This window comes from Rhizobium leguminosarum, assembly GCF_001679785.1.
Lineage (GTDB): Bacteria > Pseudomonadota > Alphaproteobacteria > Rhizobiales > Rhizobiaceae > Rhizobium > Rhizobium leguminosarum_R.
The window spans coordinates 170,390-222,918 of sequence record NZ_CP016286.1 but is presented as its reverse complement, the minus strand read 5'-3'; the positions used below and the strand labels follow the sequence as shown (position 1 = coordinate 222,918).

Below are 52,529 nucleotides of genomic sequence, written 5' to 3'. Positions count from 1 at the left end.
GGCCAAAGGGTTAGCGCAAAAAGTCTCTGCCTTCCATATATCGGGCTCGGCAAAGCCAAGGCTGCTTCGTATGGCTCTGGGAGCCGCCCACGGGCCTTACCTCACCCCATCACCCACCCCTCGCCCCCCGCAACGCCGTCAATCCCCTCCGCAGCCACAGCAATTGCTGCGGCGGCATCTGGCGCAGATGGTCGTAGTCCATCACCGTCACGTTATAGACCATGCTGCGCACCTGCGGCCCGTCGGGGCAGCGGAGCAGGATGCCCTGCAGGGCCATCATGCGGTTGCTGGCCTTGCGGGCGCGGTCGGCGAAGGTTTCGGTCTGTTCGCCTTCATGGCCTTTGACTGAGAACAGCGATTGCGCCCTCGGGCTCGGGGCCGGGATGCCTGTGGTCTTGTGGTAGCGGGCGATCGTCTCGGCATAGTCGTCGCCGGCCTGGCGCTGTTCGGCGGTGATCAGGCCGTCAAGGAACATGCGGCCGAGGGTGTAGCCGGCAAAGGGGCTTTTGACCGTCTCATCGGCAACCGTCCGGCCGAAGCCATGGATGCGGCGGCGGGCGGCGACCGCCACGCTGATATTGTCCTTCTCAGTTTCGAAGGGCTTGATCTTGCCGCCGGGAAAACGCTCGACGTTTTCCTTGCGCGGCCGGCCGGCGCCCTTGTTTGTCCGTCCTGTCTTCACCTTGGTGGCTTTGCCGCCCATGCTGATCGTCCTTCTATCGAATGATGCCGTTTCTGAGTGCCGCGGCGACCAGCGCCGTTTCCTTGAAGACGCCGAGCTTCATTTTGGCGTTGGCGATGTGGGTATTCACGGTGATCGGCGAGATGCCGAGAATGGTGCCGATCTCGGAGGCGGTCTTTCCCTCCGCCATCCAGCGGATCACTTCGGTTTCGCGTGGGGTCACCGGGCTCATGGCTCCGCAGGCCCATCGATGCTCGGCACGCGCGGCATCGTCACATGCGCGCCCGACAGGGTCACCCGCGTCACGCGGTCGGGGTGGCGGATCGGCTGGACGGGCGGGCCCGCCTTCGGATGCGGATGCCAGGTGTCCTGCCTCGAGGGGAACCTGTCGCGGTTGCGGTGCGCCATGTTGATGACGGTGTTCTTCTTCGAGCCGAACAGGTTGGCGATCTCTCTCGCCGACAGCCCTTCCTTCCAGAGCTTTTCCGCCTTGACGATCTTGTCCTCCGTCCAAAAGGTGATTGTCACTTGGTAGCCTCCTGTGCGTCCCACGCGGCGCGGGCGATGATCGGGTTGTCGGGAAACATGCGGGCGAGCTCCCGCTTGGCGTTGCGGCTGCCATTGGCCGCATCGCGCAGCAGCTGCATCTTGTAGGCCGGCACTTTCGGCCGCGGCACCTCGGGCTCGGCTTCCAGGCGCGGCCGGCGCTCGGCCTCGATCGCCGCCTGCTGATGGCGGCACTCCTCGGCAAAGCTGGCACTGCTCGGGGCAAAGGCGCGGTTATGGTCCCTCACCTGGCCGGAGATGAAGCGTTTGGCGGCCCGCCAGACCGCCTCTGCCGGCAGGCCCTCGACGGCGACGAGATAGGCGCGGATCTGCATGTCGGGATCAGTGCCTGCGGATGCCGGGAAGCCAGAAAGCATCCCCGAAATGATCTTCACCAGAGGGGAAATCTCGTGCGGCATCGACTGCTGTCCTTCTCACGCTGCTGTTGATCGACCCGGCCTCCCTCGCCTTCTCCTTGAGGTACCAGTCGCATTTGATCGCCTGCCAGCCGCGGAAGATCTGCATCTCGGCGGCGCCGACCGGGTCGCCGGTCATCAGATATTCCCTGGCCTGCATCCGCGCGGCATAAGCCGTCAGCGGCTTCTTCAGCGTGCGCTTGCGATGCTCGATGATCGCTGCCGCCAGCTCCTCGCCCAGCACCGGGCGGAGGATCTCCATGATCTCCTCACTCATCGTGTCCTTAGCCATGCGATGTGCCTTTCCTGCTCGCGGCCGTCACGACCCCATGAATGGTTGGCCTCAAACCCGCAGCCTCCGTCGCCCGCCGGGCAAAATTGACCGGGGTGCCGGGCCTCACAGTGCGGCGGGGAAACCGCCTGATCTCTGAGCCGGCATGGTCCTGCTGGGCGGTGTCGCCCTTTTCCGCACTTCGAAGCCGGTGGATCTCGATCTCCACCGAGGGCACCGACGTCCCGAGAATGACGGCGATCTCGATATAGTCCCGGCCAGTGCGGAAGAGCTCGAGCGCGTTCATGTGCGTGCTTTGCTGCGCTGGCGCGACCTCGACCTGGAAGCTCATCGCTTGATCCTTCTTTCCGATTTCGAACGCGGCCCGCCGTTCCCGCCGGAGCGGGTGGCTCGTCCCGTGCTTGATTCAAATTCATCGATGACGACCGGAGCCGGCTCTTGCGCGAGCAAAGGCTCCGGTCGTCTGCCAGGCCGCCGCCTGGGTCGGACGCGACAGAGTCGCGCCGGTGGGCACGGCATCGCCGCACCCGCTCGGCGCGACAGAGTCGCGTCCGAGATGCTGGCGTCGCCGAGGGAGGGCGACGACGTCAGCGGCCGATAGCCGTCAGGGAGGGGCTGGGCTATCGGGGTTGGTGATCGACAGAGCGCCGGGCGGGATCATCGTCTCGCTAATCTCTTCCGGGCGCGTTGGCCGATCGCAGTTCTCACAGTGGCGCTCGATCACCTCGGCAATCGACAGCGCCTTGCCGCACACCGGGCAGCCGATGTAGCGGGCACCGCGGCGCTGGAACTCGCCGGCGGCTGTTGCGGTGAAGATGGTCATATCGATTCCACCTCCCGGTTGGCATTCAGCACCTGCTGCAGGGCCTTGGCGAGGAAGGGAATATCCTCGTTGCGAACTGATATCACCGACATGCGCCCTCCCCTTGGGCCTTGCGGCCGGTGAATGACGACGCCGGCCGGCATCACGTCCATGGCGAGCCGCTCTTCCGAGGAAATGGTGAACCTCATGGCGTCGTCTCCCCAGCCGCGGAACGTGGCCCGTTGTTGAATGATGTCGGCGCTTGTCATGTCGATTAGGGTACAATTAATACCCGATATGTCAAGCACATTAGGGCATGACATGTACCTTATTTTAGGGTATTTTTTATATCATGTTGAAAGATCAGGAACAATTTGAACGCGAAGAACGCGCAAAGCGCCTCGTCATGGCCCGGAAGAATGCGGGCTTTGCCGGCCCGAAGGCGATCGTCGATCGGTTCGGCTGGAATGCGAATGTCTACAAGGCGCATGAATCCGGCCGCAACGGCTTCGGCATTGCCGATGCGAAGAAGTATGCCCGCGCTTTCAAGGTCAATCTCAACTGGCTGCAGTTCGGAACCGGCAATGCGCTCGATCCGGATGAGCTGCCCGCCTCCGTCGCCGATGTGCCGAAAATCTCCTGGGTCAGCGCCGGCCAGCTGAGCGAGCAGGCGCCGATCACCGATTTTTCGGAATTCCCGACGGTCGCCGCCCTCGACCTGCCCGATGGCGAATGGATCGCGCTCGAGGTCGAAGGCAATTCGATGAACAAGATCTCGCCGCCGGGCTCGATCATCTTCGTCAATCTGCGCGACAAGCGCCTGGCGCCGAACGCCCTCTATGTCGTTGCCGACGAGACGGGCGCCGCAACCTACAAGCGCTATCGCCCAAACGACGATCCGCCCTTCCAGCCCGCTTCCTACGAAGACGTGCCGCCGCCGGAATTCCAGGGCGCCGTCACCATCGTCGGCCGCGTCCGCCGATCGATCATCGAGATGTAAGGGCGACAGCGCAAGGCTCGGAAATAACGTCGCGAATCAATCATATTTCAACAGGGAAAACAGGATGATACGCCCTTCCTCACGCGCCGGCCGAATCTGGTTCTATATCGTCACACTAGCGGTGTTGCTCCTGGCGTATAGCGCCGCACGAGAGATGTACGGCCTGTAGGATTTCGCTCCGAAGCTCGCCGACCCCAACCGGGATCGCGAGGTATATCGAGACGATTCATCCCCTGAAACCACAAATTGTGGAAGCTCCGGATGCCGTTCGCGCACCACCCTCGTCACCGCCGCCAGGATGAAACGAATGGCGGCGGGGAGAACATGTCCGTCGGCAGCTTCTCTTTCCATGGACCTTAAAAGTTCGGTGATCCGAGACCCGCATCGATCACCCCGTCGGTGATTTCGATTTCGTGCCGCCGACCTCCTTTTTTTGTTTTCATCATCTGCTCCAATTTCAGTTCTCTATCCTATCTCTTAGGCTTAGGAGGAGAAGGTTCCTGAAGGCTGGTGAGGGAGGGTTCCGGCCAAAGCTTCCCCCTACCCCATGAGCAAAGCCCATGAAGCCGGGAGAGCATTGGCCAAGTCCTGAAGGCCGGAGCCGGGATGGGACACGTGCCAGAGGGGCCATTCGCTTCGCCCTCGTCCTGATTTTCTGACAGCGCACTTAAGGACTTTCGCTTCCCGCGCCGCTGGGCTTCGTCAGCTCGGGAGTTGCACCCGGTCGCCCAATCATCTGCCCCAGACATAGACCTATGATTCGTACCTCGTCAATCCAAGGGGTATTTTTTATACCTTTCACGGTTGACGCGATCGGGTATTATTAATACCTTTCTCTCACAACTCGATCAGAGGCGCGAGAGGACAGGCGATGCAGCACATCCGCAAAATCGAGACCGAGGAGAGCAAGCGGGATGCCCGCTGGAATGGCGCGCAGACGATCGGCGACTGCCGCGCCTATATGGCGATCGAGGCCCAGCGCATGGGCGCGCTTGGCTTCGCCTTCCTGCGCCGTCCCGAACATTCAATCCGCGGCCCATCCTGGCTGCGCGGGGCGGCGGCGTCCGTCGAGGAGCATTACCGCTATGCCCGCGAGATCATGGGCATCGCCAGTAACGATCAATTCTACGCCTGAGGGGAACGGAGATGTCTGCCGCCAACCTTACACCTGCTTCAACCGAGAGCCCTCCCCTTCCTGCCGCCCGACAGGCCGGGACAGCCGAAAAGACCCGCGCCAAGGCCCGCGTCACGGCCGGGGCACCCGATCTCCTGAAGGCGCGGTGGAGGCCGAACGCTTTTTCGACGGCAGCGACGATCACGGCTGCCCCCTTCACCAGAAGATCCTCGCCGCCATCGACACGGTGAAAGGCGGTGCAGCATGAGCGATTGCGTCATCAAGGCCTTTTCCGGCTGCGCCTGCCCGCCCGGCGAATGCGCGAAAAAGCCCGTCACCCCGGCGCCGGTCACCTTCGTCTCGTGGCGAACCCAGGCCATCGCCTGCCTCACCTTCGGCTTCCTCGCGGCGATCGTATCGGCCGCCTGGATGGAGACGCAGTTCAAAACCCGGGATCTGCGAAACCAGGAACAGGTATCATGGAAGTGAGCCATGGCTTTTGCCGACACCGCCGGTCAGGAGCTGAACTTGATGTCGCTCGCCTTCGCCGCGGTGATGAATGCGCGGCGCACCTGCTCGGGCCCGGCGGCATCATTGAACACATCAAGCACAAGCCGTTCGGCCACCTTGGCCGCCGGCGTCTGCTCGGGCCAGTCATTCAGCAAAGTGTTGCCCGCCTGCACGACATTGTAGACGGTTCTGGTCTTCCCATTGATGGTGATTTTCACCGGTTTGAAGCTTCGTCGCTTGCTCATGATGCAGCCCCTCACGCTGGACACGCGACTCAACGAATCACTTGGGGACTCGTTCCGGTTGAGATGACGAGATGAGTCGGAAACGCTGGAAAAGACGTATCGCCATCGCCGCCGGGCGTGTGTCACTGGCGCTGATCTAGCACACCAGACAACACGGCATGCGGGAAGAAGGTCGGCGGGTTTCTCTAACACATCGCCAGAATTTGAAACAAATTGTGTTGTGCAGATGTTTATTTCATATACCCGAGCGAGCCTGGGGGTTTTCGTTAACTTCTTTCTGTGTGCAATCTCTCCCCGTGGGGACTCAACTGCTGAAACCATTATGACCAAGGCGCTGATCAACTCGGATATGATTGTGTGGGCCGCTGATCGCGCCGACATGAACGCCGAAACACTGAGCCAGAAACTGAAGGTCGACCTCGACCGCGTCATCAGTTGGTTTGACGGCACTGATCAACCGTCGTTTGCACAAGCTCAAAAATTGGCAAAGTGTCTCCATATTCCATTTGGGTTTCTCTACCTCAAAAAGCCGCCCCCAGAGGATTTACCCATCCCGGATCTTCGAACGGTCGGCGGGGATCTTGCAACCAAACTCGACCACAATTTCCGCGACCTGCTGAAGGACGTTATGTTCAAGCGGGATTGGTACAGAGATTTCTGTATGGAGATCGACGGAGACGAACTGCCATTTGTCAGCAGCTTTGACCTGACGGCCGATTCGAGAAACGTGGCAGATGACATGAAGCGCGTCCTCTTCCGCGACGAGGGCCTCGATCTGAGGGCAGTCGCCAACTGGGAGGCATACCTCACGCTACTCATGAAAAAGTCGGAGGACGCCGGAATCTGGGTCATGCGCAACGGTGTTGTAGGTAGCAACACGTCGCGTGGGTTGTCCGTTTCGCAGTTCCGCGGTTTTGCGATCAGCGACAAAGTCATACCTTTGATATTCATAAATGGCGCGGATGCGAAAGCAGCTCAGATTTTTACATTGGCTCACGAGCTTGCCCATATTTGGCTTGGTGAGAGCGGCGTTTCCAATGTGCAGATCGGAGATTCCGATTACGGGACCCATCGCGCCCTTGAGCGGAAATGTAATCAGATCGCGGCTGAATTCCTCGTCCCGACTGATCAATTCAAAGCTCGCTGGGTCGAAAAGATCCCAGCCGGGTCGAACATTGACCTGAATACCAGGCGCTTCAAGGTAAGTCGCATCGTTATCGCCCGCAGGGCTTACGACTTGGGGCTTATTTCTGAAGATGATTATAAACGGTATTACGCGATCGAAAGCAAAAAATGGGAAGAGGACAATGGTAGTGGCGGCGATTTCTACAAAACGCTTCCTGTCCGGAATGGTGGCCGGTTTACGAACTCGGTTGTAAATGAAGCTGTTTCCGGGCGCCTCCTGCTCCGGCAAGCCGCAGCTCTGCTGAACACGCAGCCAGGCTCAATCATGAAATTTCACTCGCGCAGACAGGCCGCTTGATGAAGCTGCTCCTCGATTCAAACATCTTTATCGAGGCGAAGAATCGGTATTATGCGTTCGATATATGCCCAGGTTTTTGGGAGTGGATGGACAATGTCTGCGGGACAGACGTTGGCACCATCGTGAACGTGCGAGACGAATTGTTTGAAGGGAAGGATGATCTCGCTGCGTGGGCCAAAGAACGTCGTGATGCGGCATGGTTTCTGCCTGTTGATGACGCGGCGACTCAGGGGAACTTTGCAGCTGTTGTGGATGCCGTTGCCGGTGGCGGATATAAGGATGCAGCAATCGAAAAGTTTCTGGCAAAAGCCGATCCATGGCTGATAGCGAAGGCTATAACCATTGGTGCCACAATCATCACTCACGAAGTGATCGAACCACATTCGAAGCGTCGAGTTCCCATACCAAATGTCTGCCAAGTATTCGGAGTACCCTGCGTCAACACATTCGATGCACTCCGGAAATTTTCGACAATCTTCAAGTTGGGATAGAGACCAACCGTCATTTTCGCCGGACATACATGTATAACTCCAGGTCGGATGGGTCAGTCTTTATGGGGCATGAGTGCACACCCGCTCATGCCGCGCGGATGATGCCGACGAGATAGAGCGATCCTGTCACGAGAACCCATGCGCCCGATTCCGTGGCACCTGCCAGTGCTTCTTGATAGGCTTCGAGCGGGTCGAGCATGACGATGCTCAGCAGCCCAAGGGTGTCGGCAATCGTCTTCAGCTGTTCCGGCGAACGCGATCTGGCGCCCACGGTGGTGAAGATGATCGACATATCATGCAGCGTCATCGTCGACAGCAAGCCTGCCGCGTCCTTGTCTTCCGCGATTGACATGACGGCAATGCAGGGAGCGCGGTATTTTTCTTCTTGTGAAAGGTCACTGAGAACCGCAGCAAGGTTGAACGGGACATGAGCGCCGTCCAGCACCACATTGACCTTGGCATTATCGCCGTGGCTGGTGTCGACGGCGAACTTTTCGAGCCGTCCTGGCAGGCGAGCAGCTTCGATCGTTGAGGGATCGAGGAGCTGTTCTCCAAGAGGCTCCGACATCGCGCTTGCGCCCTTTGTCATGACGCCCATTTTCCCGAGTTCATCCAGAACCGCGCCCGCCAGGGCAACATTCCGCTGCTCAATCGTTGCGTCGGCCGGCACGGTGGGGCGCCGCACGGCACAGCCGAGTTCTGCTGCCCGAGCGGATACGACAGCACCCGCCTCGTCCGCCTCCGACAGGAGTGTGACGACCGTCGCACCGCGCTTTATGATTCCTGCCTTTTCGAAGGCAATGGCCGCGCGGGTTTTGCCGAGGATTTCGGTGTGCTCAAGATCGATATTGGTGATAACCGCGACATCGCTTTGAACGATATTGGTCGAGTCCCATCTCCCTCCAAGTCCGGTTTCGAGAACGGCCCACTCTACCCTTTCCGACCTGAAGATCAGAAAGGCCGAGACCGTCAGGATATCGAACCAGGTCGCCCCCTGCCCGTCCGTCGCCTCCCGCCTTGCGTCTTTGAACGCCGTCAGCGCTGCCCCGAGCGCGTCCGCCAGGCGCTCCTCGCCGACCGGACTGCCATCAATGCTAACCCGCTCGGTCATGTGCATGACATGCGGCGAGGCATATCGCCCGACGGAGAGCCCCGCCCGCGCAAGACCCGCTTCGATCAGGGCACAAGTCGAGCCTTTGCCCTTGGTGCCGGCCACATGGACGATACGGAAGCTGTTCTGGGGATCGCCAAGCCGACGAGCGAGATCGCGCATCGGCTCCAAATCGACCCGCATATCTCCGCGCGGTCGGCGCTCCCAATTCGTGAGTTGATCAAGCTCGGCTAAAGAATTCGAAAGCCGTTCACTTTCGATGTGGGACGACATGGGGCACCTTCTCAAACATGATCCAGATGCCCAGGCGAGCGGCCAAACTCCTGCGCTCCCCGGTGGTATCCACCTTCATCGCCAGTCACGCAGGCCGTCGATGCTAGCATAGATGATTCTGAAATCCAGAGCGGCGCTCGTGTGAACTGCAAATTGCGGGCACCTGGATGGAGGTACCGCTCAAAAGCCGGGATCTGCTCGAACTTGATCCATGCGGCGCCGATTTACCGAGCCCCCCTGCCAGCTGCGCCTCGGTTATAACTTTCCTGCAGAAAAATTATAACCGGAGGAAGGATGCGCTTTCGGCCGGTTCTAAAGCGCAATGCATCGAACTTGATTCATGCGACCCCATGCACCCTTGGAAAATCCTCCTCTTGATTTCGTCGGCGCAATGTCTATTTTGACCATATATGGTCATTTAAAATAGAGAACTGCAATGTCGACAATCAGCGTGGCAGAGGCAAAGGCCGGTTTCGCCGGTCTGGTCGATGAAGCGGCAAGCGGGGAATTCGTGACGATCACGCGGCACGGAAAGCCCGCTGCCGTGCTTGTGTCCGTCGAAGCGGCCGAGGCGGCGAAAAGGGCTTTGAAGAAGCCACGGCCGAATTTCGGGGATTTCCTGTTGACGTTTCCCGGCGGGGTCGAGCTGGAGCGGAACCCTTCGAAAATGCGCGATATCGATCTGTGACCGCCTATCTTCTCGACACGAACATCATCTCGAAGCTCGCGCCGGGCAAGGCGCCGGCGTCCGATCCGGTGCGGGCATGGTTTCATGAGCAGGGCGAAGCCGATAGCCTGTTTCTGTCGGCTCTGTCAGTCGCGGAGATCGAGAAGGGAATGAGGAGCCTTCACCGTCGCGGCGGGATCGAGCGGGCAAAGCGCCTTTCGACATGGCTGGACGTCATCACCGAGAGTTTCGGGGATCGGATCTTGCCGATGGATACCGTTGTCGCGCGCATCGTCGGCGCTCTGGAAGATGAAGCCGAGAGCCAAGGCCGTCATCCCGGCCTTGGCGATCTCTTCATCGCGGCGACCGCACGCGCCTACGACCTCACCGTCATTACGGAAAACCTGCGGCATTTCCAGCCGCTTGACGTCGCTGTCGATCTTCCCGCCGCGTTCCGGTCGGAATGATCGTTGCCGTCATTTTTCGTCAGCTGAGAATTTCGGTAAACATTGGCAACCCTGATTTCGGGAATGATGATCGAGGGTTACAGCTGGTCGGAGTGGAGTGATTCACGTCCCGAACAACAACAATAATCTCAAAAGCCCCGCATTGCCGGGCTTTTTCGCGTTCGAACGTGACGCCAAAACACGCTCTGTTCCGCCCCATCGTTGCCAATCATTGCCGTACCGCAACCGAACCGCATTTGGAGGATGCGCAACCAAGATCGGAACACACTGAGAAGACGGTAGCCTGAACTGGCGGCCAATGCCAATGGCGCCGTCCCGCCGCGCTCAGTTAGCCGGAGCGCTCGTCAACCCAGTGATGCGTGCCACGCCGACCGTCTTTTAATACCAGCGCCCTCGGCCGTACCAGCCGCCGCCGCCTAGCAAAAGAAGTATCACAACGATGATGAGAAGGGTTGTGAGATCCATGTGCGTTCTCCTGGGAGGACCATCACCATCTCGTTTGCGCCTGACGGGCGTTGCTCATGGTGGGACTCCCTCGCGTATAACGGCGCTGGCCGGGGTTGGTTCCATTCGATGGCCCCAGGCGACGGGGGTCCGCTCGCCAATGATTGCATCTCCTGATAAGATCAGCATCACAGCCCCGATCTGGAGGCCTCGCATGCCCTGCTGCAGGGCGCTCGCTCCGTTCGTCATCGCCGCTCTCGTGGCCCTCGGTCCGCTGCCGGCTGGAGCGCAGGACAATGCTGCGCCACCGCCGGCGGCAATCTCCCACAAGGCCAAGCTTTGCCAGATGTGTCACGGTAGGAAAGGTCTGCCGACTGTTAAGAACACGCCGATCATCGCCGGCCAGCACGAGTCCTCTTTGCTGATAGCTTTGCAGGAATATCGCAATGGAGCGCGCGCCGACGACCTCATGGGCCGGATCGCGAAGAATCTTTCCGACGACGACATGAAGGCGCTTGCGGCCTACTTCTCCGCACTGCCCTGGCCCGCCTATCGCGAGCCGGCCGACGCAGCGAGCATTACCCGCTTCCAAGCGCTCGACGTCGAGAAGAAGTGCACCTCGTGCCACCGGGAGGGTTTCGTCGGATACGCCAACACTCCGCGCGTCGCAAATCAGAAGCTGGACTACCTGATCAAAACCCTCTCCGACTTTCACGATAACAAGCGCCCGAACATGCCCCGCATGACGGCCTTGGTGCGCAATTTTTCGGCCGACGACATCGCTGCCATGGCTCACTATCTTGCCGGCCTCTGACGATCAGTTCGGGGTCGGCGATCCACCAAATCGGGCCGCCGAAATAGCGATCACTGCGTTACGGCGATCGGCACCTCTTTGCCCACGAACTAAGCATCGTATGTCCGCCGATATGGTGGAGCGACAGCCCGGGAGCCAATTCATCGACCTTGTCGTGGATTAAAGGTCTCCATCAAACAGGCGTCGGACCATCGCACAGACATCGTCAACTTCGTTCACTACGGGGAGAGCTGGTCGCAAGAGATGATCAATCGTTGCCGTGCAAAAATCGGCATAGCAGCGCCAGAAACGAAAAACCCCGCCGGAGCGGGGTTTCTAGCTGGTCGGAGTGGAGTGATTCGAACACTCGACCCCCACGTCCCGAACGATCCGCTTCAGTAATCGAGTCACCTTGCTACGCGGCCTTTCCGATTGAATTTGTTTTTCTTTTAGCCACCGGCGTTGATTCTCGTTCACTCCAATTCATTTTCATTTTGTCGTTTTCTGTCGATTTCTGTCGGGTGTTCTTGTCCTGTTTCGGCTTCGTCTCACGCAACTTCACCGCGTGGACCCCCGTCGATTTCCTCAGCGGATCGGAGATTGCTTCGGCAATTTTCTGAAGGTCTTCCTCACGGTGTTTCGCATAAGTCTTCACCAGCGTCTCGGTGCTCATGCCCAGGTAAGCGGCGATGCTCGGAAGCGGAAGGTCCTTCTGAGCACAGAGCCAAGTGGCTGCTGAATGTCGGAACGTATGGATTACAGACTCGGTATTGTCGCCGAATGTATCTTCGAAAATGGCCTTCATGCCATCCTTCACGTTACCCGGCTCCTCCTTCCCAAGCCGGTGGTAGGGGTAAGCACAAGGATAGATGATGCCCTCATCACGCCACCGGACCAGCCGCTTGACGACGATTTCAGGGATCGGGAAGTCAGGTGCCTGCTTTGTTTTGTGTCTAACCTCTTCTTCTCCAAGCCGGTGATATCGACCCTTCCACAGGAGCTTACCAGTAACCTCATCAACTACCTGATAGAGGTCGATCCAAGGGCGGTCTGCGCGGCGACAAACAAGGTGAGACTCGTATTGCCTCACCCAAGAGTGTTCCCGGAGAATAATGCCGTTGCCTCACTCGGATGTTCTCGAATGCCTCACGGGTTGTTACGATCTTGTCCCCGCACCTGGTGCAAGGTGACGGAGGTAGCGAAGCCGCTCGCGAGCGCGCCCTCAATAGCGCTGTAGCGAGCGGGCGGCTTCGCGGGCGTTCATCATGTTTTCCGCGGGTTGTCGAAGGCCAACCTGGCGGTAAGAGCCTCACTGCACGACCTCTACGTTTTGCGTCTGCCGCGCGGCATCGGCGAATGGCCCGAACACCAGCGCATTGGCCTGTGTACTGCGCCAGATCTTCATTCGACGCTGCACGGTCCGAATGAGGCCGTCGGGATACACGCCGGGGTATTTGACCTGCAAGCGTTCAAGCAACTCTCGCGAAGTTCGCCAAGGCTCCGCCTCGAACCAATCCTCGAGTTCGGCAGTGACGGCGAGTAGAGGATCGGGCCTCCGCCGCTCTCGCTTGGCCGCTGGCTTGGAGCGGGCAGTCGGTTTCACTTCACCACCACGCCAAGCAATCCGTAAGCCAGACAGAAAGTCTTCGAGCGGTAATGCCTCGCCGTCGGTGGCAGGCGGACCATCAGGCTTGTCAGCAATTTCGACCAATCTCTCTTGTGCCAGCCGTATGTCGCGGAGCAGCCGAACCGGATCGAGCGTCAGGTACATCGCCTTGAGCCGAAGGCATGTATCCTCCGGCGTGCGTGCGTCGTCAAGCAGCCGCTGATAAGGCGTGGCGGGACGATGATAGCGCTTGATCACCTTGGCTCCGTCACGGTGCTTTTCTTTCAGCTTGAATGATGGCTGAAAGAAATTCACGAACAACCGCATTGAGGAATAAAGCTTGGCCAGCTCCCGGGTGGCTCGCAGCCCCTCGAAGCGTCGGTATCCAACGATCTTGCGCACGATCGCGCCATTCTTCTGCTCGACAAATGCCTGGTCGTTCTTTCGGTAGGGGCGGCAACGGGTGAGTTCGATATTATCTCGCAAGCAATACTCATGAACGCTCTCGTTCATGAACACACTGTCGTTGTCGGTGTCGAAGCCCAGCAGCGGGAACGGCAGCAACTTGCGCAGTTCGGTCAACGCAGTGATCAGTACCGTTTGCTCGCGAACCAGCAGCGGCGCGCATTCCGTCCAGCCCGTGGCTATATCGGTCAACACCAGCGTTTGCGAGAAGGCACCTCTCGCGTACGGGCCGGAATGAGAAACGAGATCAGCCTCGACAAAGCCGGGTGCGGGGTCATCCCAATCCGAGAACGTTCGAACGGGAACACTACGCCGAATCGCCGTTGATCCTTTCCGGCGCCGCGGACCCGTGGCGCTCGCTTTAATCTCCTTGAGGACTCGATCAATCGTCGCTGGGCTCATCGTCAAGAGTTGCCGGCGCGTCTCGCTATTCATATCGCCATGTCCATGACGTTCCATCGCTTCGATCAGTGTTGGCAACAGGGGGTGTAGTCGCTTGCCGCAAATTCGATCCGACGCCTCCCAAACAACGACGAGCGCCGCCCGCACGTCATCGCCGTAAACCCGGCGCCCTGGCCGAGGACCACCCTTCGCCGGTTCGCGTTCTCCTCGCAGCAGTCGCATCGCATGCTTGCGATGAAAGCCCGTGAGCGCCACGAACTCGTCCAACATCCTCGCCTTCTCGGCCCGCCCGCCTAACACATAGCGACAACTGATCGCCGCCACCAATTCCACACGTGTCGCCATGCTTACCTTCCTCATCAAAGCTCCCGAGGTTGATTCGTCGGGAGCAATTTAGATGAGGCAATAACCCATTCTCAGGGAGCAGTTCAGGCGAGGCAATGCGGCGTCTCATCCTGATCGTCGCGCTATAGGCGGTCCCCTTCATTGTAAAATGATACGCGCTCGATCTTGTCTTTGCGCGATCCAGTCGTGATTGCGAGGAAGGCGAAGCGGGCAAGGTGCCGCCGGGTCGGCAGGTCCTTGACCGGCTTACCGTTGACCCAGCCCATGCCCTTGCGACGATACGCCGCCCTGATGATGCGACGGACGTCCGCCAACGTGAACTGATGCTTTCGAGGGTCATACTTCGGTGGCAGGTGGATATGAATTTTGTGACGGATGAATTCGTAGGTGACCGCAAAGGTGACGGCCGCGCTAAGCTCCTCCAGATAACGTCTAGTACCACGCCACAGAGATTATGACGGTTTGTCTTATCGTAGAATTGGCAGGGCTTCTGGTGGGATGAGAAGTTGGATGCTGCGTGCGGCGCCTGGCACGCGAGATATAAAACCCGCCTTCTCGAGGGTCAGCACCATCTGGTGAACAGACGGAGCCGTAACGCCGAAGTGGCGACGCATGTCGGCTTCGGCCGGAGGCTGTTTGAAGATGCGGCTGTAGGCGTAGATGAAGGCCAGGTACTGGCCTTGGATCTGCGTAAGGCCCCGTCTTGCCGTTGCGGCTTGCGGGTCAAGTGAGGGACTCATTTTGGGATTCATCTGCGTCTCCACGCTGAAGGAGGTGTCGATGAATATAAAGTTTCACATAGAGCTTAGCCAATCGGAACGTGACCAACTGGCCGCTTTGTTGAGCGGGGGGTGCCACAGGTCGCGCAAGATCAAGCGCGCCCAGATCCTGGTCGCAGCGAACGAAGGCTTCAGCGACGAGGTGATCGCGGCAACCTTGAACGTCAGCGGATCGACGATTTACCGGACCAAACGCCGGTTTGTGGAAGCCAATCTGGAAGGGGCGCTCAGCGAAGAACCGCGCCCGGGTGTTGAGCGCAAGCTATCGAGCAAGGAGGAGGCGCTGTTGGTAGCGACCGCCTGCTCAAAGCCGCCGCCCGGGCGAGCCCGCTGGACCCTGGAGCTTCTGGCAGATGAGATGGTCCGGCTCACCGATCATGACCAGTTGTCCTCGGAGACCGTGCGTCGCCGGCTGGCTGAGAACCATCTCAAGCCTTGGCGCAAAGACATGTGGTGCATCCCAAAGATCGATGGGGAATACGTCGCGCGCATGGAGGATGTTCTCGACCTCTACGCAGAAACGCCTGATCCACAAAGGCCCGTGGTCTGCTTCGACGAGAGCCCGACCCAACTCATCGGCGAAGTGCGCGAGCCCATTGCGGCCAAGCCTGGCCAGCTTGAACGCTACGATTGCGAGTATCGCCGAAACGGCACGGTCAATCTGTTTGTCTTCATGGACGCCCACCGGCCCTGGCGCAGGGTGAAGGTCACCGATCGGCGAACCAACCAAGACTTCGCCGAGTGCATGCGCGAACTGGTCGACGTCGATTATCCCGACGCGCCGATCATCCGCGTGGTGATGGACAACCTCTCCACTCATTCCGCCGGGGCGCTTTACGACGCATTTCCCGCCCCGCAAGCTCGAAGGGTGCTGAAGCGACTGGAGTTCCACCACACGCCCAAGCACGCCAGTTGGCTCAACATGGTCGAGATCGAGATCGGTGTCCTGCGTAGCCAATGCCTCGACCGTCGTATCGACAACAAAGACACCATAATCGCCGAAGTCGCAGCCTGGGAGCAGCAACGCAACGCCCACGGCGCAAAGATCCAATGGATGTTCACAACCGAAAATGCCCGCAAAAAGCTCCGTAAAGCTTACCCCGTCAAAGAGTCATAATCTCTGTGGCGTGGTACTAGATGCAGACCGTCGATAAGGAATCGAGGCCGGGTTGAAGGGCTCCAAAGGTTCAGGCGGCTTGCTACGCAGCGGCCGTAAAACACGGTTCCACCCACGTCCGGTAAGGTCGGCGACGAACTTCTCTCTCGCTGCCGCCTTCTTCTGGAATGCTGCAAGCTTGCCCTCATAGATCGCATATTGTCGATCATGAAGCGCCTTGGCTCGTGCGATTTCACGAGTATGGACAAACTTGCCGAAATCCAGGCAACGGACGCGGCTGACTGAATCGAGCGGCAGGTCCTCGAAGAATTCGAGAAGCACCGCAAGGCGGCCGAGAACGTCCTCCTGTCGTACCAGTTCGTTCGGATAATCGTCATCGGGCACGAAGTTTTCGATCCGGCGGTCGATATAAAATGCAATCAGATCAGCGACGGTGACATCTGAAGTCGACTGTCGCGTCATCATCAAGCGGCCACCGGCCCTCTTTTCATCTTCGTAGGCCTTGGCTTCGGCGAAAGCTCTTTTCTCGCCAGTCTTTTCGCCGCCGAAACCAAGGCTCCACCGATACTTTGGTGCGCCAGGTTCAGGGTCGATGATATGCCATTTGTCGATCTTCTTATCGTACCAGGGCCGGATACCGTCTGATTTGCGCCCCATCCTACTTCCCTCTCTTTTTCGCCAGCGCAGCCTTCATGGACAGGAGCTTCGCCGACGCGTTGGCTACCGACGCCCCACCCTTTTGCTTTTCGTAGTTGGTTTTTGCCGCCGGAGGCTGATACCGAATTACCCTTGACGTTCTGCGCACGCCCTCAGACAAGCCGAGCCAATCTCTCAGTGCGGCGGGCGTGACATACTGCTTCTCAGCCTTCCAGATGCAGACGAGATGCCCTTTGGATATTGCCAGCCGCAACGAATTGAGGGTGAAATTCGGTCCAGGCACGTCGCGCTGCGGGTCCTTTCGGAGAATGCCACCGAGCAGCGGGTGGCAGACGGCACGACGAATGGGCACCAGCTCCGTCTCTGAGGGTATCCAGAGCCGCAAAGCTATCCTCGTCTTCTCGATATCGCGGCGGACCTGTTGGGAACGCAAAACGGTATCGGCCACGCGCTTGGCGAGGTCGTTGATATCATCCATGTACTGGGGCGTTCCTGTTTTAAGACGGGCGGACGATAGCTGTCGGACGACGTGGAGGCAATACGGTCAAACAAAAAAGCAAATATTTTTCAATTAGTTAGCTATACAAATGTCCACCAAATTTGAATTTGGATGACATTTGTATATTTCGCGGCTGATCGATCATCACTAACCGGTTGTTCCGAAATGCGATCAGTAACAAAGCCAGAAATCCCACCTGATTACTGATCACGCGCCGTAGAAAAATTATTCTACGCGACTGTCGGACCAGCGCGATCTATACTCTTCACATGACCGCACCAGACCTCTCCCGCATCCGCGATGGCTACGACGACGATATCGCCGAGCTTCGACGTCGCTGGACTGACGAACAGATCACGGATGCATTGGAAAGATATCGTCACGGCGGAATGGATCGCGACACCGTAATGGCAGCGCTCGATATCGACTACATCGGGACCCTGTACGAATTGATCAGCGTCTACCAGATTGCGGCACCGGAACCTGATCGACAGGAGGAGGAGTGCCAGGCTACGATGATGAGGCTCCTCCTCGACGGGAAGGAAGTCCCGCCAGAGCTGCGGCAACCGGCAAGCTGGCGCGTGCGTCATTAGAGAGTTCGGAAGTTAAGGCAGTTTCGCATCCGTTCGAGGGAGAAGATGCCTGGATTTACTTGTCTTTCGGCATCTCGTCCCAGTCTTCCGGCTCGGCGTTTGGGACCTTATCCAAGATTGCACGAGCCGCATCCTGTCTGTCGGCGGCATTCAGGATATCGGCGGGATCAGCAATCACCCCTGGTTTAAAGATGCTCCCGGCATCGAAGCCCAGGCTCTGCACGAGTTCTCCCATCAATCGGTCGACTTCATCGTCTTGCTCTTCAGAGCCATCGTTATCCCAACTAACGCTGTACCCGGGGCGGTGATCGACGCACATCTCCAACCTGAATTTGATGTCGCCAATGGCTGCGATCCGATCTAGAAACGCGAGCAATACGGGATACTGCTGCTCATCGAGAATGACCGAGCAGCCGGGCGCGATCAAGTTGCCAGCCAAAAATTCGAGTGTCGTTGTGTAGTCGCTCAGCTGGTCGTTCGCCGGTCGCAGTAGTCTCATTCTCGGTCTCCCCGCTGTTGCCTCGACCAAGCGTCGACATCGAGAATTACACCGTCCCGAGCCGGATCAGGCTCGCCGACAAGATGCTTGTGCCGGTCGCAGAGGGTGAGGCAGATTGAGTAGCCAAACTGCAACCGCGCTGGCTCTCCGCACTCCTGGCAAGTCCTTAGGCTCTTTCCGTAAGCAATCCCCTTCCGCTCAGCGATGTACGTAGCGATCTCGTCGCTGCAATCGTAGAATAGCCTCATCGCTCCAAATTTCTCTTTTCCCCAACGAAGCCGTGTTCGGTATCCGGCATTCTGAAACTCGCGCAGCCCGTCGCAGAATTCCCTGAGGATATTGGTCCAACCTGGCCCAAACTCCAGATGTCTCGCGCCCGGTCCGGAGTCTTCAGTGTAGACGTCCGCATACTCAATCATGAAATCTTCAAAGCGGCGGCGTCGCAGTTCAGCCCTGAAAGGCTCGATGTCAACGGGCGCGAAGACGATGTCTTTAAAATCTTTGGGAACTGACGGGGTTGGTATGGTATCGCCGACGTCAACGATGTGGACTAAAGTCACAACGTCAACCCCAAGGACATCGGCAGCTTCTCGCAGCGTCATCAAATCAGACATCTCGGCTCTCCATAAGTCTAATAACTGCCGGGAGGTTGAAGTCTTCATCGAGCAATTGCTCGACAGTCAGCGGACAGGTGGTCGGGAAATCCGGAACCTCGATCTTGAGTTCGACAAGCATGTCGACAGCTCCGCGACGCGCGAGCTTGTACGTCCGCGCCAGATCGAGGTGATGCTCCAGCGAGGGAGACGACGCTAATACTACGTCCGTGTGTGCGGAATAGGCATCTCGAATCCAACGGTTTTGCTCAGGCGCTCCCGCAGCCAGCAGCAGCAGGTTGTTCAATAGCTGATACAAATGACGCGACATATTGCTGATTTCTATCCTGCCGAGCGCTTCGATTTCTTCCGCGAGATTGTCGGCATCGAGACCTGTAGGCGATGGATCGAGAGCACGTAGCAGCGCCGCTTGATCTCGTGTCCATTGAACGAAGTCGGTTTCATAGGACATCCCGGCTCCTCCGATGAATATCGAGCGCTAGTTCCCTAACCCGACGCTTCAGCTCACGGCTCTGGTTCCCGCTCCACGGCGTGTCGTCGCAGTCGATGACGAGGCCACCCTCTTCGTAAGCAGTGTGCAAGCAGATGGATGGTTTTGTCTCGCCGTAGATTTCTTTTACATGCTCGAAGTATTCGTCGATCAACGGCAGCCATTCTGACCTGACGATGATCTCTGCATCGGCATGGATGAGATCGGGGTGACGATTGCGAAGATCAGACTCCCTCATCGGGCCCCTCTTTGCTGCGTTCGAGCCAGTGCCGGTCGCACAAGGTTTTGCGCCAGGCCGACCGTCGAAGCTCCCCTGCGAGACCGCACTTTTCACATATGTGCGAGGCCCGTTCGATGGCGACACGCTCAGCCTCTCGACAATGTTCCTGAGCGGCGGGATCGCAACGATAGACAAGATTCAAGCCGCCCCATTTTTCAGACGCCGAGATAAAGCCGTAGCCCGGCTGCCCGGAGCACGCGTCATGGAAGCGCTCGATTACGCGATGCCAACCATGTTCGCAGTACATCCGTGTCCGCAGCTCTCGCATGTGCGCAGTGTATGCAAGCAAGCCGACGTGCACGGCGATGCAATAGTAAGATCGGTCGCCGTGCACGTCAGTGTGATGGACGCCGAATTGCTCACCGCAGCCGTATGCCCAATGCTTGATCGCTCCGCCAGCCCGTTGCTCATCGACAGGATGGACGTCGGCGAAAGCATGGATATCGTCAACGATCTTTTCGCCGTGATTGTGCCAGACCTTGTCGTATTCGTGCCGCCACGGCTCGATGTCCCCTTCAACTTCCGGCCGACGCGCGACACGCGGATACAGTTCCTTCAAAAACGGCTCCGCAATCACCTGGATGGGCTCCATGCGATACACCTTCCGGCGATCTGGAACGACGCGGCCGCCGACGATACGTTCAGGCATCTTCGGCCTCCTGACGCTCGCGTTCGACTGCCCAGAGGATGTCGTTAATCCGCAATGTTGTATGAAAAACGACAAATGCTCGCTCGATACCAGCGAGATGCGCAAAGAACGGCGTGACAAATTCCTTGCGACGCTGAAGCTCCCGGCGCTCTTCAAAAGACAGCTCGACAGTTGCTGTAAGGTACTGATTAGCTGCCTCATTGATCCGGTGGGCTTCGCGGAACCGGGCTGTGATCAGATGAAGATAGGCAGCTTCCTGCTCTGGGGTGCGGACGATATCAATCATGGAATACATCTCCCTTTCGTCCGCGTGCGATCCATTCCCGGCGTTGATCAGCATGCCGGGGGCACAGCGTTTGGAGATAGCCCGCGAAATTATCGAGCTGTCCGGCGTCACCGCAGATTTCGCATGTCTGGACGCTCCTGCTCGTGAAGCGCTCGCGGATGTCGGATAGCTCGTTACCCAGAGCCTTCGGGAAGCTGGCGGACTCCCAGCGCGGTCGGACGTAGATGCGTAGATCGCCGAGTTTTTCTTTGATCTGACGAATGTTCGCCTTTGCGATCCAGCCGTGACGGCCGAGAGCTTGCTCGATCTGGTCGAGGCTTTCGGCGATCAACGGGAGCCAGCCATTTTCAACGGAGAAAGCAATATCGGGCGGCAGGATGCGAGCGTGCTTCTCACGGAGTCCGGCGATGTAACTCTCGCGATCAAAGTTCTCAGGAAGCATCCGAGCCTCCCAGATTGTGCTTGCGAGTAGCCTCATCCGAAAGCACTTCGAGGTCTGAGATCATTTCGTTGATTGACATCTGGATGCCGAGGAAAACAGCTTCGAGGTTCTGATAACAGACACGGACGAACAGAGCTTCACCGTCGAATTCGATGCGCGTGATCAAGACTTTGCCGACGATATCCTCACTTTCGACGAGCTTGAGGATAGCTCGAAGAGTTGTCGACAGAAGGTCCCAAAGGTGTTCGGGAACCCCCAGGTCGATTGCCGAACCATGGCCTTCTGGAAACAAGGACGCGACTTCATCATAGAGCGCCTGCTCACGCGCGGCCTTCTCGGCTACTCCCCCGGCATGCCCGATACAAAGGACGCGCTTACCCTCCATTGCGCCAGGGTTTCCGCAGATTTCACACGTCTGCTGGCTCAGCCCATACAGCTCACGTTGTGCGATCCGCAACGTGTTCATCTGTTCCGGATGCCAGCGCGACATCTCGGGAAACACGAATGCGCGGCAACCATCCGGGCAGCGCTCAAAACGGATCGAGACGCTGTCTGTCAGGTCGCCGATGCCGTCCATCGCATGGAGGAAATTCATGATGAGCTGGGTCCAACCATCAGGCAGTCCGTCGATACTGTGATGATAGTAAGCACGGTGCATTGTGCGGATGCGGTCGATGTTGTCCGGGCTCATGCGACACCTCCCGCATGCTCTTCGCAGTAGACGCCTTCGTTCGTCCCGCCCAAAATCCGCATCCGCAGATGGCCTTCGCTGCCGCATACGCTGCAGGTTTCCTGGGTCGATCTGTGGAAGGCGAGGAGTGCCTCGACGCATTCCAAGGCACGCGTAGGGTGCCACTTCCCGGGTGCCATGATCGGCATCGCAAATGCGCTCGCGCTTGACGAGCCGACTTCAACGCGCAGGTTGACCCAAGTGATAAGTCCCGGCGACATGAAGTTTGAGGGTCCGACTGTCGACAGGCGGTACATGCGCTCCAGCAGGTGGACGAGCGGCTCTGTCCAGCCGTCAGGCAGGTCTCGCATGCTGTCATGGAAAAGGTATTCGTATTCACCGCGCAGGCGGTCGGCGATATCACGGATCATTGCAAAGTCTCCCGGTCGTACGACTCACGCAAGCGTTCGCCAGCATGATGCTGGCACAATCGCTGCTGGCGACTTCCGTCGTACTCTTTGACAATCATCGCGCTAGATTCGCCGCACTCTTCGCATGTGCTGTTGCAACCTGCGTTGAAGCGCTGGATCGCTTCGACAAGTGCAATTGCTTTGTCGCGATCCCAACCTCCCAACGTGTTGACCGTCGCGAAAGCGACCGCGAACCCTCCGTAAGCCTGGATTTTTAGCGGGACCGGGCTTCCGTAAACACCGTCGACGTGTGGCTGAATAGCATTGAGTTCAACAAGCAAACGCTCGGCGACTCGCGTCCATCCGTCGGGCAACGCCATGACGTCGTAGCAGCAGAGGTGCGGGTAGAGATTGCGGAGACGATAGAAGTTTTCCTTCTTCATGCTACGATCTCCGTCGATTTTTCGAAACGCTCGATAGCTTTGATAAGCCGCAGACCCTGGTCGCCGGTCCAGTTTTCAAAGGGCTCCACAGGCCGCACGTAGACTGCATAACGGCCTTCGATAAAAAGCCACTGTACATCGACGTAAGGGCGCAGAGCGTCGAGCGGGTGGTGTACAGGATCGAGCTTCTGAATATCGCGAAGGTCACAGTAGAGTTCGTTGATGGGACCGAGCCAGTCCTGGGGCAGTGCCAGCAACTGCTCGTCAGCGTATTGCGGAAAAGCCTCGATCAGGCGGTTGACGGAGTGCTGGTTCATGCCGCGATCTCCAGCGACGTCCCCGCTGTCAACTGCTTGAACGTGCGAGGCGCAAACCCGCAATCGGGCATGTCGACGCCGACATCACGGCTGCGACCAAACGCTTCGAGCTTGCTGTGGCTGTGGCCGAAGAAATGAAAGCTGCCGTTGTGCGACGCGTTCCACACGCGCTGTGCATAGTGGGCGAGGATCACGCGTTCGCCCTCATCGCGTGCTTCCATGTAGTGCGCCGGAGCCGCAGCCCAATCCAGCGCGGCCAGCGTCGGATGAATAGAGCCATCGCTCCGGACGTCATGGTTGCCGAGCACCAAGAACTTGCGTCCGTGCAGCTGCGCGAAGATCGACTGAACACGTCCGGCATCGCCGAGCCCGAAGGCGAAGTCACCAAGGTGATAGACGATATCGTCCTTGCCGACCGTTGAATTCCACAGGTCGATGAGGGTGCGATCCATCTCTGCGACGGCGACGAATGGGCGACTGCCGAAGGTGAGCATACCCTCATGCCCAAAGTGGGTGTCGGCAGTGTAAAACTTGCGGGTGAACGCCATAGTTGCGAGTCCTTTAATCCAGTCGATACAATCCGAAAGCCCGCACGCGCGGACACCAAAGCCGTCAGGCTCTGGATAGGTTTTCGGCTATTCGTATCGTCAGGACTCGCATTTCGATGTGCCCTTTCGAGGCATTTGTGGCTGCGATTACACAACCACAAGGGAGTCCCCGAGTAAAGCGAAAAATCAACGAAGGTTAACCGAAAGCTTCTGCTGCTCCTCCTTCTTCTCCAGTATATCCCTAGCATCCTCACTAAGATCGGAACGATGAACAGCATCGTCGCGAACTGATGACAGAGCGATGATCCGGCCGTCATCGTACTCTTCTTCGCCTGGCTCCAGGGCTGTCCGTCTCGGGCCGCCTTTCAGCTTGTGATCGATCATGTAGCGCATTGCATGGCGGACGCTTTCGGCACCGGACACGTTGAAGAAGGCCTTGCCGAAAAGCCGCGCGTGCCCCGGCGGAAGATCACGAGGCCGATGGCACATCAACATGAGCGTTTTCGAGACCAGCCCATCGAGCTTTTGGTCGATATGGTGGATCAGTGGCCAATTGATCGACATCTCACCGACGATCCCCTTCTCGACCCAACGTTTGATCTGGTCATCAGACCAACCATATGGCGGCCAATAGTCGACAAAATCATAGAACTTTTTAGCCTCGATCTGCAGCGCCGGATCGAGAGCGAAGCGCCAGCTGGGCAGAATTTTATCCGGGTCGATCATGAGTAAATCTCCGTACCTTTTTTGACGGCTGAAAGCTTGTTCAGGAGAGCGCACCACTCTTCGTATGTCGGATGGATATCGGTACTCCAGGTGCCGTCATGGCCGTTCTCGTCAGCGTAGTGGGAGACCAGGGTGAATGTTCTGGAACCCTTCCATCGCAGGGCTCTTAACTTCTCGAAAATCCGGCTCTCCAGTTCGTCCACTGACAAGCTGAAATAGACATTGGCTTTGGTGCAGGTCTCGAAAGTCACCGGCTCCTCGGCCACCGCCTCCGGTACGTAGATCGCGTCATGTAGCTTCTTACTTACTTTGCGACGCCGGTCGGTTTTCCAACCTACGCGGTCGCGGCGACCGTTATCGGCGTTGATTTCTATGTAGGACCGTTCATGGCGCGGGAGCATTTCTAGGTGCTCCAGGAGATCGGGCTCGACGACTTCTTCGGAGAGGAAACCCCAACAAGCAAAGTCCGCTCCTTCTGCTTCGATGGCCATCAGCAGGCTTTCACCGCGATATTGACGCGTCTCGAAGCCTGGCGTCAGAGCCTTGTTGTCGAGCGCTTCCTGGAGCGCGACGAGCCAGAGGTCAAAGATTTTCCAATGGACGAGATGGTGCATTGGCGAGCCCTCGACGCCGAAAGCTTTCGTAGCCTTCAACCAGGTGTCGGACCGAACCTGATACTTGGGCTCGTCTTGACCTCCGCGCCGGAATTCGGTCTTGCCGTAACGAACGCGGACATTGTGCATAGACGGCGGGTTGACGGTGATCGTGAACTTATACGCGCTGATCTTCCGACCTCGGACAGCTTCATATTCGGGCTTAACAGCGACTGAAAACTTCCGGACATTTTTGGTGTCCTCAACGAAGGTCGATGTCGCGAACTTGGTCAGCTTCCCGATGTTGTATTTGCCGGTCTCCTCATCTTCCGGGAAATCGATCTCTGAAACCAATCGGCCGGGCTCGATCAGAAGTTCAAATGTGTTTGCCTGACCCGGTTTCCATTTCCGCTGGGCGGCTTCTAAGGCAAGCCACTTATATAATGGAGCTGAATACCTGCTGCTCATGCCGTCCGTTGTCAGTGGAACGAGTTCAATATGGGCATAGCGTCCGACACCCAGGTCTCGCATCAGCTCACGGATCGGTTCCGGCCACTGCCAACCGACTACGGTATCCTCCCCCTTCACTTCCAACCAACTCGTCACGATTTTGACGCCGATAAAGCGCGGACCCGATGCCAGGGTGTAGGATAGCTTGATCTCCCCCAGCTTTTCGAGGGACGCTACGATGTCTGCGGTCTTTGCATGAGGCCCCAAGAACCGGCGGAGCGTCGACAAGCACATGCGGTATGCTCGCTGCTCCATCGACTTGTCGTGCTCGTATGACCAGCTTTGAAGGTATTCGTACACGCCGTGGTCGAAGGCACTCATTGTATGGTCGCTGTCGACCTTCACCCCTTGCAGCATTGCCATTGGTCGCGGGCTTTCGGGCGCGAGGTCATGGACAAGGTGCGGGGTCTCCGCAATTTTGGAAAGGCTACCGCGTGCGGATGGCTGGAAGTTTTGCCTTTTTGGCAGAGGTCTCGATAGAGCGAGAGAAGGCAGCGGCGGACGGTTTGAAACTGACATTTGCGTTTTACATATTGATTTATTCCAGTGTCAGTTCATCGGCGGAAATAAATCAAGAGGTATTTATTCCCTCCATTCCTCGGTCGCAGGAATAAATGAAATACGCGTCAACAGAGTGTGTGGGAATTTGGGAATAATAAAAAACGTCAACATTGGTGAGTGTGGGGATTTGGGAATATTAATGGTTCCAAATCCCAGGAAATCGGCCTCCCTGTCCACGCTTTTGCTCCCTAATACAAACAGAAGGGGACGCGAGCGCTGCTTGGGTCTGCCTGGCTTGCCGGAGATGCTGCGCATCATTCTGTTTGGAGTGAGGCAGGGAAGGCAGAGTGGCCTGCTGCCGGTTTATCGGACACGAGGTTAAGCTAATCCCACCTTTGTTTCAAAGTCATTGGGGCTGAGATAGCCCAGTGTCGAGTGGCGACGCTTCGGGTTGTAGAAGCGCTCGATGTAATCGAACACATCGGCTCTGGCGTCATTCCTCGTGCGATAAACCTTCCGTGCCGTTCTCTCCGTTTTCAGTGAGGAGAAGAAGCTCTCCATTGCAGCGTTGTCCCAGACATTTCCAGAGCGGCTCATCGAGCAGGTGATGCCGTGATCTCCCATGAGGCGCTGGAACTGCTCGCTGGTATATTGGCTGCCCTGGTCGGAGTGATGCAGCAGAGCATCTGGTTTTCCTCGACGCCATATCGCCATGATCAGCGCATCTGTGACGAGTTGGGCTGTCATGTTGGCATTCATCGACCAGCCGACGACACGGCGTGAGAACAGGTCGATGACGGCTGCGACATACAGCCAGCCTTCCGCGGTCCAGATATAGGTGAAGTCAGCCACCCATTTCTGGTTCGGACGGTCTGCCACGAACTGGCGGTCCAGCACGTTAGGCATGATGACGGCACGGTCACCGGCATCCTTTGGCAAGCCACGCCGCCTCGGTCTTGCCCTGAGCGCATTCAAGCGCATCAGCCGCTCAATACGATGGAGGCCACAGGATAACCCTTCCTCCAGCACATCGTGCCAGACCCGTCGGGCACCATAGGTGCGGTCGCTGGACTGGAAACTCTGCTTGATCCTTTCCAGCAGGACCTCGTCATGGCGTGCATGTTCGCTCGGAGAACGATTGAACCAGGCGTGGAAACCTGAACGAGAAACTCCCAGCGCTTCACAGAGCCATGCCACCGGCCAGATCGAGCGGTGCTTTGCAACGAACGCGAACTTCATATCGCGTCCCTGGCAAAGTAGGCTGCGGCCTTTTTTAGGATATCGCGCTCTGCCTTCAGCTTTGCGACTTCACGACGGAGCCGCTCGATCTCAAGCTGCTCCGGCTTCATTTGCCCTTTTCCAGGAAAGGATTGGCTGGGATCGTCGCCGTATTCCCGAACCCATTTGCGCAACACATTCTCGTGGACATCAAGATCACGGGCAGCCTGCGCAACGGCAACCCCACGCTCCCTGACCAGCTTCACCGCCTCAAGCTTGTACTCGCGGCTGAATATTCGTCTTTGCATTCATGCTCTCCGGTTTCAGGAGGAACACCTTAACCTCGTGTCCATGAAACCGGCAGCAGGCCAGTAACCCCAAACGTAACTCTCGACGTCACGTTCGAGCCTGTCGTTCAACACTTCATCATAGATCGACTTGACCGAGCGCAGGCCTGTCGCCATGAACAGTTCCTTGACCGTCATCTGACCGTTCATCCAACGATCAATTGCCTCGTTGATATCCATCAGGCAACCGCCTTCCGCCGTGCGGCCGCCAGGTACGTTGCCGATGCAGCACGCAAGCGAGCATTTTCGGCCTTCAACTGCTCGATCTCGGAGGCCTGAGCAACGGCGACGTCGCACAGGTCTTGTGCCCGGTTGATCGCGACATTCAGCTGGTAGCGGAGGACCTGTGAATTCGAGGATTCGCGAGCCTGACGCATGGCCTGGAGACCGGACATGTGGGCATTAACAGCACCGGCTGCCAGCACTCCAAAGATCGCGGCCGTCTGACCTGCCGCGACGCCAGCGGGATTGCGAGAGGTGAACATATTCGACATGACCGGCTCCTTTTCAAATCTAACGCGATCATGATCGGATCGTGCGAGTAAACAACCTATTAAAATGATCGCTAAATACAATATGTAAATGCGGATTTTTCAAGATAAAACGCAACAACTTCAGTTGCTTGTGACAAACGCGGGGCAGATTTCAGATTTTGCCCCGCATTTGTCACATCGACTGGTCGCCGATATACTTTATAAGATATGAGTTTTAGTTTCCGGATCGTTTATAATTCATTGGTTATCGTGGTGGCTTCCCCACGATCCAGCGATTGTTGCCCTTGGAGCCGCACTTCCGGCACCGCAATAATGGAGCTAGGCCACTCACAATCATTGAAGGATATTTCGCTTCGAGCCAGTCGCGATCCACCCAGCCTTCGCGTTCACACCGGCTGCAGCGACCGCCGATTAACGCCCACGAACTCAATTCATCGAACCCGTGAGCGATATCGTGCAGGTCTGCAACTTCCTTCGGTTTGTCGACGACAACCGGCGGGTCAGGCATGCGTGTCAGATCGATGCTTCGGCGGTGTTTCACAGGCTCCACTCCGGTGGCGGAATACGTTCCTCATTTGTTCCCATCCGCGATAATGTCAACACTTGTCCAGGGCCGTCCCAAATCGGCGCTTAGCGATCTCTTCGGGCGTCGGAGTTGATGCGTATTTCCGAAAAGCTCATTTAAGGTTACACGTCATCGTGGCGGAGGGGCAGACGATGACGAGATTGATGTACATAATAGCGTTCACGGTAGCGATGGTGTCGCCCGTGTTTGCTCTGACCGGCGCTCAGGTGAAGCAGTCCAGTCCTGTCTACGGCCGAGCCTATATTTGGGGCGTGCTTGAAGGATACCTGTTTATCGGAGGTTCGGACGACCCGGTCAAAGACCAAGCGCAGCAGCAGCTACGTCTCAAGTGCTTAATGGATGCGAAGATCACAGACTCGACATTTTATGAGGCGGTCATGCATCATATTGATCGTACCCCTGCCAACCTGACCGAACACGCTGTCGGGGCTGTTCTGCAGACGCTCGTCGAGATGTGTGACAGGTAGGTGCCCAGCACCGGTCAGTGCATTTTTCAGCAAATGCTGATGTGATCCTGCGAAAGACTCACCGCAGCACCAATCATCGGCAGGTCAGCCTCCAGACATCTATCGCCCAACGCATATATCCGGGCGCAAGGTCGTCCGCGAGGTCGCCCGAAACTCCATCTGTGCCAACGCCTATTCCGACTTTTTTCCCGTCACCCCTGTCCAGACCTTCTACAAGATAGATAGGCTTGCCACCACTCACGCAGTAAACCTTGGCACCCTTACCGATCTTGCCGTCGTGCTTGTAAGTGATGACGTAGCCGCTCTGACCGGCAGTCGACCAGGCCTTCTTTTTCAGCACTGCCAAATCGTCGGCGTGTGCGACAGATGTACATAGTGCGCTCATTAGGGTGACTGCGAAGCGCTTCATTCGATTCTCCATTCCGCGTCTACAGGTTGTAGACGGTATCGGATTCGAGTAAATGTGGAAGGACATATCCCGACAGCCTCAAAAAATAACTGTCGGGATTTCTGTCGGGTCCGCCTATTTAGGGCCTAAAATCGCTTTCAAAAATTCGGGAAAAAGCGAGCAAATTCAGACTGGTCGGAGTGGAGTGATTCGAACACTCGACCCCCACGTCCCGAACGTGGTGCGCTACCAGACTGCGCTACACTCCGTGACCAGCGGCGCTTCTATAGAACAGCCTATCTGGTTGCACAAGCACCAAATTCCAAAAAGCCGGCGGAAATTTTGACGGGGTTGTGACGGGTTTACGGATGAGCGGCTGCAGCAAAAAGCCACACCTCTCGCAAATCGAACGGAAGCCTCTCAGGAGCAATTTTCTTTTGCCAGGTTCCGCGCTAAAGGGCAGACGGGACAGGCGAAACCGCTGCGACGGCGGCTTCGCAGCCAATGCGCTTGAGATCAGGGACGACACGATGAATTTCCGCACCATGACCGCGGCCGGGCTTGCAATTGCGCTTGCCGGATGCACGACCATTCCTTCCGCCGGCAATCCGATCGAGGCCCGCTGGGTCGGCAAATCGGCCGGCATCTTCTTTGCCGCCTACGGGCCGCCTATCAGCGACAGCGAGCAAGGCTCGAGCACCATCTATACCTGGCGCGGCGGCTACAAGACCGTGCGCATTCCGGCGAAATATGCCGAAGGCGCCGATGGCAAGCGCGGCAAGCAGATCGCATCCGCCCGCACCGCCTATCTGCGCTGCCAGGCCGAAATCACCACCAACTCCGACTACACGATCCGCGACATCCGCACCGTCGCCGACATCCCCGGCGTCAACGGTCCGTCCTATTGCGCAGAGTTCCTGGCGCCCGAACAGAAGTAAGCGGACGGTTTGCCCGAAATGCGGAAACAGGCGGCCCGGATGCCGCCTGTTCTTGTTTTGGCAAGTGACCGCGCCGGTTCATTCATTTCATCGAAGCCGACTGGGTCAGCCCTGCGCCTCTTTTGGCCCGGAGCCTTGCCCAGAACCGATCGGTTTAGATCCTTTACGGTCGATCGGTTCCGCCTAAGCCGTCCTTGCGATTTATGAAAGTTTCGGCTTCATCCACCACGCGTTCCTTGACGGCATCATGAGCATCGGACGCAACATCCACGGCCTTTTGATAGACCTCCGACGCTACCTCTTTACCCTGCGCGACGACGCCCTGCGCCTGATGGCTGAGGGTGTCTTTCGCGCTATCTGCGGCTTCCCCGACCCATTCATCCTCGGTGTCAGTGTGCGGCAACGCCGCGCCGATCGCCGCTCCGACCGCGAAAGCCAGAGCTCCGCCAACCAGCGGCTGGTCGCGGAAATGGATGAGGATCGCCTCGTTGAGCTTGCTCGTTTGCTCCTGAAGACTGGTCGCCGCCGAAGAGGATCGGCTCGAAAGCGAGCTCGCCACGCCAGACGCACGGGCGGTCAGGTCGCTCGCGGCGTTTTTCGCCTGCTCCCATTTCTCCGCCGCCCAGCCGGTTGCCGCGTCGAGCATTGCACCAGTCTCGTCGGTGATCTGACTGATCTGTTTTCCGCTAGCGTCGGCGAAGCCGCGATAGGTCTTGCCTGCCTCGTCCATGAAATGGCCGGCACGCCCCCCTGTTTCGTCAGTCAACGCTTTCAACCTCTTGCCGGATTCGTCGGCAAAATGGCTGTAACGCGCTCCGTTTTCCATTGCCGGCGGGCCAATCCTGCGGACCGGGCCAGTCGCCGGATAAAGCGGGTATTCAGGTTCCTCCCTCCAGGTCGCCGTGTCGCCGGATGACGGGCTGCCTTTTGCCATGAGCCAGGCGAGGCTCACGCCCATCAGCGCGACCGGCAGAGGGTTCGCCTTGAGGGCGTGGCCAAGATTGCTGACATATTCTCCGCCGCCGCTTCCCTTGGCGTAGGCAATCACCTCATCGATCAGCTGGCCTGGCGACATCCGTTCCTGGATAGCGTCAATCCGGTCTCCGATCCGGCGGCGGTCCTGGTCGATCTCCCGCTGAAGCTCGGCCGATGTTTTCTCCATTGGATTTTCCATCAGATTTTGTCCTTCACAACATCAACGTCGCGGCGAAGCGAGGCCGCAGTTCGATCCAGGGTCATGTTGCTGCCGCGAAGTGCGGCGAGGCCTCGGGAGATCAATGCCCACGCGATGCCGGCAATGATGATGCCGACGATCAGCGAGGCGAGCGCACTGGCCGTGGTTTCGCTAAATCCCTGTGTCACGAGGAAGGCCGCGAGACCGCCGACAAGGGCACTCAGCAGGACGCCGACCGCCCCGATTGCCAGGACCAATCCGAAGAGGAGGATCTCCACGCCGCTGAGCGCCTGCGAAAGTTTTTCCGAAGCCTCCGTCTTGGCAAGATCGATTTCCTTGCGGAGCAGGCCCGTGACATCACCAACGAGGCCACTGACGAGTTCGGAGAGGGGCGTGTTCTCTGAAGATTTAGCCATTGTTCTCGCCTCCGGTCGTTGCTGGGCCGGAGCGACCGATTGATGGTTCGCGCGACGCGACAGTTGTTTGCCTTTTCGCCGACGCTGTGAGGAAGCGGCTTGCGGCCAGGCCCGCAAGTGCGGCGATGCCGAGAAAGGCGAGCGGTTGTTTGCGCCCGAACTCTTCGGTCATGTTGGCGAGTTCGCCGATGTTCTTGCCTTCCATCCGCCGAGCAACAGTCTGCACGCTCCGCCCGATTTGCTTGGCGTATCGTCCGACTTCTGCCTGACCGGAGCTTTCCATTTCGGCGCCGGCCTTCTCGAGCGCCATCGCAACACCGCCGACCTGGCGAGCGGCAAAGTTGGTGCGTTCGGAAATGACTTCCTTGGCTTTTTCGACGGCGGTGTCGGCACCGTCCCTGATCGTTTCCTTGACGGCGGAAACATCCTCGCTCACCTTCGCTTCCAGATCGGAAATGGACGTGCGCGTTCCCGGCGAAGAACCGGAAGCTGAGGATGAGGACGGGGTCAGCGCGGACGCGCTCCCCCCTGCCGGATCTGTGAAATCGTTTTGCATTTCGAACCTCCCAATTCGTGCCTGCAACTGCCTAAGCCCCAAACCATGAATGGCCCGCTTTGTTCCCGGTGCGTCCGGCGATTCCAAGTCTTGCGATTTGCCAGGCAAATCTGCGGGAAGGTTGGCTGAAACGGGCCGGCTGATCGACCGGCCGGCTTGGCCGTAGAGCCGGGCTACGATGCGCGCCGGCCGGTCGACCATCCGACTCCGTTTGAGCCAACAGAATGCTTCAATCTAACCCGGAAAGGCTCTAGGCTCCTTCGCGTTTCTGATCGTTGGCAGGCATCACAATAGACGCCGCTATGTAACGCTCCTCCCGGTCGCCATCGTTGAAGTAGTAGACGGCGAGCAGGGATCCATCGCCGCGTTTTACGAGTCTCGGATAACCGAGATCAGCCGTGCCACCGTCGCTCCGGATGATCTTTTCGGCGCCCCATGTCCGGCCGTCATCGAAACTCATGCGCATCCTGATCCCAAAAGGCGGATCACGGTGGCCGTAGACGAGCAGCAGCATGCCTTCGATCCGCCCGAGCGCCGGCGGGTTGCCATTACTGCCCGTGTTGTCGACGATGCAGCCTTCCGGCGTCCAGGTCCTCCCTTGGTCATGGGAGGTGAAGGCCTCTATCCACCCCTTGCCACCGCCTCTGCCCATGCAGCGCGTCAGCGTCAGGATGGCGCCACCGGAAAGTGCCGTCGATGCCGGCATGATCGAATAGCCCCCAGGTTCCGGACCGACAAAGCCTTGCAGGACGAAGCTGCGCCCGCCATCCACGGTGCGCGCGCAGAACACTCTTCCTTCCGCGCCGTCCTCTTTGGACGTGCCGAGCATGAAGAGCGCATCGTCCCTGCCGAGAGGAACGATATCGGTGCGCGCCGAGATCGGAAGATGCAAACCGGCGAAACGAAACGGACCCTGCCATGTCAGGCACCGGTCCCGGCTGACATAGAACCAGCTGACAGCATCGCCCTGCACATCGGTTCTGGCGCACATGACGATCGTCTCGAGATCGAGGAAGTCTATGGGATCGTCAATCGAGCAAAGGTCTTCGCGGACCGACAGACGGGGGCGGACCTTGAGGTCGGCGTTCAAATGCTCGTCGGCCGAAAGCGAGCGCCCGCCCGGCACGCGGCCGCAGAACGGCTCGCCCATCCATGTCAGCCCGCCGTCCAGGCTGCGTGCCTGCCAGGGTAGGAATGGGTAATCACGGTCCAATTCGTGCAACTCCCCTTTCGTTCCGAGTTTGCCGCGCGCGAAGACGACGGCCATTTCGTCACCCCACGACCAGAGACCATAATTTGCCGGCCAGCCCGCGAATTCGCCGCGTCTGCGGTAGATTTCAAGATTGCGGAACTGCGTGTCCATGGAGGCTTCCAGACGGTCAGAGCGTTTCGACAGGAAGTGCCCGCACAAGCAATTCTTCCTGCCCGAGCAGCTGTTCGAGTTTGCGCCGGTATTGGCGCCACCAGGCCCGATCGAGACTGTTCACCATCACTTCGATCACGATGACCGTATCTTCTTCAGTGCCCTCGCCACTCGACCAAAACCCCTTTGCCGGTGAATTGAGGTATGAAGTCGCCCCGCCATGGCGCTCCGTCATCTCGCGCTGAATCATCGCGATAATGTCTTCGATGTCGATCGCCGCTTGCGGCGCTGCCGGAATAAACAACTGTATCAAATGCATGTGGAATTCTCCTCGTCCCGAAAACTTCGGGGGGCCGACGAGGTTCCGGCCCAGCTCGAAATCGGTTGCGATGGGAACACTGGTCGCCGAAATCGCGGATATCCGGTTGGATGAAAACCAATGCGGCGACGGATGGTCGTCGCCGTCGTTCAAGGATGCGCACCGGGCCCCTGCGGCAGCCGATGCTGGCGGTCTAAAAAGCCAACCGCATCTGCGGTTCCGCGGCCGGTAGTCGCCCTTCCAGCGAAGAGAGGGCGACGCCGAGCAGCCGTATGCCCTTTCGCGGCGGAAAGATCGGCGCGAGCAGCAGGTTGACCAGATCCTCGAGGTCGGCGATTGCCGGCAGGGGTGCCAGAACCGTCTTGCTGCGCGTGATCTGGCTGAAGTCGGCATATTTCACCTTGAGCGTCACTGTCTTGGCGGCGATCCCGTTGGCCTCGCAGTAACCCCACACCTTTTCGATCAGCGGCTGGAGCCCTTCGCGAGCAGGTTCAAAGGCGTGGAGGTCCTGTGAGAAGGTATCTTCCGCACCGACGGATTTGCGCACCCGGTCGGGCTTGACCTGGCGCTCGTCGATGCCGCGGGCGATGCCGTAAAAATAGGGGGCCGACTTGCCGAAATGCTCGACGAGGAACTCGAGTGTCTTCTCCTTGAGATCGGCGCCGGTGTCGATCCCGAGTTGATGCATCTTCTCAGTGGTCGCCGGTCCGACACCATGGAATTTCCGGACTGGAAGCTGCTCGACGAAGGCCGGCCCGTTCTTCGGCGTGATGACAGCCTGGCCGTTCGGCTTGTTGAGGTCGCTCGCCATCTTGGCAAGGAACTTGTTGTAGGAAATCCCGGCCGACGCGTTGAGGCCGGTGACTTGCTTGATCTTGGCGCGGATCTCCAGAGCGACCTCGGTGGCGATCGTCATGCCTTTCAGATTTTGCGTCACATCGAGATAGGCCTCGTCGAGCGACAGCGGCTCGATCAGCGGAGTGTATTCGGCAAAGATCTCACGGATCTGCTGCGACACCGCCTTATAGACGGCGAAGCGCGGCGGCACGAAGATCAGGTCAGGACATTTGCGCTTGGCAGTTACCGACGGCATTGCCGAGTGAACACCGAATTTACGGGCCTCATAGCTCGCCGCCGCCACCACACCACGGGCGGCCGAGCCGCCGACGGCAATCGGTTTGCCGCGCAAATCCGAATTATCGCGCTGCTCGACCGACGCATAAAAAGCATCCATGTCGACATGGACGATCTTCCGGACGGGGGGTGAGCTTATCTCGTTCATGGCGGTTTCAGCGATCGCGATGGGATCGGCATCTGAAATTGCGCGCCGAAACAAAAACAGAACATAGCAGTCTTGGGACGCGATATCAACAATTCCAATGTGGGCCTGGACCTGCCGTCGAACTACCAGCCGCCCAAGGCGTTCTCATCCTGTGGACATCAATATCAGGAGGCAGCCAATGGCGGACGACAGCACGATCACCATCCGAGCCACGTTCGAAACACGCGAAGCCGCTGATCTCGCGGTCGAACATCTGGTTCAGCAGCATGGGGTTTCGAGGCCCGACATCTTTATCCAGTCGGCAAGCGACCGGAACAGTGCGGGTTCGGCGCCATCAGGCGGGGATGTCTCTCATGACGATGGCGCCCGTCGCGATGCGCCACTCGAAGGCGAGATCGAGGTCTCGGTGGATATCGCATCCAGCCAGGTCGCCGCCGTCCAGCGCAGTCTCCGAGCTGCCGGCGCAGTGCGTGTATCGAGCCGCTGAGCATGGCCTATAGCCTCTCGAAATCTGCGCCCAAGTGCAATTTCAAGAGGACCAGCGGACGGAGCAACTCGGAAGGAGTTAGGCCGTCCTACAGGCAGCTAACCTGACCGGCGGCCGCATAGGCTGAATAATTGCACACCAGCAATCCCGCCGTCAGGATCGTTCCATGGCAGGCTGCCCAGAAGCTCGCATGTCGACATATCGACGGACGAAAAATCGCCGCCAGCACCACGAGGAAGCTAGAGATCGCGATTGCCCAGAGCAGCATGTTCAGCGGCGGGAAATAGATTGGAATGATCTGCCAGCAGCTGGCAAACTTATAGGCGCCAGCCGTCCGGTAGGCCTGCAAAGCGAGTGCTGCCCATAGCAAGACGTGGAGCAAGATCAGCGCCCATCTCCAGTCCGCCTTCACCGCATCGCTACCAAACGTCATTGGAATCCCTCTGGATGTTTCGAAGCTCGACAACGCAGCAGGGCGAAGATCGGTCAACCTTGCTGAAGCATGGGCGGCATGGGTGTAGATTGCCGGAATAGCCACGGCGGTGCTTGGATACCCCCTCTGCCCTGCCGGGCATCTCCCCCACAAGGGGGAGATCAGCAGGAGGCGAACACCTCGTCCCTCTCTATCGGTATACTGATGCAAGGGGTCGTTGTTTGGGGAAGCCCTTGAGCCTGTCCAGCCGATAGATGGGTAACAGATTGAACCGGATAGATGGGTTACAGTTCTCCCCCTTGTAAACCAGTGTCCGCCCCTGCGCCGGCTGGTCGGGGTTGCAGGGCGCTGGGGCGGACAAGCCGCTTGGTCTTCCTGTCGATGATGCCGAGCGGATGGGCATGGAAGCGTAGCGTCCAGATGCCCGCTTCATTCTCCTCGATCGCCACGACCTCGCCGGCCAGCGCTGCTGCGACATAGACGAGGTCGCCGTTCCATTTGATCTCGCCATTGGAGCGCACCCGGCGCACCGCCGCCTCGGCCGGATAGTCCGGTTCAGGCAGGCGGTCGGGCAGGCGCCGCAGTGACGGTCGGTAATGATCAGCAGGCACGTCCATAGCGAGCGCCTCGTGTGGACGCTCGGCGTTGTAATTCTGGCGAAATGCGTCAAAGACCGCCTGCTGCGCGGCATGGTCGACCTCCGGCGCCATGGCCAGCGGCAGCATCGTCAGATGGAAGCGTTCGTGGCGGCCGTTCTGCTGCGGTTTGCCCGGCTGGATGCGCTCCAGGCCGATGCCGAGCTTGATGAACCGCACAGCAAGCGTCGTCAGCCCGGTGACGCCAATCGCCGCGAAGGGCGAACCGTTGTCGCTGCGAAAGCGCTCCGGCAGTCCGTGCTCGGCAAACAGCCGCTCGAACACCGGCCAGGCCTCTGCCTCGGCCGGCGTCGCGCAGGCTTGCAGCGCCAGCAGAAAGCGGCTCGCCGTATCCATCACCGTCAGTGGCTCGCAGCGCCGCCCATCGCGGGTCCGGAACCAGCCCTTGTAATCGGCGCTCCACACCGCATTGGGCCCGTTGGCCGGTGCGAACGGGCCGCAACCAGCCGCCCGCCAGCGATGCCGCCGGCGCCCGACCAGCCCGTGGCGCTTCAGGATCTCGCCTATCGTCGAGGCCGCCGGCCAGCAAAGCTGCGGCGCCGACCGCTTCAGCCGCGCCAGCACCTTCTTCGGCCCCCACTGCGGATTCGCCTCCTTCTCCGCCACGATCCGCGCCACCAGCTCCGCCGCCGTTGCCCGCCCGTGCTCAAGCGGCGCCCGCGGCAGGTCGATAAGCCCCGCAGGCCCGAGCGCCCGATACCGCTCCAACCATTTGTAGCCCGTCTTGCGCGATATCCCGTAGGCAGCACACAGCGCCGTCATCGTCTCCTCGCCCGCAAGACATTCCCCAACAAAGCGCAGCCGCTCGTCCATGATGCCAGTCTCTCTCCAAACCATCGCCGGGTCCTCCCGGCTGTCAGAGAACTGTCACCTATGTAAACGGTCCGTTCTGTTACCTATCTATCCGGGTCGGACAGCTTCTTGCCAATCTCCCCACCTGTGGGGGAGATGCCCGGCAGGGCAGGGGGTGCCACACGAGCCGCCCCAGCGCTACACCCGCTCTACGCCGCCTCCCCCGCCTGCACCGCACTCTCCGCCAGCTTCCGCGCCGCGACGAAATCCACCTTTCCCGAACCCAGCACCGGCACCTTGCTGGTGGTGACCTCGGCCGGCACCATCATGTCCATGGCGCCCCTGGATTTGGCGAAGGCGAGGAATTCGGCGCGGGTGGCGGTCGGCGCGTCGGTCAAGAGCACCAGCCGCTCGCCCTTCTTGGCGTCGGGCAGCGAGGAGACGACTGAGAGCGCGCCCGGCCAGAGTTCGGCAGCGAGCGTTTCGACGGCGGCGAGCGAGATCATTTCGCCGCCGATCTTGGCGAAGCGTTTGGCGCGGCCGCGGATCTTGACGAAGCCGTCCTCGTCGATGGTGACGATGTCGCCGGTGTCGTGCCAGCCGTCGATCAGCGGCTCGAGCACGCCGGGCTTTTCGGCACGGAGGTAGCCGGCCATGACATTGGCGCCGCGCACATGCAGCCTGCCGCCCTCATCGATGCCGGGCACCGGTTCGAGCTTCCATTCCATGCCCGGCAGGATTTTGCCGACCGTGCCCGACTTGTTGTACATCGGCGTGTTGATGGAAATGACAGGCGCGGTCTCGGTGACGCCGTAACCTTCGAGGATGCGCAGGCCGAATTTTTCCATATAGGTCTGGCGGGTTGCGGCCTTCACCGGCTCGGCGCCGGAGAAGATATAGCGGATCGAGCGGAAATCGTAGGGATGCGCCGTCCTCGAATAGCCGTTGAGGAAGGTATCGGTGCCGAAGATGATCGTGGCGTTGGAGGCATAGATCAGCTCCGGCACGATGCGGTAATGCAGCGGCGACGGATAGAAATAAACAGGCACGCCCGAGATCAGCGGCAGCACCGTGCCGGCCGTCAGCCCGAAGGAATGGAACACCGGCAGGATATTGAACACCTTGTCGCCGCTGTGGAAATCGATGCGGGCCGCGGCCTGGGCGGCGTTCGACAGGATGTTGCGGTGGGTCAGCACCACGCCCTTCGGCGTGCCCTCGGAGCCCGAGGTGAAGAGGATCACCGCCGGATCATCCGGCTGGCGCTTCGTGAGCGGCCGCGCCTTCCTGAGATAACCCAGGATCTTGTCCTTGAGGGAGATTTCGGCCCTGAGATCATCGAGCCAGACGATCGTCACCTGCTTTTCCATCTCCTCGATAACGGCACCGAGCTTCGCCTGGGTGACGAAGGCACGTGAGGTCAGCACATGCTTGACCTCGGCGGCCTTGCAGGCGGAGAGGATATTGGCGGCACCCGCGGTGAAGTTCAGCATGGCCGGCACCTTGCCCGCCGTCATCACGCCGAGAAGCGTGGCGGCAGCGCCATTGGCATTCGGCAGCATGACGCCGAGGTTCTTTTCCGGGAACATGGTGCGGAATTTGGCGCCGAGCACGGCGGCCCCGGTGAGCAGCTTGCCATAAGTCAGCCTTCCGGTGACCGGATCTTCGACGGCAAGTTTCTTCATGCCGAATTCGTGGCCGGCCCGGATGACGCGATCGAGAACGGTGGAAGAGGTATCGGCGGTCTGGAAGAGCAGGTTCGACATGACCTGATAGAGGGCGGCACCCGCCGCCGTGCGGCGCTTGCGGCCTTTCAGCCCTGAGGGCATTTCGAGCTTCACCGGCTCGAGAATGGTGACCTTGACCTTGGGAAACAGCCGGCGGCGGATCTTGCCGTTGTCGAGATAGGAGAGATAGCTCTTCTCCAGCCCGTCGATCCTCACCGGCACCACCATCGAGCCGGTCTTGTCGGCGACCATGGCGGCGCCATCATAGACCTTCATCAGCGTGCCGGTCACCGTCAGGCGGCCCTCCGGGAAGATGCCGATCGGGTTGCCATCCTGCACCACCTTGATCAGCGAACGCGTCGCCATCGGCTTTGTCGGGTCGAGCGGCAGGAATTTGCACATCTTCAGGAAGGGCCGCACCCACCAGGCCTGGGCGATCTTGTAATCGACGGCAAAGGTGGGCTCTTCCTCGGTGATCGCAAGTGCCAGGGCGCCGTCGAGCAGGCTGACATGGTTGAGCGCGATGATCGGCGCCCGGCCGGCCTTCTTGATATTCTCCAGCCCCTCGACCTCGAGGCGCATGAAGGCGCGGAACAGGATCGAGATCAAATCGCGGAAGGGATTGGTCGGCAGCGTCTTCAGCATCAGCCAGGCGACGGCGAAATTGATGACGCCGAGGCCGATCAGGATTTGAGGGATGGAGGCGCCCATCGCCTGGACGGCGGCAACGAGGCCGAGGCCGACGGTGATGAACAGCGCCGAGAGCACATTGGCGGCGCCGATGACGCGGGCGCGGCGGTCCTCATGCGCCCAGGTCTGCAGGGCGGCGAAGGTCGGCACGGCGATGAAGGCGCCTGCTATCGCCATGCCGGCGAGATCGATGGCGACGCGAATGGTATTCTGGCCAGCGAAAAAACCGGCGATCGTCGTCGCATGGCTCACCGAAGCCAGGCCCCAGAGGTTCCAGGCGAGATCGAGGCTGAAGAGGCCAAGCAGCGCCGTGCCGACAGGGGCCGGCAGCAGCACGATGCGGCCCGACGACATCCAGGCGGCAATCGCCGAGCCGACGGCGACGGCGATGGCAAAGACGGTGAGATAGGCCGGCACGACGAGCTCGGAGCCGCCGAGCAGCTCGGTCACCATGGTCGGCAGGATGGAGAGAACGAAGGCGCCGACCAGCCAGAACCAGCAATTCATCAGCGCCGAACGCCACAGGCGCTTATCGGCGCGGATTTCCTTGACGAGGGTGTAGCTGGAGCGGATGACATTGCGGTCGATTTCCAGATCCGGCGCCTTGGAGCCGGTGGGCGGGATCATCCGGCTGGCCAGCCAGCAGAGCACCGAAAGCCCCATCATCATCGTGCCGAAGATCAGCACATTGTCGCCGCCTGAGAAGGCGAAGGCGGCGATGATCGTGCCGGCGAGGATGGCGATGAAGGTGCCGCCCTCGATCCAGGCATTGGCCTTCGGCAGGTCGCGGCGTTCGAGATGATCGGGCAGGATGCCGTATTTGATCGGCCCGAACAGCGCCGAGACGACGCCGAAGCCGAACAGCGCCGCCATCAGCACGAAGATGGACGAAAACGCCAGACCGATAACGGCAAGGGCGGCGACCGCGATCTCGCAGCGTTTCAACAGTTCGGCGATCTTCGCCTTATCGTGTTTGTCGGCGAGTTCGCCGCCAAGTGCGGAGAGCAGCAGAAAGGGCACGATGAGGATGACGCCGGCGAGCGTCACCAGAGCGGCCCCCTCGCTCGCCGACATCTTGAAGAGAATGAGGAACACCAGGGTGTTCTTGAGGAAATTGTCGTTGAAGGCCGTCAGGAACTGGGTCCAGAACAGCGGCGCGAATTTCCTGGAGGTCATCAGATTGTGTTGCACGGGCTCGTTCCTCTTTCGGCAGGCAGAGAAGGCCACAGAGTTGTTACGCAAAAGTTGAATGCGATAACAACTCTGCGCTGTGGTTAACCAAGATCAATCTTCATCGTTACGATTGAACTTGACCAGGAGTTTCTCGGTGCGGGCATCCTCAACCTTGCGGATCAGCTTCTCGGATTCGGCGTTGTCGCGCAGCGTCTTGGTGATATTCACCGTGGTCTGCACCAGCATCAGAATGCCCATGGCCAGATAGCCTTTGCCCCAGAGATCGAGCGGCATCATGTAGAGGCCAAGCGCCAGCATGAAGGCGGCCGAGCCGAAGGAGATGTAGGAGAAGCTGACCCAGCTTGCGGAATGTTTCTGGAAACTGTCGTTCATATCAGTGGTCCCTATGGTTCGATGGATGGATGGTTGGGTGGATGCAATTTCAAGCGGCAGGCGTGATGCGGCTCTTCAGCCGCGCCAGCACATCATCGGCGGATGAGCGCAGCGGCGCGCCGAAGCCGGCATTGGCAAGCTTTTCGATGATGCCGGCCGGGCGGATGGCGCCTTCCATGTCCTTCAGCGCGGCGGCCGTCAGCTCATTCTGGCTCTGGCGCAGGCGAAGGCGCGCCAGGGTCTCCTCGGCATCGTCGAGCGTGGCAAAGCCCGGGCCGGCAACGACGACATCGAGCTTCTGCGCCTCTTGCGTGGCACGCGCCAGCCGCTCGCCGCGCTGCAGCTCCTGCAGCCGCGCCTCGGAGGCACGGACGATGCCCTTCAGCTTGTCGATCGCGCTGGTGAACTGGCTCTGCGCCTTCTCCGACGCATCGCGCTCGGCTTCGAGATAGGCGATCGCCTCGGCCGCCTCGCGGGCCAGGCCCTCATTGCCCTTGGTCAGTGCCGCGGAGGCGCGGGTCTCCAGATCGGCGATGCGGGCAACGATCGTTGCATGCTGCCCCTTCTCCTGCTCGTTCTGGGCGATGGCGACCGCCACACTGCGGCGGGCCGACTGGATCGATTGGGCGGCATCGCGGATCTGCTGGGAAAGCAGCGGCACGGCGTGGCGATCGGCGAAAGCCTGCTCGGCATCATGCGCCCTGCCCCGCAATAAAATGGAAATCAGTTTGAACATTTCCTTCCTCCGGTTTATGAACGTTGTTCACGAGAGGAGTTATGGCAGAATCATGAACGTCGTTCAAGATAAACTTTGAACGACGTTCAAAAAATCGAAGTGGAATGGTTAATGGCCGGTAGGCGAGAAGAAAAACGCGAAGACCTGAAGGCCCGGCTGATCGAGGCGGCGCGCGAGCGGATCGCCAAGGACGGGCTGACGAACCTCCGGGCCCGCGACATCACCCAGGATGCCGGCTGCGCGCTGGGCGGCCTCTACACGGTCTTTTCCGACCTCGCCGAGCTCGTCATCCACGTCAACTCCGCGACGCTGAAGGCGCTGGAGGCGAGGCTCACCCTGCCCGAAACGAAAGACCGGCCGCCGACCGACCGGCTGCGCAACCTGGCGCAGGGATATTTGAGCTTCGCCGTCGAGCACCGGAACCTCTGGAAGGCGCTGTTCGACCACTTCCCGCCGGAAACCAGCCCGACGCCGCAATGGCATCTTGATGAGCACCTCTTCCTGATGGACGTGATCGCCGAACCGCTGGCCGAACTGCAACCCGACATGCCCCCCGAAGACCGCGCCATCCGCGCCCGCACCCTCTTCGGCGCAGTGCATGGCGTCGTCAGCATCAGCCTCGAAGGCCGCTTCGTCGGCTTGCCGCTGGAGCGGCTGGCGCGGGAGGTGGATGAGCTGGTGCAGACGATTGCGGCGGGGGCGGAGCGGCGGCGGGGGTGATGGGGATGATTTCGTTGGTTTAGTGGTGGGACGCCACCCCACCCCCCGTCATCCCAGGCCTTGAGCCTGGGATCCATGCCCGCCGCTGATGGATGCGGCGTGGATCCTCGCATCAAGCCCGAGGATGACGGAGTTTGGCGTCCCAGGCAAAGTCACCGCACACTTTTAATGCTGCAGGCGTCCCGCCTCTGCCGGTCGCTCTCCTCGACCTCCGTCATCCTCGGGCTTGACCCGAGGATCCACGCACGCCCAACGAGCCACTATCTATTTTACCGAGCGGGAAATTTCACACGCTCAACCTTTCCCGCTTCACCAAAATATCCCGATCGGTAAATTCCCCTGGACACAGGCTCCACATTCGCTATATTTTCCCGATCGGGAAAACCACATGGCGAAACACGTACAGAGTCCAGCCGACATCGGCGCCCTGGTTCGAAGCACCCGCAAGGAACAAAACCTGCGGCAGGACGAGCTTGCCGGCGTTGCCGGCGTCGGGCTTCGTTTTATCGTCGACCTCGAAGCCGGCAAGCCCACAGCGCAGATCGGCAAGGTCCTGCAGGTTCTGCAAACGCTTGGCTGCTCCCTCGACATTCTGGCTCCCGGCGAGCGCAGGCAATGACATCAAGGCTTCTCAACGTCTGGTGGGACGGCCGCATTGTCGGTCAATTCACGCAGGACAGAGACGGCGATATCGGCTTTGTCTATGATGAAGACTGGCTTGACGATGACAAAACGCTGCCGCTCTCGGCGTCTCTGCCGAAACGACCGGAGCGATTTACCCGCCGGGAATGCCGGCCGTATTTCGCCGGCCTGCTGCCCGAGGAAAGCCAGCGCCTGGCCGCAGCACGGGCCTTGGGCGTGTCTCCCGCCAATGACTTTGCGCTTCTCGATCACCTGGGCGGCGATGTCGCCGGTGCGCTGCAACTGCTTGCCGAAGGTGGGGCACCGGCGGAGACAGGGTCGATTGCAGATCGCCAGCCCGTGCCCTTGGATGAAGCAGGCATCGTTGCCGTGTTGGAGGCACTGCCCGTGCGGCCTCTGCTGGCCGGTGAGGAGGGCCTGAGACTATCTCTCGCCGGCGCCCAGTCCAAACTGCCGGTTGTTCTGGTGGATGGCCGGATCGGGCTTCCCCTGCCCGGTCAGGCCACAACCCATATTCTGAAGCCACCGATAGCCCGCTTCAAGGCGACGACCGAGAACGAAGCTTTCGTGATGAGGCTTGCGGCCGCCATCGGGCTCGATGTCGCAGCCGTCGAACCGAGATATGTGCAGGGACGCCCGTTCCTTCTGATCGAACGATATGACCGCGTGCGCGGCGCCGGCGGACTGGTTCATCGCATCCATCAGGAAGATTTCTGCCAGGCACTCGGCGTACCGCCGGAAACGAAATATGCGAGTGAAGGCGGGCCGACCTTCAAGGATTGCTTCGATCTCATAAGACGGATTTCCGCAAGGCCGGCTGTCGACGTGCTGAAGCTGCTGGACGCGGCCATCTTCAACCTGATCGCCGGAAATGCCGATGCCCACGGCAAGAACTTCTCCATCCTTTACGATAGCCAAGGCCCGCGGCTGGCAAAACTCTATGACCTCCTCTCCACCATGATCTATCCGGAACTGTCGCCAAAGCTGGCGATGAGATTAGGCAAGCGCGCCACACTGGCCGAAATGGATGCCGAGGGCTGGAAGGCCTTTGCGGCAGAAGCCGGCGTCGGCACTCCGCTGTTGCGCCGCCGCGTGAACGAGCTTTGCGACAAGGTGCTGACATTGACCGGCAAGGTCGCCGATGAGCTCGCAGACGTATCGCCCGATCGAGACCCGATCGACGCGATCGCCGGCGTGATAACAGACCGGGCCGAGACAGCGAGGTTGACTTTATAAGGTGTAGGGAAACGGGAAACGACGCCCGACGTCGCGCCTCTGGCCGGTCGCCTCTCCCCACTCTCCCCGTAAACGGGGCGAGGGGACGTGCCCTACGAGAGGTGAGCGGGGGACGGAGAGCTTGCGGCATATCCCCTTCGCCCCGCAAGCGGGAGAAGGTGGCGGCAGCCGGATGAGGGGCTGGCCTGCCCAGAAGCAACTCAACGACGTTTGTCTATCAAAAAAGGCAGATATTGAAAGACAAACTATTTTGAGTGTGGCTCGTGAGAGTCAACTTGGCTTAAGATCCAAAATTGGGGATTTTTGAGAGTCAACGAGATCTCGCCTCTTGCCGATCGCGCCCTCCCGACCTCCGTCGTCCTCGGGCTTGACCCGAGGATCCATGGCCAAGCACTCTGTGGCAACCACGCTAAAGGAAACCCCATGAGCCGCATCTTCATCACCGGTTCCACAGATGGCCTCGGCCTTGCCGCCGCCCGCACCCTGATGAAGGAGGGCCACGACGTCGTGCTGCATGCCCGCTCCCGGGAGCGCGCCTCCGCCATCTCAGAGATTTCGGCTGCCGCACTCGGCCTCGTCATCGGCGATCTCGCCAGCGCCACGGAAACGCGCTCGATTGCCGAGCAGGTCAACGCCATCGGCCGCATGGACGCCGTCATCCACAATGCCGGCATCTACCTCGAGAGGAGCCGGGGCGAAACGCCGGAGGGTCACGCAAAGACGCTGGCGGTGAATGTGCTTGCCCCCTATCTGCTCACGGCCTGGATCACCCGCCCCGATCGCCTCATCTATCTCACCAGCGGCATGCACCGCAGCGGCAGCAGCGCCCTTGACGATATCGACTGGAAGAAGCGGCCATGGAACGCCAGCCAGGCCTACTCGGAAAGCAAGCTCTACATCGCCACCCTCGCCGCCGCCCTCGCCCGCCATTGGCCGGATGTCCTCAGCAACGCGGTGGATCCCGGCTGGGTGCCGACAAAGATGGGCGGCGCCGGCGCACCCGATGACCTCGAAATGGGGCACCTGACGCAGACGTGGCTTGCGACGAGCGAGGACGAAGCTGCCAAGGTCAGCGGCGGCTATTGGTATCATCGGCAGCGGCGGGAGGCCTCGGCGGAGGTTAGCGATGCGGGGTTTCAGGATGCGCTGGTGGAGAAGCTTGCGGAACTGACGGGTGTGCGACTGTTTGCAGAGCGCGCGTAGGCGAGACCGGGTTAGCGGGCGTTGCCGCGTTTGAAACCTCTGGAAGGCGCTGTTCGACCACCTCCCGTCGGAAACCAACCCGACGCCGCAATTGCATCTCGGCATTGAAGATAGCCCCCTGTGGTCTTTTTCCTACACCAATCAATATAATAGCCAAGCGTCTCCCAATGCGACCCAATATTCCTTGCAAGGAATATTGGGTTGGGTTACCACGCTGTGAAACGGAGCATGCGCATGGGTAAATTGGCTGGAAAAATCATCGAAGCGTCCGAAGCAAGCGGCTCGCGCGCCGATCATGCCGAAGGCTTGGATTTGCGGCGGCTCCGGCTGTTGTCTGGCCTCACCCAAGCTGAAATGGCGAGCCGACTAAACGTTCAGCAAGCAGCCGTATCGAAAATTGAAAAAGGTGGAGAAGTCTACCTTTCAACCGTTCAACGGTATGTGGAAGCGCTAGGAGCTTCTCTGCGCGTGGACGCGGTTTTTCCAGCGGATGCGCGGCTTGTGTTGCGCATTAAGGAAGCTTTCGATGCCGAATACGGCAACGATGATCAACTCGTCTTTCCTCTGCTGGCGGACGAGCCGTTTCGAGCGCAGAGAGACGTAGTGCTCTCGATCAGACCCCAGTATTCCGAGAAGATATTGGAGGGACGCAAAACCGTTGAACTGCGGCGTCGTTTTCCCGTGTCAGCGCCTGGCGGCACGATTGCCTATATTTACTCCACCTCACCGGTTCGAGCGATGGTCGGTGTAGCTGAGATCAAAGACGTTCTTAAATTGCCGATCGAACAGATCTGGGCCGAGTTCGAGGACACGGCCTTTATCGAGCGAGCAGACTTCGATAGCTACTTTCAGGGGCTGGACTTCGGCTTTGCGCTGCTCTTTGAAGATGTGAAGTCCTTTTCAAGGCCGATCCCTCTCAACGAGCTCCGCGAGCGGTTTAGCTTCGAGCCTCCGCAATCCTATTTGTACGCAAGCCGCGATCTTCGAAAGGCCTTGAGACATGAGGCAGCAGTCGTATCTCATTGATACGAATATCCTAATCGGGCTGGAAGATTATCGTGCTGTTGAGGCAGCATACGCCAAATTCTCAAGTCTTGCCGCGGCGCATAAAGTCAATGTCTTCGTCCACGAAGCTGCGCGTGACGATATTGCTCGCGATAAAGATGCCGAGCGGCGCCGGATATCGCTCAGCAAGATCGCAAAATACCAGATCCTCGGCAAAAGACGCGGCCTGACCCAACCAGAACTGGAGGCCGAGTTCGGTCCTCTCAAGAAGCCAAACGATATCGTAGACGCGATCCTTCTGCATACGCTGAAGAGCGACGCCGTCGACTTTCTCGTTTCGCAGGACAAAGGGCTTCATGAGCGAGCCCTCAGGCATTCAGCTGAGCTGGGACGCCGCGTTCTGTTCGTCGGTGACGCGGCCGATCTTCTCACGCAAACCTACGAACCAAAGCAAGTTCCGATCCGTCATGTCGCGGAGGTCGATGCGCATATGATCGACCACGAAGACGACTTCTTCAACAGCCTTCGCGATGGCTATCCCGAATTCGACGACTGGTGGCGCGAAAAATGTGTGAGGCAGCATCGCCCCTGCTGGGTTGTATATGATGATGACAAGCTTGCCGGCCTGATCGTTCGTAAGGACGAGACCGCTATCGATACAGACGCGGTCACAAAGGCGGAAAAAATTCTGAAAATTTGCACGTTCAAGGTCGCTCCCGATAAGCGAGGTGTGAAATTGGGAGAATTACTTCTTAAGCAAGTGCTTTGGTACGCCCAGACGAACGGCTACGATCTGGCGTACCTTACTACCTACGAAGATCAGGCCGCGCTGATTAACTTGCTGGAGTTTTATGGTTTTCGCCAAGCCGGCAAAAAGCCTGACGGCGAACTGATTTATGAGCGGACATTCTCCTTGGAAAAGCTGACCGACGATCCGGCAGTCACAGCCTACGAAGCCGCTCGGAAGAACTATCCCCGGTTTCTGGTGACCGACGAAATCAGGGGCTTCGGTATCCCGATTAAGGAGGAGTATCACGATACGCTCTATCCGGATCTATGGAACCCAAGGCAACCGGATTTGTTCAACGGAACTTCGAGAGCCGACCGCCCGGCGCGTCCGGGAAATACAATCCGAAAGGTATATCTTTGTCGGGCGCCTTCAAATCTGGGTGCAGCGGGTTCGTTGCTATTCTTCTATAAAAGCACTTCAAAGGAGCAGCCTTCTCAAGCCATTACAGCTCTTGGCATATTGGAGAGTATCACCCTTGCCAAATCTACCAGAGAGCTCATGCATCTGACGGGAGGTAGATCCGTGTACAGTGAGCAACAGCTAGAAGGGTGGAACGCAACGCCAACACGACCGGTCAAAGTCATCAATTATCTGCTTGTATCGTACATCGAGCCGGCGATTGGTCTTGATGAACTGCGGCGGATAGGCGTCGTGAATGGCAACCCTCAGCAATCTATCTATAAAGTAAAGCCTGATCATATAAGGCTCTTGCTCGACCGTGCGAATCTGGAGTTTGAAGTATGATGCGTTCAGTCATTACGCCGTCGCCCACCCCGTGGCGGCACGTGCATGGCTGGCAACCGAGGGCACGTAGGCACCGTGACGCCACAGAGAAAGTGACACATTGGATTTTACAGATCGCAAGAAAAGACCGCAATCTAACGTCTTTCAAAATCTTGAATTTCATTTCTAGCTGCGAGAATTCTTATTTTTTTAATACGTCCATCGGCGGCTTCGACGGACGTGTACATTACCGCGACGGCGGACCTAAGATCATCTCCAAGACGCTTTCTTCGTGTGTAGGAAGAAATACTTCCCAACAGCGTGTCAACGCTCAGCCTATCTACGTCTGGACCCAGTTCAAACGGGACTGATCTACCTTCCTCCAGATCGAAGGCGCGTCCTGTCCCTTGGTTCGCATTGAAACTGGCCATGCTGAATAGCTTCATGCGAATGTCATTGTTGATAACACTTTCCCACATATACTGTTTGGTTTGAGGATTGAACTGCACAATGGGAGCTGGTGCAGCAGCTTGAACACTGAGGTTGATATTCATCACCCCATGATTGATCACGTTATGCCCGAGCCGGACCGCGGGTTCGACCGCTTCAATTAGCGCGGCAATGTCGCCACCGCGCTCTGCTTCCAATTCCTGCACGGATGCAGGATTGGCCTCCTCGTTTCCGCCGGTCACACGTCTGTAGACGACTTTGAAAAGATCATAGAGAAGGTTGCCGCCTGCACCCATTGCAAGTCCTCCGGCAACGGATGCACCAATGACTGCTCCCTGGTAACCGATCTCATAGAGCGATTCAAAGCTTCCTGGGCGTTGCGCAAGGAGATTGAAAGTCAAAGGTACTCGCCCAAACTCCTTTCGACGGACCCGACCTTCCACAAGGAAATTCGCTACAATCAACATCGACCTGGTTAGGCCTTCTAGCGACTTTGTCCCCTCATATGCTGGAATTTTGTGTTGCTCCGCTAGCCCGCCCTCAAATTTAACTTCTAGTAACACTTAATCCCCCAATCCCAGCGCCCGATACAACCATGTATAGAATAGAGTCCCCGAATAGCAATACATCGATTGATAAGGCGACGGGAGAAAGTATCCGGCGATCTGCGCTCAAATATCCAATGCGGGCAATGATTTCACGATCTTCATAGTTTCCATGTTGACGGTGATGACGAGCTGGAACAGTTTCAGCGGAGGGCTGGTTACCAGCGGGCTCGATGGCGAAACATCGGGCTGGCTGCTTAACTAAATGACTCTAGGGCAAGCTAGTGGTTCTTCCAGGTATTGTGTTGAGACTGGAGAGCGACGGAACAATAGACTTCGAGGAGGCACTGCGTGGTCGGATCAGGCTCCGAAACATAACGAAAATTCATTGTGGAAACGCGCTCGAGACAGCGCCGAAACGCAGCCATAAAATCAGGATCAGTCATTAAGGCTGCTCGCGTTTCACCGCCCCTTCGGTAGGAAGCCCTAAGTTTCCCAGTCTCGATACGAGCGAGCTTGAATGCGAAAGACGCTTTGCTTTGGTCCGAGCTTTTTCCCGTATGTTCGAGATATCGCTTTTCAAGACGATCTGTGCGGCCGACGTACAACGGCTCTTCTTTGTCTAACTTTTGTTCCGAGAACAAATAGACGCCTGACCCCCTCATATCCGGGCGCGCTATACCGTTTATGACCGGCGTCATCCGCATAAGTTCTTCGAAACGTTCCGGAAGCCGCGCGATGATTTCTGCAAATTTCTCGTTCATGACCCACCATTTGCGTCGCTGCCACGATAGCAGTCACGTCGCCGAAAGCCGTTTCACGACAACGCCGAGACTTTCGGAACCTTTGTGTCCAGAACGGACCGGAAAATCGTGGCTGGGGCGCCTGGATTCGAACCAGGGATGACGGTACCAAAAACCGTTGCCTTACCGCTTGGCGACGCCCCACCAGAGCTTGAGCGGAAACCGCCTGCTCAAATCGACGCCTGATTAGCAAAGCTCTTCGCCCGTCACAATGACTAAGTTTAACCCGGCGCAGATTTATATGCGCAGCGGCTGTCGTCGTGCTAGGAAGTGGCGACGTCATCGGCCCGAGATCATTCCTTCATGGACAGTCCCGCATTCGACCTCGCTTTCGAGCCGGCCTATGGGCAAGCCGTGCCGGTTGCCGCTGGTGTCGAGCGGGTTACAGTGAACAATCCCGGACCTTTCACCTTTTTCGGCACCAACAGCTATATCGTCGGCTCTTCCTCGGTCGCGGTCATCGATCCCGGTCCGGAGGACGAGGCGCATTATCAGGCGCTGATGGCAGCGCTCGCCGGCCGCGCGGTGACGCATATCGTCGTCAGCCACACGCATCGCGACCACTCGCCGCTTTCCAGACGGCTGCAGGCGGCAACAGGGGCGGTGACGGTGGGGCAAGGGCCGCACCGGCCGGCGCGGCCGCTGCGGGAGGGCGAGATCAATCCCTTTTCCGAAAGCTCGGATCTATCATTCGTGCCGGATATCGCGATCGGCGATGGCGAGACGATCGCGGGCGATGGCTGGTCGCTGAGCGCGGTGCTGACGCCGGGGCACACGGCCAATCATGCCGCCTTCGCGCTTGAGGGGCGAGACATCCTATTCTCAGGCGATCACGTCATGGCCTGGTCGACCTCGATCGTCGCGCCGCCGGATGGTTCGATGACGGATTACATGGAATCGCTCGACCGGCTGATTGAGCGCCAGGACCGTCTGCTGCTGCCCGGCCATGGCGGGCCGGTGACGGAGGCCTCGACTTTCCTCAGGGCGCTGAAGGCGCATCGGCTGAAGCGCGAGCAGGCTGTGCTGGCGCGTATCCAGGCGGGCGATGGGCGGATTGCCGAGATGGTGAAGGCGATCTATCGCGATACCGATCCGAAGCTGCATGGGGCGGCCGCCCTTTCCGTGCTCGCCCATATCGAGGATCTGGTGGAACGCGGTATGATTGCAGCGGATGGGCCGCCTTCGCTTGCCGCCACCTATCGGCCTGCGACACAAAATTGAGGACGGGGACATGACGATGAAGCCTCGAGCCGATTACAGCTATCGCAACGATCCCGATGTGCCCGATTTTGCCGATGACCGGCCGTTGATCGTCTTCGATGGCGAATGCGTGTTCTGCTCCGGCTGGGTGAAATTCGCGCTGAAACATGACAAGCAGCAGCGATACCGCTTCCTCGCCGCGCAGACGCCGCTCGGCGAAGCGCTCTACCGGCATTACGGGCTGCATGCGCGCGACTACGAGACCAATATCCTGATCGAAAACGGCCGCGCCTTCTTCAAGTCAGACGGCTCGATCCGCATGGTGGCGGGCCTCGGCTTTCCCTATTCGCTGGTGAAGATCTTCCGGCTGCTGCCGCGGCGGGCGGCCGATGCGCTCTATGAATTCATCGCCCGCAACCGGCTGAAGATTGCCGGCCGGCAAAGCTGCATGGTGCCGACGCCGGAGCAGCGCAGCCGTTTCATCGCATGAGCGGCGAACGATTTTGTGTTCTCATCATCGGCGGCTACGGGACCTTCGGCGGGCGGCTGGCCCGGCTGCTGGGCGATGAACCGCGGCTGAGGCTGCTGGTTGCGGGGCGCTCGCTGGAAAAGGCTGACGATTTCGTTGCAGATCTCCGGACGCCGAAAGATGGAGCCGAGGGCCTGGGAAGCAACAATCTCGGCGCGATGGTGCAGGCCGTTCGTTTCGACCGTGACGGCGATCTCACCGAACAGCTGACGCGGATGAGGCCTGCTCTCGTCGTCGATGCCTCGGGGCCGTTCCAGAGCTTCGGCAAGGATGC

67 protein-coding genes, 2 tRNA genes, 2 pseudogenes and 1 riboswitch (1 of these 72 cut by a window edge) are annotated in these 52,529 nt (G+C 58.9%); of the genes and pseudogenes, 23 read left to right on the top strand and 48 right to left on the bottom strand.

The window, feature by feature from the left end; genetic code table 11:
- Positions 1-109: 109 nt before the first annotated feature.
- The 8 genes and pseudogenes from BA011_RS01170 to BA011_RS01135 form a co-directional block, all read right to left on the bottom strand.
- Positions 110-703 (bottom strand): hypothetical protein, encoded by a 594-nt coding sequence (locus tag BA011_RS01170; RefSeq protein WP_065279130.1) that lies wholly within the window; start codon positions 701-703, stop codon positions 110-112.
- 13 nt (positions 704-716) lie between these two features.
- Positions 717-914: a helix-turn-helix transcriptional regulator gene (locus tag BA011_RS01165; protein WP_065279129.1), complete on the bottom strand. Its 198-nt coding sequence runs from the start codon at positions 912-914 to the stop codon at positions 717-719.
- Complete coding sequence (locus BA011_RS01160) at positions 911-1,210, bottom strand: GcrA family cell cycle regulator (protein ID WP_027668500.1); 300 nt, start codon at positions 1,208-1,210, stop codon at positions 911-913. Before BA011_RS01160 ends, BA011_RS01165 begins: the two co-directional genes overlap by 4 nt.
- Positions 1,207-1,605 (bottom strand): hypothetical protein, encoded by a 399-nt coding sequence (locus tag BA011_RS01155; protein WP_065279128.1) that lies wholly within the window; start codon positions 1,603-1,605, stop codon positions 1,207-1,209. Before BA011_RS01155 ends, BA011_RS01160 begins: the two co-directional genes overlap by 4 nt.
- Complete coding sequence (locus BA011_RS01150; protein ID WP_065279127.1) at positions 1,571-1,936, bottom strand: hypothetical protein; 366 nt, start codon at positions 1,934-1,936, stop codon at positions 1,571-1,573. Before BA011_RS01150 ends, BA011_RS01155 begins: the two co-directional genes overlap by 35 nt.
- 51 nt (positions 1,937-1,987) lie before the next feature.
- A pseudogene (locus tag BA011_RS01145) lies at positions 1,988-2,267 on the bottom strand (sigma-70 family RNA polymerase sigma factor).
- 273 nt (positions 2,268-2,540) lie between these two features.
- Positions 2,541-2,759: a hypothetical protein gene (locus tag BA011_RS01140; RefSeq protein ID WP_065279126.1), complete on the bottom strand. Its 219-nt coding sequence runs from the start codon at positions 2,757-2,759 to the stop codon at positions 2,541-2,543.
- Positions 2,756-2,947, bottom strand: a complete 192-nt coding sequence (locus tag BA011_RS01135) for a hypothetical protein (protein WP_065282359.1) — start codon at positions 2,945-2,947, stop codon at positions 2,756-2,758. The genes BA011_RS01140 and BA011_RS01135 overlap by 4 nt, the downstream gene beginning before the upstream one ends.
- 143 nt (positions 2,948-3,090) lie before the next feature.
- Here BA011_RS01135 and BA011_RS01130 point away from each other — a divergent pair, with 143 nt between their 5' ends.
- From BA011_RS01130 to BA011_RS01115, 4 genes and pseudogenes are all read left to right on the top strand, one after another.
- Entirely contained in the window at positions 3,091-3,738 is a 648-nt protein-coding gene (locus tag BA011_RS01130; protein ID WP_011650846.1) for a S24 family peptidase, read from the top strand.
- Positions 3,739-4,609: 871 nt separating this feature from the next.
- Positions 4,610-4,873 (top strand): hypothetical protein, encoded by a 264-nt coding sequence (locus BA011_RS01125; RefSeq protein WP_065279125.1) that lies wholly within the window; start codon positions 4,610-4,612, stop codon positions 4,871-4,873.
- An 11-nt stretch (positions 4,874-4,884) separates the two neighbouring features.
- A pseudogene (locus tag BA011_RS01120) lies at positions 4,885-5,120 on the top strand (hypothetical protein).
- On the top strand, positions 5,117-5,341 hold the full coding sequence (locus tag BA011_RS01115; RefSeq protein WP_065279124.1) for a hypothetical protein: 225 nt from the start codon (positions 5,117-5,119) through the stop codon (positions 5,339-5,341). The pseudogene BA011_RS01120 and the gene BA011_RS01115 overlap by 4 nt, the downstream one beginning before the upstream one ends.
- Before the next feature lie 26 nt (positions 5,342-5,367).
- On the opposite strand, the gene BA011_RS01110 is transcribed toward BA011_RS01115, so the two are convergent.
- Positions 5,368-5,607 (bottom strand): DUF982 domain-containing protein, encoded by a 240-nt coding sequence (locus tag BA011_RS01110; protein ID WP_003546088.1) that lies wholly within the window; start codon positions 5,605-5,607, stop codon positions 5,368-5,370.
- A 322-nt stretch (positions 5,608-5,929) separates the two neighbouring features.
- Here BA011_RS01110 and BA011_RS01105 point away from each other — a divergent pair, with 322 nt between their 5' ends.
- Positions 5,930-7,090: an ImmA/IrrE family metallo-endopeptidase gene (locus BA011_RS01105; RefSeq protein ID WP_065279123.1), complete on the top strand. Its 1,161-nt coding sequence runs from the start codon at positions 5,930-5,932 to the stop codon at positions 7,088-7,090.
- On the top strand, positions 7,090-7,581 hold the full coding sequence (locus tag BA011_RS01100) for a DUF4411 family protein (protein ID WP_065279122.1): 492 nt from the start codon (positions 7,090-7,092) through the stop codon (positions 7,579-7,581). The genes BA011_RS01105 and BA011_RS01100 overlap by 1 nt, the downstream gene beginning before the upstream one ends.
- An 85-nt stretch (positions 7,582-7,666) precedes the next feature.
- On the opposite strand, the gene BA011_RS01095 is transcribed toward BA011_RS01100, so the two are convergent.
- Positions 7,667-8,875: a bifunctional folylpolyglutamate synthase/dihydrofolate synthase gene (locus BA011_RS01095; RefSeq protein WP_237352539.1), complete on the bottom strand. Its 1,209-nt coding sequence runs from the start codon at positions 8,873-8,875 to the stop codon at positions 7,667-7,669.
- Positions 8,876-8,986: 111 nt separating this feature from the next.
- Positions 8,987-9,064, bottom strand: a riboswitch (ZMP/ZTP riboswitch).
- 337 nt (positions 9,065-9,401) lie between these two features.
- Here BA011_RS01095 and BA011_RS01090 point away from each other — a divergent pair.
- From BA011_RS01090 to BA011_RS01080, 3 genes are all read left to right on the top strand, one after another.
- Positions 9,402-9,653, top strand: a complete 252-nt coding sequence (locus tag BA011_RS01090; protein ID WP_065279120.1) for a type II toxin-antitoxin system Phd/YefM family antitoxin — start codon at positions 9,402-9,404, stop codon at positions 9,651-9,653.
- Positions 9,650-10,099: a type II toxin-antitoxin system VapC family toxin gene (locus BA011_RS01085; RefSeq protein WP_065279119.1), complete on the top strand. Its 450-nt coding sequence runs from the start codon at positions 9,650-9,652 to the stop codon at positions 10,097-10,099. The genes BA011_RS01090 and BA011_RS01085 overlap by 4 nt, the downstream gene beginning before the upstream one ends.
- 658 nt (positions 10,100-10,757) lie before the next feature.
- A complete protein-coding gene (locus BA011_RS01080; protein ID WP_065279118.1) occupies positions 10,758-11,357 on the top strand; it encodes a c-type cytochrome in 600 nt (199 codons plus the stop codon).
- Positions 11,358-11,751: 394 nt separating this feature from the next.
- Here BA011_RS01080 and BA011_RS01075 read toward each other — a convergent pair whose 3' ends face one another.
- From BA011_RS01075 to BA011_RS01060, 3 genes are all read right to left on the bottom strand, one after another.
- Positions 11,752-12,426, bottom strand: a complete 675-nt coding sequence (locus BA011_RS01075) for a hypothetical protein (RefSeq protein WP_065279117.1) — start codon at positions 12,424-12,426, stop codon at positions 11,752-11,754.
- A 219-nt stretch (positions 12,427-12,645) separates the two neighbouring features.
- On the bottom strand, positions 12,646-14,169 hold the full coding sequence (locus BA011_RS01070; RefSeq protein ID WP_065279116.1) for an ISNCY family transposase: 1,524 nt from the start codon (positions 14,167-14,169) through the stop codon (positions 12,646-12,648).
- 452 nt (positions 14,170-14,621) lie between these two features.
- On the bottom strand, positions 14,622-14,906 hold the full coding sequence (locus tag BA011_RS01060; RefSeq protein WP_420493416.1) for a LexA family protein: 285 nt from the start codon (positions 14,904-14,906) through the stop codon (positions 14,622-14,624).
- Positions 14,907-14,934: 28 nt separating this feature from the next.
- Between BA011_RS01060 and BA011_RS01055 the strand changes: the two genes are divergently transcribed.
- On the top strand, positions 14,935-16,050 hold the full coding sequence (locus BA011_RS01055) for an IS630 family transposase (RefSeq protein WP_065282351.1): 1,116 nt from the start codon (positions 14,935-14,937) through the stop codon (positions 16,048-16,050).
- Here the strand turns inward: BA011_RS01055 and BA011_RS01050 are convergent.
- Positions 16,045-16,707: a hypothetical protein gene (locus BA011_RS01050; protein WP_065279114.1), complete on the bottom strand. Its 663-nt coding sequence runs from the start codon at positions 16,705-16,707 to the stop codon at positions 16,045-16,047. The two genes, BA011_RS01055 and BA011_RS01050, sit on opposite strands and share 6 nt — an antisense overlap.
- Position 16,708: 1 nt before the next feature.
- A complete protein-coding gene (locus BA011_RS01045; protein ID WP_065279113.1) occupies positions 16,709-17,185 on the bottom strand; it encodes a hypothetical protein in 477 nt (158 codons plus the stop codon).
- 290 nt (positions 17,186-17,475) lie between these two features.
- Here BA011_RS01045 and BA011_RS01040 point away from each other — a divergent pair, with 290 nt between their 5' ends.
- Complete coding sequence (locus BA011_RS01040; RefSeq protein WP_065279112.1) at positions 17,476-17,799, top strand: hypothetical protein; 324 nt, start codon at positions 17,476-17,478, stop codon at positions 17,797-17,799.
- Between the two features lie 55 nt (positions 17,800-17,854).
- On the opposite strand, the gene BA011_RS01035 is transcribed toward BA011_RS01040, so the two are convergent.
- The 17 genes from BA011_RS01035 to BA011_RS00950 all read right to left on the bottom strand — a co-directional run bounded on the left by BA011_RS01035 (position 17,855) and on the right by BA011_RS00950 (position 27,836).
- Positions 17,855-18,298 (bottom strand): hypothetical protein, encoded by a 444-nt coding sequence (locus BA011_RS01035; RefSeq protein WP_065279111.1) that lies wholly within the window; start codon positions 18,296-18,298, stop codon positions 17,855-17,857.
- Positions 18,295-18,912 (bottom strand): hypothetical protein, encoded by a 618-nt coding sequence (locus BA011_RS01030; RefSeq protein WP_065279110.1) that lies wholly within the window; start codon positions 18,910-18,912, stop codon positions 18,295-18,297. The genes BA011_RS01035 and BA011_RS01030 overlap by 4 nt, the downstream gene beginning before the upstream one ends.
- On the bottom strand, positions 18,905-19,363 hold the full coding sequence (locus tag BA011_RS01025) for a DUF29 domain-containing protein (protein WP_065279109.1): 459 nt from the start codon (positions 19,361-19,363) through the stop codon (positions 18,905-18,907). Before BA011_RS01025 ends, BA011_RS01030 begins: the two co-directional genes overlap by 8 nt.
- Entirely contained in the window at positions 19,353-19,640 is a 288-nt protein-coding gene (locus tag BA011_RS01020; protein ID WP_065279108.1) for a hypothetical protein, read from the bottom strand. Before BA011_RS01020 ends, BA011_RS01025 begins: the two co-directional genes overlap by 11 nt.
- The gene (locus BA011_RS01015) at positions 19,627-20,331 is read right to left on the bottom strand and encodes a hypothetical protein (RefSeq protein ID WP_065279107.1); all 705 of its coding nucleotides are present in this window, start codon (positions 20,329-20,331) and stop codon (positions 19,627-19,629) included. Before BA011_RS01015 ends, BA011_RS01020 begins: the two co-directional genes overlap by 14 nt.
- Positions 20,324-20,617 (bottom strand): hypothetical protein, encoded by a 294-nt coding sequence (locus BA011_RS01010; protein ID WP_065279106.1) that lies wholly within the window; start codon positions 20,615-20,617, stop codon positions 20,324-20,326. The genes BA011_RS01015 and BA011_RS01010 overlap by 8 nt, the downstream gene beginning before the upstream one ends.
- Positions 20,610-21,059, bottom strand: coding sequence for a hypothetical protein (locus BA011_RS01005; RefSeq protein ID WP_065279105.1), 450 nt, complete (start codon positions 21,057-21,059; stop codon positions 20,610-20,612). Before BA011_RS01005 ends, BA011_RS01010 begins: the two co-directional genes overlap by 8 nt.
- Positions 21,049-21,750, bottom strand: coding sequence for a hypothetical protein (locus tag BA011_RS01000; RefSeq protein ID WP_065279104.1), 702 nt, complete (start codon positions 21,748-21,750; stop codon positions 21,049-21,051). The genes BA011_RS01005 and BA011_RS01000 overlap by 11 nt, the downstream gene beginning before the upstream one ends.
- Positions 21,747-22,160: a hypothetical protein gene (locus BA011_RS00995; RefSeq protein WP_065279103.1), complete on the bottom strand. Its 414-nt coding sequence runs from the start codon at positions 22,158-22,160 to the stop codon at positions 21,747-21,749. The genes BA011_RS01000 and BA011_RS00995 overlap by 4 nt, the downstream gene beginning before the upstream one ends.
- A complete protein-coding gene (locus BA011_RS00990) occupies positions 22,157-22,582 on the bottom strand; it encodes a hypothetical protein (protein WP_065279102.1) in 426 nt (141 codons plus the stop codon). The genes BA011_RS00995 and BA011_RS00990 overlap by 4 nt, the downstream gene beginning before the upstream one ends.
- Positions 22,579-22,899, bottom strand: a complete 321-nt coding sequence (locus BA011_RS00985) for a hypothetical protein (protein WP_065279101.1) — start codon at positions 22,897-22,899, stop codon at positions 22,579-22,581. The genes BA011_RS00990 and BA011_RS00985 overlap by 4 nt, the downstream gene beginning before the upstream one ends.
- Positions 22,896-23,447: a hypothetical protein gene (locus BA011_RS00980; RefSeq protein ID WP_065279100.1), complete on the bottom strand. Its 552-nt coding sequence runs from the start codon at positions 23,445-23,447 to the stop codon at positions 22,896-22,898. The genes BA011_RS00985 and BA011_RS00980 overlap by 4 nt, the downstream gene beginning before the upstream one ends.
- 186 nt (positions 23,448-23,633) lie before the next feature.
- Positions 23,634-24,173, bottom strand: coding sequence for a hypothetical protein (locus BA011_RS00975; RefSeq protein WP_065279099.1), 540 nt, complete (start codon positions 24,171-24,173; stop codon positions 23,634-23,636).
- Entirely contained in the window at positions 24,170-25,639 is a 1,470-nt protein-coding gene (locus tag BA011_RS00970; RefSeq protein ID WP_065279098.1) for a hypothetical protein, read from the bottom strand. Before BA011_RS00970 ends, BA011_RS00975 begins: the two co-directional genes overlap by 4 nt.
- A 516-nt stretch (positions 25,640-26,155) precedes the next feature.
- A protein-coding gene (locus BA011_RS00965) for an IS3 family transposase (protein WP_130718853.1) occupies positions 26,156-27,303 on the bottom strand; the annotation gives its coding sequence in 2 pieces (ribosomal slippage) (positions 26,156-27,054 and positions 27,054-27,303; 1,149 coding nt in all).
- A gap of 15 nt (positions 27,304-27,318) precedes the next feature.
- A complete protein-coding gene (locus BA011_RS00955; protein ID WP_065279096.1) occupies positions 27,319-27,522 on the bottom strand; it encodes a hypothetical protein in 204 nt (67 codons plus the stop codon).
- A complete protein-coding gene (locus BA011_RS00950) occupies positions 27,522-27,836 on the bottom strand; it encodes a hypothetical protein (RefSeq protein WP_065279095.1) in 315 nt (104 codons plus the stop codon). The genes BA011_RS00955 and BA011_RS00950 overlap by 1 nt, the downstream gene beginning before the upstream one ends.
- 717 nt (positions 27,837-28,553) lie before the next feature.
- Between BA011_RS00950 and BA011_RS00945 the strand changes: the two genes are divergently transcribed.
- Complete coding sequence (locus BA011_RS00945) at positions 28,554-28,889, top strand: hypothetical protein (protein ID WP_065279094.1); 336 nt, start codon at positions 28,554-28,556, stop codon at positions 28,887-28,889.
- 73 nt (positions 28,890-28,962) lie between these two features.
- On the opposite strand, the gene BA011_RS00940 is transcribed toward BA011_RS00945, so the two are convergent.
- Positions 28,963-29,298 carry a hypothetical protein gene (locus BA011_RS00940; RefSeq protein ID WP_065279093.1) on the bottom strand — a complete coding sequence of 112 codons (336 nt, stop codon included), beginning with the start codon at positions 29,296-29,298 and terminating at the stop codon, positions 28,963-28,965.
- A gap of 171 nt (positions 29,299-29,469) precedes the next feature.
- Positions 29,470-29,546, bottom strand: a tRNA-Pro gene (locus BA011_RS00935).
- Between the two features lie 261 nt (positions 29,547-29,807).
- Between BA011_RS00935 and BA011_RS00930 the strand changes: the two genes are divergently transcribed.
- Positions 29,808-30,215, top strand: a complete 408-nt coding sequence (locus BA011_RS00930; RefSeq protein ID WP_065282358.1) for a hypothetical protein — start codon at positions 29,808-29,810, stop codon at positions 30,213-30,215.
- 163 nt (positions 30,216-30,378) lie between these two features.
- Here the strand turns inward: BA011_RS00930 and BA011_RS00925 are convergent, their stop codons facing one another.
- From BA011_RS00925 to dinB, 6 genes are all read right to left on the bottom strand, one after another.
- Positions 30,379-31,389 carry a DUF3618 domain-containing protein gene (locus BA011_RS00925; RefSeq protein WP_065279092.1) on the bottom strand — a complete coding sequence of 337 codons (1,011 nt, stop codon included), beginning with the start codon at positions 31,387-31,389 and terminating at the stop codon, positions 30,379-30,381.
- A complete protein-coding gene (locus BA011_RS00920) occupies positions 31,389-31,805 on the bottom strand; it encodes a phage holin family protein (RefSeq protein WP_065279091.1) in 417 nt (138 codons plus the stop codon). Before BA011_RS00920 ends, BA011_RS00925 begins: the two co-directional genes overlap by 1 nt.
- A complete protein-coding gene (locus BA011_RS00915; protein ID WP_065279090.1) occupies positions 31,798-32,361 on the bottom strand; it encodes a nutrient deprivation-induced protein in 564 nt (187 codons plus the stop codon). Before BA011_RS00915 ends, BA011_RS00920 begins: the two co-directional genes overlap by 8 nt.
- A gap of 250 nt (positions 32,362-32,611) precedes the next feature.
- On the bottom strand, positions 32,612-33,724 hold the full coding sequence (locus BA011_RS00910; RefSeq protein ID WP_065279089.1) for a sialidase family protein: 1,113 nt from the start codon (positions 33,722-33,724) through the stop codon (positions 32,612-32,614).
- A gap of 16 nt (positions 33,725-33,740) precedes the next feature.
- Entirely contained in the window at positions 33,741-34,196 is a 456-nt protein-coding gene (locus BA011_RS00905; RefSeq protein ID WP_237352538.1) for a hypothetical protein, read from the bottom strand.
- 40 nt (positions 34,197-34,236) lie between these two features.
- Entirely contained in the window at positions 34,237-35,325 is a 1,089-nt protein-coding gene (dinB, locus tag BA011_RS00900; protein ID WP_065282356.1) for a DNA polymerase IV, read from the bottom strand.
- 178 nt (positions 35,326-35,503) lie between these two features.
- Between dinB and BA011_RS00895 the strand changes: the two genes are divergently transcribed.
- A complete protein-coding gene (locus tag BA011_RS00895) occupies positions 35,504-35,812 on the top strand; it encodes a hypothetical protein (RefSeq protein ID WP_065279088.1) in 309 nt (102 codons plus the stop codon).
- 88 nt (positions 35,813-35,900) lie between these two features.
- Here BA011_RS00895 and BA011_RS00890 read toward each other — a convergent pair whose 3' ends face one another.
- The 5 genes from BA011_RS00890 to BA011_RS00870 all read right to left on the bottom strand — a co-directional run bounded on the left by BA011_RS00890 (position 35,901) and on the right by BA011_RS00870 (position 42,409).
- Positions 35,901-36,245, bottom strand: coding sequence for a hypothetical protein (locus BA011_RS00890; protein WP_065279087.1), 345 nt, complete (start codon positions 36,243-36,245; stop codon positions 35,901-35,903).
- A gap of 284 nt (positions 36,246-36,529) precedes the next feature.
- A complete protein-coding gene (locus BA011_RS00885; protein ID WP_065278963.1) occupies positions 36,530-37,738 on the bottom strand; it encodes a helix-turn-helix domain-containing protein in 1,209 nt (402 codons plus the stop codon).
- Between the two features lie 164 nt (positions 37,739-37,902).
- The gene (locus tag BA011_RS00880) at positions 37,903-41,298 is read right to left on the bottom strand and encodes an acyl-[ACP]--phospholipid O-acyltransferase (RefSeq protein ID WP_065279086.1); all 3,396 of its coding nucleotides are present in this window, start codon (positions 41,296-41,298) and stop codon (positions 37,903-37,905) included.
- Positions 41,299-41,391: 93 nt separating this feature from the next.
- Positions 41,392-41,673, bottom strand: a complete 282-nt coding sequence (locus BA011_RS00875) for a YiaA/YiaB family inner membrane protein (RefSeq protein WP_003546080.1) — start codon at positions 41,671-41,673, stop codon at positions 41,392-41,394.
- Positions 41,674-41,722: 49 nt separating this feature from the next.
- Positions 41,723-42,409 carry a PspA/IM30 family protein gene (locus BA011_RS00870; RefSeq protein WP_065279085.1) on the bottom strand — a complete coding sequence of 229 codons (687 nt, stop codon included), beginning with the start codon at positions 42,407-42,409 and terminating at the stop codon, positions 41,723-41,725.
- 111 nt (positions 42,410-42,520) lie between these two features.
- Here BA011_RS00870 and BA011_RS00865 point away from each other — a divergent pair, with 111 nt between their 5' ends.
- The 6 genes from BA011_RS00865 (at position 42,521) to BA011_RS00840 (ending at position 48,749) form a co-directional block, all read left to right on the top strand.
- Positions 42,521-43,129 (top strand): TetR/AcrR family transcriptional regulator, encoded by a 609-nt coding sequence (locus BA011_RS00865; protein ID WP_065279084.1) that lies wholly within the window; start codon positions 42,521-42,523, stop codon positions 43,127-43,129.
- Positions 43,130-43,517: 388 nt separating this feature from the next.
- On the top strand, positions 43,518-43,748 hold the full coding sequence (locus BA011_RS00860; protein ID WP_065279083.1) for a helix-turn-helix transcriptional regulator: 231 nt from the start codon (positions 43,518-43,520) through the stop codon (positions 43,746-43,748).
- Entirely contained in the window at positions 43,745-45,007 is a 1,263-nt protein-coding gene (locus BA011_RS00855) for a type II toxin-antitoxin system HipA family toxin (RefSeq protein ID WP_065279082.1), read from the top strand. Before BA011_RS00860 ends, BA011_RS00855 begins: the two co-directional genes overlap by 4 nt.
- 423 nt (positions 45,008-45,430) lie before the next feature.
- Complete coding sequence (locus BA011_RS00850; RefSeq protein WP_065279081.1) at positions 45,431-46,210, top strand: SDR family NAD(P)-dependent oxidoreductase; 780 nt, start codon at positions 45,431-45,433, stop codon at positions 46,208-46,210.
- Between the two features lie 234 nt (positions 46,211-46,444).
- Positions 46,445-47,236, top strand: a complete 792-nt coding sequence (locus tag BA011_RS00845) for a helix-turn-helix domain-containing protein (protein WP_065282355.1) — start codon at positions 46,445-46,447, stop codon at positions 47,234-47,236.
- Positions 47,211-48,749, top strand: a complete 1,539-nt coding sequence (locus BA011_RS00840; protein WP_065279080.1) for a GNAT family N-acetyltransferase — start codon at positions 47,211-47,213, stop codon at positions 48,747-48,749. Before BA011_RS00845 ends, BA011_RS00840 begins: the two co-directional genes overlap by 26 nt.
- A 134-nt stretch (positions 48,750-48,883) precedes the next feature.
- Here the strand turns inward: BA011_RS00840 and BA011_RS00835 are convergent, their stop codons facing one another.
- From BA011_RS00835 to BA011_RS00825, 3 genes are all read right to left on the bottom strand, one after another.
- Positions 48,884-49,579, bottom strand: coding sequence for a hypothetical protein (locus BA011_RS00835; protein WP_151343365.1), 696 nt, complete (start codon positions 49,577-49,579; stop codon positions 48,884-48,886).
- A 425-nt stretch (positions 49,580-50,004) separates the two neighbouring features.
- Positions 50,005-50,487 carry a GIY-YIG nuclease family protein gene (locus tag BA011_RS00830; protein ID WP_065279078.1) on the bottom strand — a complete coding sequence of 161 codons (483 nt, stop codon included), beginning with the start codon at positions 50,485-50,487 and terminating at the stop codon, positions 50,005-50,007.
- Between the two features lie 109 nt (positions 50,488-50,596).
- Positions 50,597-50,670: transfer RNA gene (locus BA011_RS00825), tRNA-Gln, on the bottom strand.
- A 159-nt stretch (positions 50,671-50,829) separates the two neighbouring features.
- Here BA011_RS00825 and BA011_RS00820 point away from each other — a divergent pair.
- The 3 genes in view from BA011_RS00820 to BA011_RS00810 are tightly spaced (at most 10 nt apart) and all read left to right on the top strand, a layout consistent with a single transcriptional unit that may run on beyond the window.
- Entirely contained in the window at positions 50,830-51,747 is a 918-nt protein-coding gene (locus tag BA011_RS00820) for an MBL fold metallo-hydrolase (RefSeq protein ID WP_065279077.1), read from the top strand.
- A 10-nt stretch (positions 51,748-51,757) separates the two neighbouring features.
- Positions 51,758-52,216: a thiol-disulfide oxidoreductase DCC family protein gene (locus tag BA011_RS00815; RefSeq protein WP_065279076.1), complete on the top strand. Its 459-nt coding sequence runs from the start codon at positions 51,758-51,760 to the stop codon at positions 52,214-52,216.
- On the top strand, positions 52,213-52,529 hold the 5' portion of the coding sequence (locus BA011_RS00810) for an SDR family oxidoreductase (RefSeq protein WP_065279075.1). It continues 1,408 nt past the right edge of the window; the window shows 317 of its 1,725 coding nt (coding positions 1-317); it begins with the start codon at positions 52,213-52,215; its stop codon lies off the right edge, out of view. Before BA011_RS00815 ends, BA011_RS00810 begins: the two co-directional genes overlap by 4 nt.

Excerpts from the sequence above, each read along its gene's own strand:
- BA011_RS00820 (WP_065279077.1), top strand. The coding sequence starts at position 50,830 with ATGGACAGTCCCGCATTCGACCTCGCTTTCGAGCCGGCCTATGGGCAA.
- BA011_RS00870 (WP_065279085.1), bottom strand. The coding sequence starts at position 42,409 with ATGTTCAAACTGATTTCCATTTTATTGCGGGGCAGGGCGCATGATGCC.
- BA011_RS00980 (WP_065279100.1), bottom strand. The coding sequence starts at position 23,447 with ATGGCGTTCACCCGCAAGTTTTACACTGCCGACACCCACTTTGGGCAT.
- BA011_RS00920 (WP_065279091.1), bottom strand. The coding sequence starts at position 31,805 with ATGGCTAAATCTTCAGAGAACACGCCCCTCTCCGAACTCGTCAGTGGC.
- BA011_RS01060 (WP_420493416.1), bottom strand. The coding sequence starts at position 14,906 with ATGAATCCCAAAATGAGTCCCTCACTTGACCCGCAAGCCGCAACGGCA.
- BA011_RS01035 (WP_065279111.1), bottom strand. The coding sequence starts at position 18,298 with ATGAGACTACTGCGACCGGCGAACGACCAGCTGAGCGACTACACAACG.
- BA011_RS01040 (WP_065279112.1), top strand. The coding sequence starts at position 17,476 with ATGACCGCACCAGACCTCTCCCGCATCCGCGATGGCTACGACGACGAT.
- BA011_RS01105 (WP_065279123.1), top strand. The coding sequence starts at position 5,930 with ATGACCAAGGCGCTGATCAACTCGGATATGATTGTGTGGGCCGCTGAT.
- BA011_RS01030 (WP_065279110.1), bottom strand. The coding sequence starts at position 18,912 with ATGTCTGATTTGATGACGCTGCGAGAAGCTGCCGATGTCCTTGGGGTT.
- BA011_RS01070 (WP_065279116.1), bottom strand. The coding sequence starts at position 14,169 with ATGAGGAAGGTAAGCATGGCGACACGTGTGGAATTGGTGGCGGCGATC.
- BA011_RS00930 (WP_065282358.1), top strand. The coding sequence starts at position 29,808 with ATGAATTTCCGCACCATGACCGCGGCCGGGCTTGCAATTGCGCTTGCC.
- BA011_RS00970 (WP_065279098.1), bottom strand. The coding sequence starts at position 25,639 with ATGGCAATGCTGCAAGGGGTGAAGGTCGACAGCGACCATACAATGAGT.
- BA011_RS00840 (WP_065279080.1), top strand. The coding sequence starts at position 47,211 with ATGAGGCAGCAGTCGTATCTCATTGATACGAATATCCTAATCGGGCTG.
- BA011_RS00875 (WP_003546080.1), bottom strand. The coding sequence starts at position 41,673 with ATGAACGACAGTTTCCAGAAACATTCCGCAAGCTGGGTCAGCTTCTCC.
- BA011_RS01125 (WP_065279125.1), top strand. The coding sequence starts at position 4,610 with ATGCAGCACATCCGCAAAATCGAGACCGAGGAGAGCAAGCGGGATGCC.
- BA011_RS00885 (WP_065278963.1), bottom strand. The coding sequence starts at position 37,738 with ATGGTTTGGAGAGAGACTGGCATCATGGACGAGCGGCTGCGCTTTGTT.
- BA011_RS00845 (WP_065282355.1), top strand. The coding sequence starts at position 46,445 with ATGGGTAAATTGGCTGGAAAAATCATCGAAGCGTCCGAAGCAAGCGGC.
- BA011_RS00985 (WP_065279101.1), bottom strand. The coding sequence starts at position 22,899 with ATGAACCAGCACTCCGTCAACCGCCTGATCGAGGCTTTTCCGCAATAC.
- BA011_RS01090 (WP_065279120.1), top strand. The coding sequence starts at position 9,402 with ATGTCGACAATCAGCGTGGCAGAGGCAAAGGCCGGTTTCGCCGGTCTG.
- BA011_RS01055 (WP_065282351.1), top strand. The coding sequence starts at position 14,935 with ATGAATATAAAGTTTCACATAGAGCTTAGCCAATCGGAACGTGACCAA.
- BA011_RS00890 (WP_065279087.1), bottom strand. The coding sequence starts at position 36,245 with ATGACGTTTGGTAGCGATGCGGTGAAGGCGGACTGGAGATGGGCGCTG.
- BA011_RS00860 (WP_065279083.1), top strand. The coding sequence starts at position 43,518 with ATGGCGAAACACGTACAGAGTCCAGCCGACATCGGCGCCCTGGTTCGA.
- BA011_RS00855 (WP_065279082.1), top strand. The coding sequence starts at position 43,745 with ATGACATCAAGGCTTCTCAACGTCTGGTGGGACGGCCGCATTGTCGGT.
- BA011_RS00865 (WP_065279084.1), top strand. The coding sequence starts at position 42,521 with ATGGCCGGTAGGCGAGAAGAAAAACGCGAAGACCTGAAGGCCCGGCTG.
- dinB (WP_065282356.1), bottom strand. The coding sequence starts at position 35,325 with ATGAACGAGATAAGCTCACCCCCCGTCCGGAAGATCGTCCATGTCGAC.
- BA011_RS01015 (WP_065279107.1), bottom strand. The coding sequence starts at position 20,331 with ATGCCTGAACGTATCGTCGGCGGCCGCGTCGTTCCAGATCGCCGGAAG.
- BA011_RS00955 (WP_065279096.1), bottom strand. The coding sequence starts at position 27,522 with ATGGATATCAACGAGGCAATTGATCGTTGGATGAACGGTCAGATGACG.
- BA011_RS01045 (WP_065279113.1), bottom strand. The coding sequence starts at position 17,185 with ATGGATGATATCAACGACCTCGCCAAGCGCGTGGCCGATACCGTTTTG.
- BA011_RS00830 (WP_065279078.1), bottom strand. The coding sequence starts at position 50,487 with ATGAACGAGAAATTTGCAGAAATCATCGCGCGGCTTCCGGAACGTTTC.
- BA011_RS01080 (WP_065279118.1), top strand. The coding sequence starts at position 10,758 with ATGCCCTGCTGCAGGGCGCTCGCTCCGTTCGTCATCGCCGCTCTCGTG.
- BA011_RS01005 (WP_065279105.1), bottom strand. The coding sequence starts at position 21,059 with ATGCTTCCTGAGAACTTTGATCGCGAGAGTTACATCGCCGGACTCCGT.
- BA011_RS00995 (WP_065279103.1), bottom strand. The coding sequence starts at position 22,160 with ATGATCCGTGATATCGCCGACCGCCTGCGCGGTGAATACGAATACCTT.
- BA011_RS01025 (WP_065279109.1), bottom strand. The coding sequence starts at position 19,363 with ATGTCCTATGAAACCGACTTCGTTCAATGGACACGAGATCAAGCGGCG.
- BA011_RS00925 (WP_065279092.1), bottom strand. The coding sequence starts at position 31,389 with ATGGAAAATCCAATGGAGAAAACATCGGCCGAGCTTCAGCGGGAGATC.
- BA011_RS00815 (WP_065279076.1), top strand. The coding sequence starts at position 51,758 with ATGACGATGAAGCCTCGAGCCGATTACAGCTATCGCAACGATCCCGAT.
- BA011_RS01000 (WP_065279104.1), bottom strand. The coding sequence starts at position 21,750 with ATGAGCCCGGACAACATCGACCGCATCCGCACAATGCACCGTGCTTAC.
- BA011_RS00950 (WP_065279095.1), bottom strand. The coding sequence starts at position 27,836 with ATGTCGAATATGTTCACCTCTCGCAATCCCGCTGGCGTCGCGGCAGGT.
- BA011_RS00895 (WP_065279088.1), top strand. The coding sequence starts at position 35,504 with ATGGCGGACGACAGCACGATCACCATCCGAGCCACGTTCGAAACACGC.
- BA011_RS01170 (WP_065279130.1), bottom strand. The coding sequence starts at position 703 with ATGGGCGGCAAAGCCACCAAGGTGAAGACAGGACGGACAAACAAGGGC.
- BA011_RS01130 (WP_011650846.1), top strand. The coding sequence starts at position 3,091 with ATGTTGAAAGATCAGGAACAATTTGAACGCGAAGAACGCGCAAAGCGC.
- BA011_RS01100 (WP_065279122.1), top strand. The coding sequence starts at position 7,090 with ATGAAGCTGCTCCTCGATTCAAACATCTTTATCGAGGCGAAGAATCGG.
- BA011_RS01115 (WP_065279124.1), top strand. The coding sequence starts at position 5,117 with ATGAGCGATTGCGTCATCAAGGCCTTTTCCGGCTGCGCCTGCCCGCCC.
- BA011_RS01140 (WP_065279126.1), bottom strand. The coding sequence starts at position 2,759 with ATGACCATCTTCACCGCAACAGCCGCCGGCGAGTTCCAGCGCCGCGGT.
- BA011_RS00945 (WP_065279094.1), top strand. The coding sequence starts at position 28,554 with ATGACGAGATTGATGTACATAATAGCGTTCACGGTAGCGATGGTGTCG.
- BA011_RS01110 (WP_003546088.1), bottom strand. The coding sequence starts at position 5,607 with ATGAGCAAGCGACGAAGCTTCAAACCGGTGAAAATCACCATCAATGGG.
- BA011_RS00850 (WP_065279081.1), top strand. The coding sequence starts at position 45,431 with ATGAGCCGCATCTTCATCACCGGTTCCACAGATGGCCTCGGCCTTGCC.
- BA011_RS01150 (WP_065279127.1), bottom strand. The coding sequence starts at position 1,936 with ATGGCTAAGGACACGATGAGTGAGGAGATCATGGAGATCCTCCGCCCG.
- BA011_RS01165 (WP_065279129.1), bottom strand. The coding sequence starts at position 914 with ATGAGCCCGGTGACCCCACGCGAAACCGAAGTGATCCGCTGGATGGCG.
- BA011_RS00940 (WP_065279093.1), bottom strand. The coding sequence starts at position 29,298 with ATGAAGCGCTTCGCAGTCACCCTAATGAGCGCACTATGTACATCTGTC.
- BA011_RS00910 (WP_065279089.1), bottom strand. The coding sequence starts at position 33,724 with ATGGACACGCAGTTCCGCAATCTTGAAATCTACCGCAGACGCGGCGAA.
- BA011_RS01010 (WP_065279106.1), bottom strand. The coding sequence starts at position 20,617 with ATGATTGATATCGTCCGCACCCCAGAGCAGGAAGCTGCCTATCTTCAT.
- BA011_RS01095 (WP_237352539.1), bottom strand. The coding sequence starts at position 8,875 with ATGCGGGTCGATTTGGAGCCGATGCGCGATCTCGCTCGTCGGCTTGGC.
- BA011_RS00975 (WP_065279099.1), bottom strand. The coding sequence starts at position 24,173 with ATGATCGACCCGGATAAAATTCTGCCCAGCTGGCGCTTCGCTCTCGAT.
- BA011_RS01020 (WP_065279108.1), bottom strand. The coding sequence starts at position 19,640 with ATGAGGGAGTCTGATCTTCGCAATCGTCACCCCGATCTCATCCATGCC.
- BA011_RS01135 (WP_065282359.1), bottom strand. The coding sequence starts at position 2,947 with ATGAGGTTCACCATTTCCTCGGAAGAGCGGCTCGCCATGGACGTGATG.
- BA011_RS01050 (WP_065279114.1), bottom strand. The coding sequence starts at position 16,707 with ATGGGGCGCAAATCAGACGGTATCCGGCCCTGGTACGATAAGAAGATC.
- BA011_RS00990 (WP_065279102.1), bottom strand. The coding sequence starts at position 22,582 with ATGAAGAAGGAAAACTTCTATCGTCTCCGCAATCTCTACCCGCACCTC.
- BA011_RS01155 (WP_065279128.1), bottom strand. The coding sequence starts at position 1,605 with ATGCTTTCTGGCTTCCCGGCATCCGCAGGCACTGATCCCGACATGCAG.
- BA011_RS00915 (WP_065279090.1), bottom strand. The coding sequence starts at position 32,361 with ATGCAAAACGATTTCACAGATCCGGCAGGGGGGAGCGCGTCCGCGCTG.